Below are 56735 nucleotides of genomic sequence, written 5' to 3' on the forward strand. Positions count from 1 at the left end.
CCAATCTTACCTTCACGAACTAATTCATTAAATTTAAGAGCGATATTAACCCGGCCCATGCAATCTTGATATAAGATACGAGCTTGAGTTCCGACAACCATCTTATTCTTCTCAGCATCGCGAATCCAGTTATAGTTGTCACGGTCTTGGTAACGACGGTCTGGGTCGATAACTTCCATCGCTGCATGGTCAGTAGCCACTAAGTCTTCGTGACGACCACTTAAGCATACCCAACGGAATGGTCCATATCCATAATCGAATAGCATAGGTCCCATGATATCTTCAACATATGAAGGCCAGATAAAGCCATCTTTGTCATCTTTACCATTCTTAGAAATTTCTTTGACACCAGAGTCATAGATTGCTTTCATGAATGAGTTACCATAGTCAAAGAAGTAAGTTCCACGACTGGTTAATTCTTTAATGGCTTGATAGTGACGTCCTAGAGTTTCGTCAACTAATTTTTCGAATTTTTGGCTATCTTTAGAAAGTAATTCAGTACGTTCTTCGAAAGTAAGACCTACTGGGCAGTATCCACCATTGTAAACATTGTGGCAAGAAGTTTGGTCAGATAATAGGTCCACATGGATATCGTTCTTAACTACATATTCTAATAGGTCAACGATGTTACCATGGTAAGCAATTGACATTGCTTCTTTCTTCTCTAAGCTTTCTTGAGCTAACTTAATCGCTTCTTCTGGAGTTTCAGCTAATTGTTGGATCCATCCTTGTTCCAAACGAGTATTCACCCGTGAAATATCCACTTCAGCGATGATTGACACAGCGTGAGCAATATCTGCTGCCTTACCTTGAGCTCCAGACATTCCTCCTAAACCAGAAGAAATGAATAGTTTACCTGATAAATCACCATCATCAGCAATACCTAATTTCAAACGTCCAGCATTTAATAAGGTATTGAAGGTTCCGTGAACGATACCTTGAGGGCCAATGTACATCCAACCACCAGCAGTCATTTGACCGTAGTTGGTCACACCCATTTGTTCAGCAATTTCCCAGTCTTTCAAGTTGTCATATTCACCAACAAATAAACCATTGGTTACGATAACGCGTGGAGCATCTTTCTTAGATTTGAATAGACCCATTGGATGTCCTGATTCAACAACTAATGTTTGTTCATCAGTCATTTCTTCTAAGTAACGTTTGATTAAACGATATTGCATCCAGTTAGAACATACTTGACCAGTTTCTCCATAGGTAACTAATTCATAAGGATAAAGGGCTACATCAAAGTCCAAGTTATTATCAATCATAACTTGCATTGCTTTAGCTTGAATACATTTACCTTTATATTCATCAATTGGTTTACCAGATAAACGACCTTCTGGACGCCAACGATATCCATAAATTCTTCCTCGAGTTTTTAATTCTTCTAGAAATTCAGGAATAATTTGTTCATGATATTTGTTAGGCACATAACGTAGGGCATTCTTTAAAGCTACTTCCGTTTGTTCTTTACTTAGACGGAAACCTCTATCTGGTGCCCGGCGAATACCTTCAACAAACTCCGGCATTTCTGGCAGAGTATCCTCCAATTTAATCGTCATTGCTTGTGAAACATCAAGTTCCGTAAATTTTTCCATGCATATCCTCCTTAAAATTATCAAGGTCATAAATGACTGATTTTTTAATGTGAGTTTATTATAGAACGTGCCAGTCAATAGAGTGTCTATTTCTTAAAAATATATAAAAAAAACGACAAAAAAACGCTTTCTATCTTTTAGACAAAATTTTGACGTGTTTTTCCTACAATAATATCAAATCAAATAATAGAAGGAACGTGATTAAATGTCTGCGGATAAAATCTTGATCCATTTCAATCAAATTTTTAACCCTTACGATTTAGGTCATCCTTTATCTGGTTCTGATATGAATGATGCCCAAATTATTGAAGATGGCTATATTGCCATCAAAGATGGAAAAATTCTAGCCCTTGGTTCAGGCGAACCTGATGATAAATTGAAAGACGAGCATACTGAAATTATCGACTATTCGGGAAAGATCGCTCTGCCTGGTTTCATTGATTGCCATACCCACTTAATCTATGGCGGTAGCCGTGAGCATGAATTTGCTCAAAAACTTAACGGGGTTTCTTATCTAGAAATTCTGGAACAAGGCGGAGGTATCTTAAGTACTGTTCGTTCAACCCGTGAAGCTGACTTTGATAACTTATATAATAAATCAAAACGTCTATTAGACTATATGGTACGTTATGGTGTAACGACCGTAGAAGCTAAAAGTGGTTACGGCTTAGACTGGGAAACTGAAAAACGTCAATTAGAAGTATGTAAGAAATTAAATGAAGATCATACCATTGACTTAGTTTCTACCTTTATGGCAGCTCATGCTGTTCCACCAGAATATAAAGGAAAATCTGGCGAATTCATTGATATGATTATCAATGACATGTTGCCTAAAGTTAAAGAAGAAAATCTAGCTGAATTCTGTGATATCTTCTGTGAGAAAAATGTCTTTACCGCTGAAGAATCTGAGAAATTACTTTCTGCCGCTAAAGACCTCGGCTTCAAATTAAGAATTCATGCGGATGAAATCGAATCTATCGGTGGTGTAGACGTGGCTGCTAAACTGAAGACCACTTCTGCAGAACACTTAATGATGATTACCGATGAAGGCATTAAGAAAATGGCTGAAAGCCAAGTCATTGGGGACTTACTTCCAGCCACTACTTTCTCTTTAATGCAAGATACTTATGCTCCAGCTCGTAAGATGATTGAAGCCGGTGTGCCAATTACACTTTCAACCGACTGCAACCCAGGTTCTTGCCCAACCATTAATATCCAATTCGTAGCTCAATTAGGTTGCTATCAAATGCGCTTAACACCAATCGAAGTCTTTAACGCAATCACCATCAATGCTGCTTACGCAGTCGATCGTGCCGATCAAATTGGTAACTTTGATGTTGAAAAGCAAGCCGACATCACCATTATGGATTGCCCAAATGTTGACTACTCTATCTATTTCTTTGCCACTAACTTAGTTAGCGATGTCTACAAGAACGGTCAACATGTGGTCGTCGATGGCCAAATTCAGGCCTAATTGATTCTGTCCCTCCCCTACAAAACAGGAGCTCCTGCTTTCAATAGCAAGAGCCCCTGTTTTTTATTGATTAAAATTTGGAAAATTAATCATCAATCGTGACCTGATATAAAACCTGACTTAGATAGAATATCAGCATCGCCGCTAAAGTAGCTGTATGTTGATCATAATCATAAGGAGGCGACAATTCTACGATATCAAAGCCGATGACCTTCCCGCTTTTAGCCAAATGTTGTAGCATAGGAATCACTTTTTGTGGATTCAGTCCTAAAGGTTGGAAGGCAGAAACACCAGGAGCAATCCCCATCGAAAACACATCCATATCGATGGTTAAATATACGTGGTCAACTTTGGCAATAAAATCATCAATGACTTGATAAGAGTAGTTCAAACCACGATTCCAAATATCCAGACTGGTCACAAAATCTAACCCCGCATGTTTAGCTACAAAATCGAAAAGATGCAACTGATTCGCATGCTCTTGAATCCCCATCACCAGATAATTAAAAGCCTTACCTGCTTGATGATTCATATCATGCATTTGTCGAAAACCCGTTCCCGAATTCGGTCCAGTCTCATCATAGGGTCTAAGATCGAAATGAGCATCAATATTTATCACTCCGACATTCTTATCGCTATAACGAGGGTGGCTTGATAAACCTAGATAATGACCAAAAGCTGTCTCGTGACCTCCTCCCAAAACAATTGGAAAGATATGCATATCTAATAATTTTTGAACGGCCTTAGCTAAAGACGATTGAAGTTGACTTAAACTTCGATTCACTCCCTCGATATCCCCCGCATCAAAAATTTGGACCTCTCGACCAAGATGCCAAGGTAGTTTAAACAAACGTTGGCGAATCGCGGTTGGCCCTTCAATCGCTCCCGCCCGGCCATGATTAATATAGACACCCTTATCACAGCGGAAACCTAATAAAGCAAAGCGTACTCTGGCATTGGTCTCAAATTCAGCCTGATTTAGATTCAGCGGTTTAATCACATTTACCCATTTGGCTTGATACAGGTCGGCCTTATCCTTTCCATAATATAGACTCACATCTGGACGTTTATAATCTTCTAACATATTATTATCGCTCTCCCATAAAAGTTTATCCTGACTGACAGATGGATCGGACAAATTATAACACTAATTCAGCAATAAAGAAAAAACATTCAGAACGAAGCTGAATGTTTTTCAGTATTGGAACGAGCGAAATTATACATCCTTATGCTGATAATTCCATAATGAGAGACGATAGGAAGTGTAAAAAATAATTAAGAAAATTCCGCTGCCTAATAAAATCAATTGCCCTTGACTTAAGTTGAGTAGCCAATCCAACATTGGGCCATGACCAATAAAATTGATGACAAAGTATAAGGCAATCCACATACCCATAAAGGTCATAAAGACAATTTGCTTGGCTTTCTTGTAGCCAAATTTAAAGAGAAAAGGCAATTGAATACAAGAAAATAAAATAGAAGCCGCTGCACTCATTGACACCCCAGTGAGACTAGCCTGCCAGTCAATCGGTTCACTAAATATTATTTTTAGCAGACTATATAATAAGACAGCAAAAATCATGGCTGCTAAGTTCAGGCATAAGAGGGTTAAATAACGGCCCTGTACCACTGATTTCTTACCAATCCCAAATACGATGTATAAATTATCTAAACCGGCATCATCCGCGACCAAAAAGGGATAGGAAACATGGAAGGCAGCTAGGATAGGAATCATATTCACCACGATTTGGATTTCACCAAAAATAATCGCATAAAAAGCAAAGAGCAGCGAGAATATCAGTAAATTCTTCAGGGTGAAGTAGGGACGAATCGCTAAATAATCTAAATGAAGGATTTGCTCAACAGCTTTCATCTTTTATGCTTCCTCCTTAAATAAATCATGATTTGGTCAATCGAAGGCTGACTAGCGTGCCAGTCTTGGGGCAATGCTTGCTGATACTTACTTTCGATTAAGGCTTCGAAATGATCATCCATCTGCTTACAAGCCACAACAGGGGGAATCTGATTATCTGCTAAACTATCCAAAGGTCCCTTCACTAGCAGATATTTAGCTAACAAGTCGTCCTTCGTACCCTGAAAGATGAGCTGGCCATCTTGAATATAGATGAGATAATCAGCAATCGCTTCTAGGTCGGCCGTAATATGGGTCGAGAAGACAACTGAACGTGCTTCATCCTGAACGAAATCTTGCAATAAATCCGTCAACTCTTCACGAAAAATAGGATCCAAACCGGAAGTAGGTTCATCAAGAATCAGGGTATTTGCTTGGTGGGATAATGCAATGGCTAACATTAACTTGATGGTCATCCCACGAGAAAGTTCCTTAACTTTCAATGATGGATTAATCCCGTATTCATTGAGTAATTGATAGTATGTTTCACTTTGCCACCCTTGGTAACCTATTTGCATCACATCATTAATGTCGTTACCCGACCAATCTTTAGCCAAAATTGGTTCATCCATAATAATGCCAATATCTTGTAAATACTGACCCGTAGTTGATTGGACCGTTTGATCTTTATAATATATTTGGCCTTGATCAGGCTCAATTAAAGATAGAATCAGCTTGATGAAAGTTGTCTTTCCTGATCCGTTGGGACCAATGATACCTGTGACATAGCCTTGAGGAATCTCAGTATTAACCCCATCCAAACGAAAATGTTGGAATGTCTTACTAAGCCCTTGACAAGAAATTAAATTAGTCATCGACACCACCCCTATCTAATAATTTCAAAAGTTCAATCAATTCTGATTGATCAATCTGATATAAAGCAGCCAAACTTAACACTTCTTCCAACTTACTTTCAATTTGTTTGAGAATTTCTTCTCGCTCTAACTCATGATTACGGGGAGCCACAAATGTACCCAATCCCTGGCGACTGATAATGTATCCTTCAGCCTCGAGCACATCATAAGCTTTTTTAACCGTTAAGATGCTCACCTTCAACGACTTTGATAGGTGTCGAATTGAGGGTAAGGGATGATCTTCTGCAATTTTCCCTTGTAGAATATTATCTTTAATGGCTTCCTTAATCTGTTCATATAGGGCCTGACTCGAATCATTGCGCAATATAATATTCATTCAGCCACCTCCCATTTCATATAACAGTATATAACAGTACATAACACCAGTCAAGCTGACTCAGATAAAAAAGACTGCCTTAAGTGGCAGTCTTCCTTCATAAGGATATTTACTAATAATTCGCTCAAGAACATTCTATGCTGATTCTCTTAAGTTGGACTCTTTGGTTTACCTCTACGGGTCACGCAAATCTTGACATTTAAAGACTCAAATTATTTTTCTGGACGGTATATTCTAACGATGCCTGGATCATCTGCTTCAAGATATCCAGACGAATATCCGCTAATTTATTAACATAAATACACATCTTACCTTGCTTATGCTTACCTAATTGAGCCAATAATTCAGCCCGTTCAGGAAAATCTTCAGCCAAATATAGGGCAAAACGCGCTTGACGTGGCGCAAAGGCGACAAGAGTAGATACCCCTTCACGGCCCGCCGGGGTCTGATAATTATATTGACCAAAGCCTATAATCCCTGGATACCAAATCTTAGCCGGATACGAACTCACTTCTTCAAAAAGTTTGACTAAAACACGGCTCTCCTCTTGTTTCTTCTTTGAGGCCAGGCTTTCAATATATGCTTCAACCGCTTGGCCAGTTGGTTTAAATTTCTGACTCATCGCTGTCCCTCCTAACTAATAGCGGAAAATATAAACTAATTACTAGCTTAGCCTCTTCCAGCTGAAGCTCCATGCTGCCCCCGAGTCTTTGCAGAGCAGAATGCACAATCGATAGACCTAAACCACTATTTCCCGAAGTTCGTGAGGCGTTGGCCTGGTAGAATCGTTCGGTCAATCGTTGCAGATCTGCATTAAAATCCTGTTTTAAAGGATTGGAAATGCGAAATACAGCCTGCTTGTTTGCTTTCGATAATGATAAAGTTAGGGTTAAATGTTCTTGCCCATGATCCAAGACATTCTTCATCAAATTATCCACAATAGCATCTAAGAGAAAATCATTGGCCAAACAAACTTCATTGCTTAAGCTAAATTCTGCCTGCGTTTTAAAACCAGCCTTTTCTAACTGATCATAATAGATAAAGATTCGTTGGACCAGACTTTCTTGTAAATTCATCGGCTTTAAATCAATCAGCGCTGATTGATCTTCTAATCGCATCAACAAAAACAAACGGTCTAATAATAAATTAAGCTTATTTAATCGCTGATAAATAATCGTAAAGTAGCGGTCGCGATCGTCTTGATTCTCTGATTCTTCCAGTAACTGAATATAACCGACCAAACTGGTCAAAGGCGTTCGAACATCGTGGGAGAGATTGGTCATCAACTCATCCATCTGCCTCTCTTTAGCTTGAATTTGCTTTCTTAACAACCTTTCTTGTTCAATGGTCTGATTAATACGAGCCACCAAGTTAGAAATTTCTGGACTATAAAGTTCTTGAGTTAACAATTGATTGGTTGTTACTTGAGACATCTCTTGGAGTTGTTGAGAAAGTTGACGGATCTGATAACGATAATAAAATAGCACCCCCAAAATAATCAATAAAGCTAACACTAAAATGATTATCATGAGGATGCCCCCTTATTTCTTAATGTTCAAAATTAAAATCCATCCGATAAATTTGCCAATAATTAAATAGATATAATAGAAGAATCATTATCAAACCACGAATTAATAAAGGTAAAATTTGTCCCTCAAATTGGGTTCCCATTTGTAATAACTGGCTGGAATACAGCTGTTGAACCAAATCGATTCCTAGACTATTCTCGATAATCGTCAATAATTGAGTATGGAGACCCATACCCATCAAGGTTGCTATCACAATCGTTGTCACCTTGTTTTGACTGAATAACATAACCATCACGGACACTAAACAAATAATCATTAAGAGACTGAGTTGAGGGAGTATCAGTTGCAGATGGTCACGCCAGTGAATCTGAGTCATGAATTGGCCAGATAACAGTTCATTAATTACCGCAAAGATCATATTATTCAGCAAGAGTACGGGATAGAAGCAAGCTACACTGACTATTTTAGCTAGCAACCATTTCCATTTAGCACCTGACAAAGGGAGCATATTCTTTAGAAATCCTGAAGAAAAATCGGCCGCGACAAAGTTTGCTAAATAAATATATGCAAAAACTATCACCATCGGGAAATTATCAATCACAAAGCGATCAAAGATCATGCTAGCTTTGACTTCGGCCTGATTGGCTAAGAATTCTTCTTCGGTCATGATTTGCCCGCCCTCAGTAGATCGCTCAATGACTAGACCCGATTGCTCATCCGGTTGACTTTGATTCATCGCTTCTTGCTGATAATCTGCATAAGTCTGCTGAACTTCATGATAATTAATGAAAGTCATTAAAGCCAGAAACAGATTAATCATCAATAATCCCAACCACAAACCTTTTGAATTAAACATACGACGAATATCATAACGGATAAAATTAAGCATGATCTTGCCCTCCTGTCATCTTCATAAAATAATCTTCCAAACTCGCTTGATCCACGGTAAAGCTATCGAATAAGATGGCTGAACGAATCAGCTGGTGAGCCAACATCGGCGCTTGGTTCATATATTCAAAGATATGAAGTTCTGTGGGCGTGACCATGGTATAATTTTTCAAATTAAAATGTTCTTCTAAATGGGCAACAACTTGACTTAAATGATTTCCCGTGATGGTAATATGATCTTGGTTTTCGATCTTCAATTGCTCCATACTGGCTTCTTTAATCAGTCTACCCTGATCGATGATTCCAATCCGATTGACTAATTTCGCTAGTTCCCCCAGTATATGTGAGGAGACAATCACGGTAATATCTTTTTCAATATTTAATCGCTGAATAATCTGCCGAAAATCAACAATCCCTTGCGGATCCATCCCATTGGTCGGCTCATCCAAGAGTAAAATATCGGGATCTCCGACTAAAGCCAAAGCTAAGCCTAAGCGCTGTTTCATCCCCAAAGAGAAATTCTTGGCTTTCTTCTTGCCCGCTTGGCTCAACTGAACTAAAGATAATAATTCCTCAATATAACCAGGTCGTCGAATCCCATATAAAATGCATTTTAAATTCAGATTCTCATAGGCTGACAAATTCGGATAAAAACCTGGCGCCTCAATTAAAGAACCTATTCGCAAAGAATGACTATCCTTTGCCGATAATTCCTTTCCTTGAATAAATAACTTTCCTTGATGGTGAATTTGTCGATTAATAATCTTCATTAAGGTCGTCTTGCCTGCACCATTGCGACCGATTAAACCATAGATATCGCCTGGATAAACATGAAAATCAACCTGGTCCAGGGCCAAGTGTCCTTGATAGTCCTTGGACAGATTGGCACTTTCTATCATCGCTTGCATCTTTCTTCCTCCTTATCTAATGCCTACTATACCGTCTAAAGATAAGTAAAGAATAAAGGAAAGATAAAGAATTTATAAAGATGTTGGCAATAAACGAAAACCTACACCCCAAACTGTTTCAATCCATTCCTGACCAGTTTGATTCAGTAAACGACGGCGTAAATTACTAATATGAACATGAATCGTTTTGTCATCAGCATAATAATCTTCTTCCCAAGCACTAGTAAACAATTCTTGCTTGGTAAATATCTTTTGGGGATGTTTTAGAAATAAGACCAATAACTTACGTTCCTGGGGAGTAAGTTGAATCTCATGTTCCTGATAGGTCAATAATTGTGTCTTGAGATGATAAGACAAACCCTGATATTGATATACTTGCTCGTTGGGGGCTGGATTCTGATATTGTCTCTTCAAACAAACATGGATACGAGCTGCTAATTCTTTCAAATCAAAAGGTTTAACCAGATAATCATCGGCTCCATGTTCTAATAACTTGACCTTGTCATCCACTGAACTTTTGGCTGAAATCACAATGACCGGAATCGCAAAGGTCTGACGAATCTCCGAGAGTAAATCCTCGCCGCTCAGCCCCGGTAACATTAAATCTAATAAGATTAAATCAAAGGTCTCCTGAGCTAGAATCATCCGTCCTTCGGTCCCCGAGAAAGCAGTGACGACCTGATATCCCTGCTTGCTTAAGCTTTCGACTAATAATTGATTAATTTGGACATCATCTTCGATTAATAAAATTCTTGCCACAATAGGTCTCCAACTTTTATTTTGCTTCTTGAATCAAGGGGTTATTTTCGCGCAAGACTTTCACTGAATAAGCTAATTTATCAGCTTCTTCTGCTGAAAGTTCTGGAGTTAAAACTTGGCGAATCCCCTGTCTGCCTAGAATACAAGGTACAGAAATATAAACATCTTCGTGACCGTATTCGCCTTGTAAGAGAGTAGATAGCATTAATAGTTCATTCTCATCGCCAAAGATAGCTTTACAAATCCGGGTCAAAGCCATGGCCACACCATAATAGGTAGCTCCTTTGGCTTCAATAATCTTATAGGCAGCATCACGTGTCTTCTCATAGAGCGCTTCTAGCTCTTCTTGATTCAATTGACGATCTTCTAATAAATCAATCAAAGGGACCCCGGCCACTTTAGCAATTGACCAAGCAACAAATTCTGAATCGCCATGTTCGCCGAAGACACAAGCATTAATTGCCCGAGCAGAGATATTAAAGAGTTGACTTAATTGATAACGTAAGCGGGCAGTATCTAAAGCCGTCCCAGAACCAATCACGCGTTCCTTAGCAAAGTCTGAAGTTTTCCAAACGGCGTATGAAATAATATCGACTGGATTGGAAGCCACTAAGAAAATCCCATCAAAACCAGAAGCCACCACATCTTTAGTGATTGCGCTGGCAATTTTAACGTTTGTTTGAATTAATTCTAGACGTGTTTGACCCGGTTTCTGAGCAATTCCAGCACAAATGACGACAATATCTGCATCGTGACAATCGCTATAATCGCCATGCCATACATTCACTTTCGCCGTAAAATTAGCCAGACCATCTTGCATATCGGCGGCATCGGCAGCCACTTTCGCCGTATTTAAATCAATCATGACCAATTCATCACAGATATCTTGATTTAAGGCTGCAAAGGCAAAGCTAGCTCCGACAGATCCTGTCCCTATTAATACAATTTTGCGTGCTGATTTCATCATAATCCTCCTTAATATGCTTTTATTCATTATATCACAAAGTAATTTTATCACTGAAGCTAAGCTGATACAAAACTCTTCAAGTTATCATATTAATTTCAAAGTCAAATTTGCCAATGGCTCTGCTCGCTGGCTAAGTGAACTGGACCTTGGAACATATTCTGAGCTGCTTTCTTAATGGCTTGATGAGAGCCATCTGAAGGTAAATGAGTTAGTACCAATCGCTTGACCTTAGCTGCTTGAGCTAATTCGCCGGCTTCCTGACCACTCATATGCCCTCGCCCACTGCTGTGTTTACTTTCTGCGCTAACCGTAGCCTCTGATAATAAGAGGTCTGTCCCTTGAACAAAGGAAATGAGTTCGGGAAAATAAGCTGTATCCCCGGTGTAGGCCCATTGCTTATTCCCTTGCGAAATCTTGATCGCATAAGCGGGAATCGTATGCCTCACAGACATCACTGACATCTGAAGATCCAAGATATTAAAAGAATTAATCGATGATAATGAATGAAGTTGAAATTGTTCCGTCTCAAAGCGTTGGTAGATGGTGTGTGGTTGCTCGGGTAGATAAAGCGAGAGAGGGTGCTGGCGCAAACCTCGTCTTTTGGCGACAATCAGCGCATGATCCAACGTTAATAAATCAGCGACATGATCATTATGAAGATGACTGATTATAACCGCATCCAAATCATGTAGCGCCTGTAAGTGCGAAAGTTTCAGTAAGGAGCCACTGCCACAATCTATCAACACCTTAGCCTGATCACTGGTGAGTAAATAGCCCGAGGCTGCAGATCCTTCAACCGGAAACCCTCCATAAAAACCTAAAATATCCAAGGATAAAACCATCATTAGACCCCTTCCTTGGGCCGTATACTTACCCAATCCTGATAGTCATATTGTTGAGAAATCGGAGTATGTACGCTAATCGTTTGCTGATTCTCGAGTTGAATCATATAGTGTAATTCTTTTCCTTGAAATTGGCGGGCTTGAATTTGTCCAACAAGACCACTATGTTCAGCAGGCAGAAGTTCAATCTCTTCAGGTCGTAGCAAATATAACCGGTCGGCTTTAATTTGAGGATCAGTCCCCAAATCCGGCCAAACAATTTGAGTATCCTGAACCCGAAAGCCTTGATCCGACCATTGCCCGGAAATCAAATTAGCTTTGCTAACAAAATTAGCCACAAATGAAGTCTTTGGTTGATAATAGATTTCATAAGGAGTTCCTACTTGTTCAATACTTCCTGCACGCATCACAATAATCCGGTCAGCCATCGCCAACGCTTCACTTTGATCGTGAGTGACATAGACGATTGAAGATTGAGTCAACTGATGTAATTTCTGAATTTCAGCACGCATCTCAATTCTAAGTTCTGCATCTAAACTTGATAAGGGTTCATCCATTAATAGTAATCCTGGTTTGGGCGCAATCGCTCGAGCCAGAGCTACTCGCTGTTTCTGCCCCCCAGAGAGTTGACCGGGTAGACGATCTGCCAAACTAGCCAAGCCCACACTCTCCAAAACTTCCTCAATCCGTTTATTTATCTGGTTGGCCACCAAGTTGGGTCTAAATCGATGGTACATTAAAGGAAACTTAATATGATCGCCAACCGTTAGATGAGGCCACAATGCAAAATTCTGAAAAACCATTCCAATATTACGCTCTTCGGGAGCAAGGACTTGATCCTGATTGGAAACTAATAAATCGTCCAAATAAATTTCTCCTGAACTTGGCTTCTCAAAACCAGCTAATAATCTAAGTAAGGTGGTCTTCCCACATCCAGATGGGCCAAGGATAGCTACAAACTCTCCTTGCTGAATCTCCAGATTAATATCAATTAAAGCTTGATAATCTCCGTAAAATTTACTGATATGATTGATTCGAGTTGTCATCCTATTCTCCTTTCTTTCTTGCTAAATCCATCTATCACAGTCCAGATAATATAAGCAACAATAATTAGAAGGACGATCAAACTAGAGAAGGCATTGGCATGGCGCAAATTTCCTGCTTGTTGGAAACTCAAGACAGATACGCCAATAGTTTGAGATTTAGAAGCATATAATAAAGACGAAACAGTCAACTCTGTTAAGGCGGTCAAAAATACTAATACCGTTCCACTCAAGACAACGTTTTTAATAAGGGGCATTAGAATACGACGCCATTTTACCCAAATCGGACTGCCACTAACTTGAGCCGCTTCTTCGATGGATACATCCAATTGCTGAAAACTCGCGATTGATGAGCGCACTTGCAAACTAAAAAAACGGGTAAAGTAAGCAATGTACAAGATGGAGATTGAACCATAAATCCCTGGATTCCAACCTGGTAGGGGTTGCATCCAAGCAAAGATCATAGATAAAGCAAAGACCGTTCCAGGTAAGGCGTAAGGAATTGTTGCCACACTTTCAATTAGAAAGGCAATAGGCTCTTTCTTACGAACTCGAAAGTAAGCTAAGATTGTTCCAATTCCCAAAGAAATAAGTGCGGTTACCCCTGCTAGTTTTAAGGAAGTCAATATGGCTTGACGACTTTTCACACTTTGGAAGATAAACAAATAATTCTTTAGACTCAGATTATCGATGCTTAAAGGCCGGCCCATAACTTTATATAACGGAGAAATTATCAAGGCAATTAAAGGAAGAATACTGGTTACCAGTATAAATAGAATGATGGCGCCTTCTATCCAAGGACGTTTAGCGCCAAGATAATAACGAACACTATGGTCCTGAACCTGGCTTTCCAATTGTTGATGCCGGGCTAATAATAAGCGCTGAATACCTAGACCTATTAAAGCAATCACCGCTAGAACCACTGAAAGGACTGCTGCCTGATTAAAAGCACTCGGCCCGAAGCCGATAACTTGCTGATAAATATAGGTAGTCAACACGGTAATATTGGCCGAAGAACCGAGAAAAGCTGGAATTCCAAAATTATCCAAACAGCTAAGAAAGGCAATGAAAATTCCTGCCGTTAATCCAGGCATCGCCATGGGTAAGGTTACTTTCCGTAATACTATCCACTGACTGGCGCCTGAAATTCTAGCTGCTAGTTCTGTTTCGCGTGGAATTTGGCGAAAAGCATTCAAAGTAAATAAATACACTAAGGGATAAGTTGTAATTCCTAAAACAACAATCATCCCCAACATAGAATATAAATTAAAACCGTTAAACCCAGGCAAAATCACTGCCAGCCATCTCGCCATCTGACCATTTTGGCCAAAGAACTGTAACCAAGCCAGAGACGACACATAAGAGGGAATAATGAAGGGTAAGAAAAGGAGTAAGTGCAAGCTTTTCTTATAGCGAATGTCCGTATAAGCCATCAGCCAGGCAAAAGAAATTCCACATAAACTAGCTAAAATAGTTGCGCCGAATACCATAATAAAGGTATTAACCAACACACGCCAAGTTCGCTCCATCCTAAAGATTTTAAGATAATGATCTAAGGTAAATCCTAACTCACCTTGAAAACTCATATAAATTAATTTTAAAAAGGGAAGCACGAAAATTAGAAAACTTATAATAAGAATCAATAGCTTTATAATTCGGTATTTATCAAAAATAAAAGAGGAAACAAAAGGGTTTCCTCTTTTATGGGCAGGTTTAAAGACTGGCATCGTTCTTTAATCCATCTCCTTTATAACTTATTGAGCAGAGAACATTTCATCAAATTTTGCTTTATCTTGTTCTCGATTATCCAATAATTCCTTCATATCTCCTGAAAGAACCTTATCCAATTGATCAACAGTCTTTAGACCTTCTGGCGCTTCAATCCCTTCGCGAATTGGAGTATAACCTAGATCGGCTTGTAATTGTTGACCGGCTTCTGAAAGGATAAAGTCAACGAATGTTTGAGCAATTTCTACTTCTTCGGTATCTTTAGTAATCGCCACCGGTTCAGTGATAACCGGCACGCCTTCCTCAGGATAAACGAAGTCTACTGGCGAACCTTCATTTTTGGCTCGAATGGCTAAATAGTCAACCACCATCCCATAGGCTTTTTGACCACCAGCCACGGCTTCCATCACTCCACCATTCCCTTTCACCACTTCAGGGTTGATAGCTTTTAGATTTTCGTAGAAGTCCCAGCCAAAGTTATCCAAACGGGTAAAAATACCTAAGTTGTAAGCAGCTGCTCCTGAATACAAAGGATTAGGCATGACAACTTGATCCTTAGCTGTTTCTGCTAATAAATCTTGCCAAGATTTAGGGGCTTCAACCAGATCCGTGTTATAGATAATTCCAGTGGTCAAGATTTTAGTCCCAGTATACATATTATCCGAATCTACAAAATCTTGTGGAATCGCACCTGCTTCGGTCGATTCATATGCTAGTAACATATCTTCTGCCTTTAATGATTCAAACGTCACCGCATCCGCTAAAAGCAGAACATCCGCCATCACCTTGCCAGATTCTTTTTCTGCTTTCAACTTAGACATCACTTCTTCCGTACCAGAACGGAACACATTGACAGTAACATTAGGATAAATAGCATTATAAGCTTCGACTAATTTTGCAGCATCTTCATCGGGTTGTGAAGTATAGAATTCGATTTCACCTTCAAGATCTTTATTTTCTTGACCAAAAATGGTTGAAATATTGACCATAGAAGCTAATAGAACTACAGATAATAATAATTTAACCAGTTTTTTCATCAGATAATCTCCTTTTCATTAATATATTTCTGAATGGGTTCAACTAAATTCATTGACTCAGACATCATCGATAAAGGGGACACGGTTACATATCCCGATTTAACGAAATGATAATCATTCTGAATATCCTCAGAATGAATCTCTTGAAACAAATTTCTTAACCAATAAACATCCCGGTCTTTCGGATCTTTCAACACTTTAAAATCAAATTTCTTAATGCTTAAATCCATCGGCACTACTTTAATTCCCTGGATAGACTGAAGTTCCATACTTGGTAAATTTACGTTTAGAAAATAAGCGAAATTTTTCAGGTCGGGCAATATCTTGCCTAAGTTTTGATGTAGAAACGGTTTTAGCCGTCCGAAATTAACCTGATGATTACTGCTTCTGGCCATGGATAAAGCCAGAGCTGGAATTTGATACAGGTTGGCCTCTCGGGCTATCGCCAGTGTCCCAGAGTAGCATAAATCTTGACCCAAATTAGCACCAGCATTAATCCCTGATATGACTAAATCTGGTCGACCAGCAGATAGATGTTCTATACCAAGCTTAAGACAATCTACCGGACTTCCATTGACTTTAAAAGAAGTCACACCGGTCATCAAATCGACTTGCTGAGCGCGCAAGGGCCGGTCCAAAGTGATGGAGTGACTTGCCCCGCTTCGTTGAGAATCTGGTGCCACTACAATAATTTCAGCAATATCTTGTAAGACTTCTACCAACAAATACAAACCAGGACTAACAATCCCATCATCGTTCGATATTAATAACTTCATATAACCTCCTTTATCCACTTGCTATTTATTTTATTAAAATAATGTTAATTTAATGTTGATCCTAGGTAAATTTTCAAAAGAATTGTTAATTCAATGTAAATAATTTGTAAATATGACAAACCTATTCAGAATTTCTGAAGCTGAAACTCAACTATGCAATGTTGAATCTTTAAACAACTCTTTAGATCTCTAATTTTTGTAAAATAAAAAGCTATGATATAAGTCATCAATTAAAAATTGATGATTTATATCATAGCCTTGGAAGTTAAGAATAGTTTTTCTTGCCCCTTTTTTACCCCTTCTGAGAGTTAACTAAGCAAATTATTAAAATGGAAGGCACTTGAAACATGATAATGTCAAGCTTATGCCGACTGCAGGGATGAAAAATATTGAATTATTAAATAATAATTACTAACAGTGCAAAATAGGTGCAAAATTTGATAATTAGCCCCTTTAACCGGGGCTATTTTTTACAAAAAAATAAAAATAATTTGATAAAAGTGTTGACATTAGCAAATATATTTGCTATAATTTACTTGTAAGGTTGAGATATATCTTACAAATAAAAACACAGGCAAGGAGTGAATGAAAGATGGAAAACGGTATGACAAATGAACAATTCAACAAAGTGTTAAAAATGATTATACAAATAATTGAAGACTCAAAAACAAAAGAAGAAGCAGTAGAAAAAATAAAAAACCTACTCAAATAGAGTAGGGTCGGTAATGAATCAGGGGAGCCTTGCCCTCCCTCTGATTTATTTAAGTATATCATATTTGGCAAGAGTAAGGAAGATTCACTGATGGAAATCAAAGAAAATATAAAAAAATTATTAGAAACAGATATTAGCAGTTATGAAATAAATAGACAAACAGGCGTAACTAGGCAATTAATTGATAAATACAGAAAAGAACCAGAAACAATAGGCAGGCTAACTTTGGATAATGCTTTGGCATTATGTAAATACTATGATGACATAAAAAAAGAGCACAGCCTTTAATGGGTTGTGCTTTTATCCTTAAAGTCAGGGCTGTTTTTTTGTAAAAAATATTAATTTATTTTGATAAAACACTTGACTTTATACATAATATTATGTATAATAATTATAGAAAGTTGAGAGGAGGATAACCAAGGAATAGAAAGGAAGTGAACAAAATCAAAGAAGATAACATAGTAAAATTACTTGAGAAAGTGATTGAAAACATACCAGAGCTGATAACAGCGATTGTAGCATATCTGACCTACAAGGAACTCAAAAATAAAAACGACCGCACCGATAAGTAGCAATCGTTTAGGTAATGGAGAGCTAACCCCTCTCCTATTACCTTTATTATATCATTAAGAAAGGGGAATTCAAATGGTATATGCAATCACAGCTATACTGTTGGCATTATTATATTTAAAGATAAAGGATGAGAAAAATGATAATTGATACTGAAAAAATTGTTAATCTAATAAATAGTGATCTCACCGGTTATAGAATAAATAAAGATACCAATGGGGCTATCAAGCAACAGATTCATGACAATTATAAGAAAGGAAAATTAGACATCAATAACATGACTTTAGCTACCGCCAAGGAATATATGAAATATATTGAAAGCATAAAAAATAACCCTACCTCCGATTAAGGAAGTAGGGTTTTAATTTATTTTACGGCTTCAATTTTATACTCTTTACCGTTCCAAATAAAATGTCCGTCTGGTAATTTTTCTGTTTTTTTGCTATCTTCCTTGTTTTCTTCATCGACAATCTTCCAATCCGCTTTAGGCTCTAATAAATACTCTTCCAAAATCCATGAATTATATTTCTTAAGACGATAAGCGATTTTCGAATTGTTGACATCTGGGATATCTTTGATTTCAGCAATTATATCCGTGGTTAGCTCTAGCTCTTTTTGTCGCTTAGATAATAATAGCTCGCTCTTGCTAGGGTCCAACCATAAGAACCCTTTCGATAACGTAACCTTGTCGCCTACTTTTAATGGTTTGAATGGTAATTCTGGGGCAGTGTATTTAACCGTCTTAGTGGCTTGTAGGCCTTGAGGATTGTGGCCAACAGTCGCACCATTTAAGATGCCTAGGTATTTATTAACACGGTCTTTAAGGACTTGATACGTCAATCCGTTTTTACCATTCATGATTTGAGCAGGACACCACTTTTTATCGGGCGCAAAGTCATAGTGTCGTTTAATCTTTGCGGAAGGATTGAATCCCTCTACATAACAAATACACGCACACAGCTTGGCAAGATTATCAAAGGCCTTGTTATAGTCGCCGTCGGCATTGATACACTTCTCAATCGAGATATGCGCCATATTGCCCGGTCCATTTCCGTCGCTTGATTGCCAAGTCGCTACGTCGTGATCAAATGACATAATCGCTTGAGTGTCATCAACTTGATAGTTCCATGACTTTTGTTCTGGGTTATTAGGGTCGGACATGTTACGTTGGTAGTTAGCCATTGCTCTAGCATTTTGTCCTACTCCGGGCGCTCCTGTTTGATGGATAACAATCCCTTGCTTGCGGTTTATTCGGCCAAATGTTTTTGTGAGCGGTAGCGGTTCGACGACTAGCTTAAGTCCTAGCTTAGCGGCCGCTTGTTGCATGGTTAATTTTGTCATTGGTCTTTCCCCTTTCTGAAATTCGTCATAAGCCTTAAGCCCGTAATAATTGATAATATCGATGAGTTTCTCTGCATACTTAGAATCCGTGGCATAAGTGTTAACTAACGCTTTAGCTTGCTCCTCGGGTGTTTTGGCGCTAATTGCCTTGCGGTAATAATTTTTATACCAGTCAGACCTGCTTAGCATTTTAGCGTGGTCTTTGACGGATGCCTCCCACGAACCATACTTTCTAAAGGTACTCCGCATGATGTGGATAGCTCCTTTTATTTCTTCGGGACTCTCTTTTAAATACGTTTCTCCGTCCCATTCTCCTCGCTTAGCCTTGTATCCAAATAAATTATTTGCTTGTTTTGCTAACTCACTTTGGCCATAACCGGATTCTAAGCAAGCCTGGGCGATGGCTACGGAATTAAAAAAGTCTGATGGATATTTAACCACCAGACGGCCAACTTTTGTTATAAAATCAAATTCATTATTCATTGTTACCACTCATTAAGTTTTTTGTATATTCATAAACTGATGGACTGATAAATCCAGCGCTAATCCCAATAAAAGTATAAGTTTCAAATGAACCACCATTTAGCCACATAAAAATCATTCCGCAACCCCACCCAAGCCATAAAGTAATTAAATTAATGAAACGTGGTTGTAGCACATTATCTTTATCAAAAAATTTTAATGCTTCGGTTACTAAGGCCACAAAAATAGCGATGACCAAGGCCACCGCTAAATTATTATTAAAAATATCTTCAATCATTAGTTGTCCTCCTTAATTTCATAACGCTTAATCGTCTCTTCATAGATTAAGTGGGTTCTACTGTTCCCACCAAGCAACTCATACGCTTTATAAATATCATCTAAATCCAACTTTTCGTCTAAGGTCATAAAACTCTTTTCTTTGATTCGCATACACATCCGGTTAACTCTAAATCTTAGGAGTGCTAACACCCCCTGTTTTAATAGTTCTTGTTCTTCGGACTCATTTTCCATTTGGCGCCGTTTGTTGTTAACAGATTGGCGGTAAGCGTTGACCGCCCTATTTGCTAACCAAGACCCTAGCGCAAAAAAACCGACAATAATCGTTTGAAAAAGATGCGTTGTAAACATTTGTTTAAATAGCTCCATAATTACCCCCTTTCTATGGTTCGAATCCTACCGCCATCAAATTGATCCTTAATTGATGGGTGCCAGATGTAATCTGGAATAACCCTCGAGGAGATATCGTGTATTTTGCATACATGGTCGGTGTAATCGCCCAAGCATTACGCCTTTTTTCCACTTGCAACAAACTATAAGCGTCTTGAACCTCTACAATCTGTGAATCACTTAATCCGGTTGTGTCTATGCTCATATAAACCGTTGTGTTTGCCGGCATCGTAATAGGAAATGCAAATGTTCCAAATGTTTCAGCAATGTTTTGTCCATTACTAATATTTTTTATAACCTGCCTTGTAGAAATAATTTTCCCACTGGACTCTTTTATCCAAGCCCCAGATGAGTTACTCCCCTTAGTAAATGGGTCGGGTTGACGTTCCGGCTCTGGGATAGGTGTAGGGTCGGGTTGAATATTTATTGCTTTCCCGTTGATTCTGATGGGGCCTTTAGAATCGATTCCGCCCTGCCCGACTTGTAAAGCTGCCGGATTATTTTTATCAAACATCACACCCACACCCGCTCCATGTTTGCCCCATGTCATTGGGAAGCTTGCGGTTCCAACAGTGGTGGTAAATTTATATTGATTACCCAGTCCATCCGTGAGGGTCAGACGAATGTTAAAAGATTTACTATCGGATAAATCTTGGATATCAAAAAAGGAGCTATAATTATTTGATATAACCCCGATGTTCTGCGATCCAGCCACTGTCCAGACGGATTGGCCACGCTCTTGATATTCAATTTTTGCTTGAATCTGGTTCTGATTATCTAATTCATAAGCTTTTCCATGGTAAGCTACCCTCACATAGTCAGTCGTTGCATTTTCATCAAGAACACGTTCTGACGTCATGTTTGTTAAAGATATTCCTTGAAACGGTAATACATTAATCTTTCGAGTCGTCTGAACAGACCGTTGACGTGTATCGGTGGCCATCACACGAATTGTAATTTCGCCTGAGGCTTGGAATGGTTGAGAGGTGTAAGGATTATCTAATCCTAAAAAATCCCCAACCCAGATAAATACATTGTTAATTTTTGCACCTCGTCCAGGCCTACATGAAGGTGCAACTTTAACACTTGATTTCTTTTCATATAATTTTCCATCGACTGCGTTAATTGGAGTAATAACTATATTATCAATGGTTGGTTTAACATCAAATGGTATAGTGATTCGTTTTGTAGACCTGGAAAAATCTCCGATAATGTTCGACCCTTCGTAGGTCGTCAATATATACTCGACATCGCTCGCCGTTACATTTGGCATGAGATCTAATATTTTATTGACTTCATCCTGAGTAAACTGAAAATTTACTGGACTACTGGTTATCTCGGTAATGTACTTAACTAATTCTCCATTAATATTGATTCTTAATGTGTGCTTTTCTCCGGCCTTATCAAATGTTAATACATTATTTACTCCGGTTTGTGCGGATAAACTAGGGGCGTTGGTGATGATTGAATTTGATAAATTGTCGTCTGAACGTATCCAGCCGAGTCCACCAAGTCCGCCGACTTGGGAAACTGAGTAGATCGGTATTGTTCCAGCGCCTTTATCCGGATAATAAACATTACCAGCAGAGTCCGCCCATGCTACGTCTAGGACTTTTACTTGACCTTTCTCAACAGTCTTGACAACCCAAGACGTATCGCGTTTGGCAGCATGACCAGCAGTCCCATAGGCGTTTAATGGATGTTTATTTAACGTCCACATTTGACCTTTACTTAATGCCATTTAATCACCCCCCAATATAAACAACAGCCGTAATGTCGCTACCGATTGATGTAAACTTATGATTGTTTAACTCTAACGATCCTTGCACCTTAGCGTTTTTCATGACTGTGTAGACCCCAGACATATAGGCCATCAAGGTTTCACCATTTAGGAATTGTAGCTCTTCGTTTGTTACCTTTACCTTATTTTTGCTATCAGATTTTCCAATAGTAAATGCATCGTCAAAAATAAAATAGGTATCAATCTTTTCAGCCATCTGTTGCAAAAGCTTAAGTTGTTGGTCTGAATTATCTGCGTTACCGACAAGTTTCTCAATGGTCGTGATATACTCGGCCGAGTGAGTAATAATCGCATTATCCTTAGTAACATTCAGCGTGGTGTCAATAGCATTCATTTTTTCTTGAGTTTCAGAAAGAATTTCTATAACGTTATTGACATCTATTTGATTTGCTTTTTCTTGCTCGATTTGCCAAATTGACTTCTCCCATGTGTATTTATTTGGATTAGTACTTGATTCCTGGTTATAGTCGACATAGCTCCCTTTATACTGGCGCTTATCATCGGTAAAGGTAAAATCTACAAAGTTGCCGTCTGCGTCTTTGTTGGCATAGGCTAAATGATAATAAGGTGTCTTGCCGTCTTTACCGGGAGTTCCTGGCGCGCCTTGTAATCCAGTAGCCCCTTTCTCCCCATCTTTCCCTTTGGTGAGTTGCCACATATAATTGGCCGGATTGTTTAGGTCTTCTTGAATATCATCATATTGGAATTCTGTTGGCGCCTCGCCTTTTTCGATTTGAATATTATTTAATATCCAAGTCCCTGGCGCCCCATCATGATATATTCTTGGTAATTGTCCGGTCTTAGTAAGCTTGAATTTATAATAGGCTCGCTTACCGTCTGACCATGTTTCCACTGGTCTTAGGGTGTTTGTGTCGCTTCCGGTTTGTCCGCTAAGCATTTAACCACCTCTCTTTTATTTTTCATAAACCTGAATTTTATATTTTCCGGACTTTATATCATCTTCATTTGGTGATGCAGTGGTACCGTCAAAGGCTCTCGCCGGTCGCGTCGAAAGATAAAGTTCCCCGCTTGCGGTTGTCGTAAGTTCGAGTTCCTGACCAGGTATTAAGTGTGTTGTAACAAGATTGTTTTTGTCTGCTGTCACATAAACCGATGCTTGATCTTTGCTAGTCAGCTTAGGTGCGTCCGTTGTAACTACATAAGTTTTATTTGGCTGTAATTTTATAGTTGCGGTCTTTATATATCCGCTTACAGTGCTAACAGTGTCATATCCATTTGTAGATGTATCCCATACAAGTTTAAGTGATGGTTGTTCCGGAGTTGCACTACGCTTGTTTATAAATACGCCATTAATATAATCCGTGATTTCTTGCGCAAAGACACTAGCATCGCTTTGTGACATGTGGACGCCGTCTTGCATATCAGCAGTATCTGGGGTAATCATTGATTCTTTAAACACATCAAAAAATTCAATGCCGTACTTTTTAGCTACCGCACGTTGTGCATCGACATAGGCTTGCTTAGTGCTTGCTGACCCTTGAGCTGTCGTGTCAAAGATACTTAGAGCAATCATACGAATCTTAGGGAATCGTTGCCGTGCCCCACCATAATAAGCATTGAGTGCCCCATAAAAAGTGGTAGTCTGTGTATCACTGATAGACCCAATTGGCACATCAGAAGCATAATCATTCGTACCGCCGTTTAAGATAAGTAGGCTTGTGTCTTCGGGAATCTCACTAACTCGAGTGCATAAAGCCTTAGCTGATTTAATGGCATAGGTTGAGACTAACGCCCCACTTTCGCCAAAATTTAGCACCGTATCAGCGTTTAAATTGCTCCCTAGTGTATTTATCCAAGGTGTTGACATTCGCTCTGTGGACGTATCAAGACGGCCGTACATGAGGCTGTCGCCAATCCCTACAAGCTTAAATTGCTGTGGGGCTGTACCAGTCGATAATGATTTAATCGCTTGGTTGATTTCGGCTAGCGTGGCAGTAGATGCCAAGCTCGCGCCTTTTGCATTAACACTACCAATTAGACTATCTCTATCTGTGACTAATTTATTTAAATAATCTGCGGTCGTGGCCATTAAACCACCCCTACTACTTTGGCAAGGATAGTATTTATATCGCCAAGTTGTTGTTGCAATTCTGCTTCCGTAACGTATTCACTTGGAATTACTGTTAAATAATTTCCCTTGGGTTGATATGTTGAATCCGCTGTATTTTTTGTCAGATAATTACTTAAGTCGACACTTCCGCCTGTCGATACATCGGAAAGTTCCTCTTTTGTTGCATAATTACCTTTCGGCTGATAAATGTTTTTAGCTTCATCCTCTGTAAGATATTCAGCCGGAATTTTAGTAATGAATGATGATGTATCCGGTATATCTGATTTTTTAGCGTAACCGGATAAATCTACCGTTTTACCGATGTAAGGCAAATCTTTATAAAGACTTGATCCATTGCCGACTTTTGCTTGGCCGGTGTCAGACTCGATTCCGAGTTCCCCAGCTAGTAAGACATCTTGACTACTCGCCCATTGGCTTGCGGTCATTCTTTTATGTTTAACTCTGATGTAAAGTGTCTCTGCCATTTATTCCACTCCTTCAAATATATATGTTGGATTGGCTGACCATTCGCCAATATGTGTATGAACTTCATTGCCATCTGCTATTTCCCAAGAAGTTGTACCATCACTTTCAAATGTCGGTTCGAAAGATAAGACATAATATTTACCATATTCAAGGTTAACAACAGGTTTTATATCCACATAACCTTGAGGTTTGGTTAATTTGACGGGTCCTGGATTTAAGACTAAATTCTTTGTAGCTTCACGCACGTATTGCCCCATATAATCGCGGTTGGTCTCCGTCCGGCTGAAATCTTTCGTGCCATCATCACTATTTGCATAGGCAATATAAGTAATGTAGTTTTTACCATCTCTGCCTTTAGATGGAATAGTTAGACTAACACCAGCTTGGCCTACCAATTGCCCTGAATCATCATATACTCTACAAATAAATGTAGTTTCTGAGCCGATAATGTCTTGTTTATATACTTTTAATAAACTCGTATTTTCAGTTTCTGATAACCGGTTATTAAATTCAGTATCAAGTTCACGTTCTTGTGATACTCTTTCCCATCTGAAATCACTAAATACTTCAGTGACATCTTTGGTACCTTGATATATCTTCGCTGCTATCGTAGTTTCTGTAACTTTATCATCCAAGATTAACCCATTGGAAGCAGATAATTCTAGTTTTATCGGCTCTCCTTTTCTCCACTCATTCAGAAGCTTTGTACGCTCTTTTTGAAGTTCCTCTTGGATTTGAACAACCAATGACTTTTCTGGTGCTAACAGTTCTCTAACATTCGAAATAACTACACTATTCAATGATTTGTTTGTCTGACTTTCAACAATTTCCTCCACACGCGCATGCAAATATAAAGGTGGATTGAATTCATGGTCAATAAAAAGACCCCAGTCGCCAATGGAAATAGTCTCTGGCATATCATAAAGATTAATTCGATAGGTCATGGCGGGTTCTTTATGCTTATTCATAAACTCTAACGCTTCATAAATCAATGGCAAAGATGCTTTATCAGCTTGAAAATCTTGTTCAATCCATTTTGCCTTTATCGTTTGACCTTGAATATTCCATTTATTGTTTGCTTCACGGTTATAGATGCAACTGTCAACCCCATTGGTGGCAAGGCCTCTGTAATGAGTCTGTACTTCATTTTCTGTTTTATTTCCATCAGTGTCATACGAAGTATATTTCAATATACCGTCTTCACTGAGCTTGAATCCTTTAATCGTATGATATTCTGTGACTGACTTTTCTGCCTTACGAGTACTAAAATCAGCGGTACTTGCTTCGTAAACTGCTTGCGCAATAAATTCAGCATGCTTTTTATACCCTTCTGGAATCATATGAATGTTGTCTGAACCATACCAAGTTTTACGCATGGCGTTTGCAAATGATAACCAATCCGCTAAAAAAGCATTTTTAAAGGTTTTTGAAGCCCAATGAGTAACTTCATCTACCTTATACTGATGATTAACCATGGACAAAGTATTTACCCAAATGACTTTCCTGCTTTCTCCAGCAAGCATCATAAACTCTTCGACTTCTGTTCTCTCAAGTCCACGATTGGTCCCCAGAATGACTACAATAATATTTTTTAATGTGCCTGCGTTCTTCATCTTTTTAAGAGATTCCATCCCGCTATAGATTGGATCACTGTGGGTGATTTGTCGGCTACCATAGACGTCATAATTAGAATCAGGAAGTAGTTTATGTAAGTATGGTTTAGTCCCTACTCCCAAACTATCGCCAATAACAGACACCCCTATATTTCGGACGGCTGATCTTGCTGCATCACTTAAATTACCGCCGACCTTTTTATCTATTGGTTGCAGGTTGCCGGACGTCGTTCCACTAGTATTATTGGATGACCCATCTGATGATTTTCCGGAAAATGCTTCTTGATCCCATTCGTATAATTTGTTTTGCTCAATAACACGAATCAACGAGGTCGCGTAGCCTGGGTCTGTCGCATATCCGGCATTTTGTAATGCCCAACAAGCCTTTTTATAATCGGTTTCTCCTATAACCGCTTTATAATGATTTCGCCGCCATTCTGTATTCGTAAAAAAAGCAGCATGGTCTTCAATTGAATCTGCCAAGCTATCATAAGCTCTAAAATCAGCATAAACCCACTGACTAACCCCATTAATGACCTCACGAGTCTGCATATTAACAACGCGACCCGTCCAATCCGAGCTTGCCTTGATACCGAAGTTATTATTATAAGGTGGTTGTGCTAACTTGCTCTTCCCCCATCCTGATTCCAGGACTGCTTGAGCTCCAGTTACGGAAGGGAGAACCTTATAGTTATGCCAACCAGCGATTGCTCCCGGTTTAACATCTTCTAAATATCCCAAGATTTAACCCCCTTTCTATGGTTTTCTAACACGTACATAGCCTAATACAGTAAAGTGTGATGTTTTAGCAACTTGAACGGGGTCACCAGCGTGAACCATCTCACCATTACCTAAATACAAGCCGACATGATTCGCGTCTCCTGGCCATGTATACCCTGTATCCATAAGGACTAAATCGCCACGCTTACGTTCGTTTGAATTAACACGATAGAAAGGACCTTGCTGAGACCAATATGTATTTGTAGTGCATCGCCAATTTGGCCAGTTTGTATAGCCAGCATTTTTAAATGAATAGTTCATTAATCCGGAACAATCAAAGTTAGCTGGACCATTAGCACCCCACACATAGCGCTTTCCTCGTTGCGCCATTGCAATTTCTATAACCTTTTCAATGAGGTTATCCACTTGAGGTTGAGGCTTTGGTGCTGGTTGTTTTGGCGTTACTGTTTGTGTTTTTTCTTCTTTTTGTTTTCCGCGCACATTTAACTTGGTAATGACGTTGTAATAATCTACTGTTTTTTCTACAGGACCTAACAAATCATCGCTTGAAACTCTAAATCCAAACGACCCTTCAAAACGATATTTCAAAAAGCTAACGTAAAAGACCGGCGGAAAACCAACTTTATACCGCACACTAAATTCCAACTCAACACCAAATTCAGTTGCCAATTTTCTTAGCATTTCTAGTCTGCGTTCTGAACCTTGAAACTCAACTACTTTCGTTGTATCAGATTCATCTACCAATACTTCATAATCAGTTCCTTCTAATAAAGCATTCGTGTAATATGACAATCGTTCTCTGGAATTTGGCGTTTCAATTGGATCAGCAAAACCGTTTAACATACTAATATTCGCATCTTCAGCAAAAATAGTTTTCTCATATCGATTCTCTACCACATTCGTAATGGTCAATAAGAGTTGTTTTCTGTTTTTGTTATACATTTCTAGCATGTTGCCCACTTCTAAGGCTTGACTACGATGATCATTAGTTTTATGCACTTTTAATTCAAGCGTATATAATCCACTCGCAATACTTGTTTTAAGTTGATCATCATAAAAAGTAAGCCCGTTAGGCGCATCATTCGTTAATACGTCTACGGGCTTAAATGTTCTATCAATAATCCGAATCAAGATAGCCACCTACTTTCAAAACCTGCGATAATTTTTGGCATGTCTGCCCACGATGATGTGATAACTTTAATCGCTGTAGGGCCGCCATCAATCGTAAAGAAACGGCTATCATAATCATGGGCGCCAGTAAAGTTTGACCCATTCACTAATATTTCTCCAGTCTCATTATTAATATATAAATGATCTCCTGATTTAAAAGTATTTTTTACATCATGAATTCTGTCAGTGTAATGTCTATCTACGCGTATATTTCCAACGTAAAATTGTTCATAAGGTTTGGTACCGCCCCAGGCTCCTTGCCAGAAAAACACTTTTTTAGGTCTTAGTTGAGCTAGGTTGCTATCATACAAAGTTTCATTAATAATTTGTGGTTGAGTCGTTTTAGTAATCGTCTGTGCTTCTTCGATATCACGTTCATAAATCCAGTAGATTGGCCATCCGCCATTATCTAACCGATAAGCAACAGACCCATCAGCGCCTGTTTTTGAGGTACCAACTGTATAATCTAAATCATGATATCCATTTAAAATAGGATGACCAGTCTCTGCGTGAGTCGCACTCTTTTTAATATGTACAACTTGACCCACTCTAATTTTGTTGTTTTGGGTCATGGTGGTCTTATCAGACTGTATTAGCCAAGAAAATAGATTGCCACGTTTTTCCATTTTGATATTCCCATTTAAATTTTTTAATTTGTTTGTCCGAATTATTTTTGAATATTTTTCATAACCAGGTCGATTGTCCCGAATCTTACAAGTGACTGTTAATTCATTTTTACCGTCACCAGTGTCATAGACTGATGTTGTCATAATGGGAATGTTATTTTCATCCATAATGACAAAAAGCAAGGCCATCGTTCGGCCTTGCCCTATATTTGACGCATCTACACGCATTCTAGCAGTCATAATATCTGCTTCTTGTTCTAGCTTACCCTTATCAAATTCTTTAACAAAAGCATGTCCATACCATTTAGAGTCTGTTCCAACTTCATTCATGTCCACCCATACTGCCGAATCAGTATAATAGGGCTTATTACCACTACTAATTTTGTTATAGTCTGGTATCCACGTCTTTGCATCATTTATTTCTGTCCATCCTACCAATTTACCTTTGGACGAAACAATCGGCTCATCAATCGCAATTTCACTAGGTGGGACGATTATATTATCTTCTTGAGTCGGATTTCCCAACGAAATAAATCCGTTCGGCGACATGATACATAAATAGCCACAATCTCGACCGAAATATAAATCAAAATATGGATACGTTGGTGCGGTTCCTTTGTTTTCTAAGATTCCGAGGCCTTCTTCTAATTCAACAAAAGTTAGGCCTTTAACATCTCGCCAGAAATAGTCCGGACTGATGAAGGTAATTTTAGCTTTGCCTGCTTTATTACTAGAGCTAAATTGCACTTCACCATCTATAATCGCTAACAAATATCTATCATTACGATTACTAAACCTAAGTTTTTTAGGCTCTGTACTGAATAAAATTTTATTCAATTGATCTAAATTGTCCATGACATCATTTTTTATCGTAATATCTACTTCCAATTTAATTTGACCTAATCGTGTTTGATAGAATTTAGATCCTGACAAAGAGGTATTTGTAATAAAGTTATTATCGCGAGGAGCCATGAGCGTGGGGGTAACGTTGTTAATAATACAGTACTTAGTAAATTCTACATCATCGTAATATCCTTTTAAGTACATCTTACCACGCTCCTAAAATTCGTTTATTGGTTCTATCTTGAATCTGTTGATACCTACGTAAAGGCTCATCAATTTCTCGAGAAACCTTTTTACTATCCATATATAAATCGCTGTCTTTATTTACGATGGTCGTTAATTTGTTAATAATCGACTCCAAATATTCATCTGTGTTTTTATCTCGATTACTATAGAAACTATTCGGAGTCAACTGAGTACCGAAATACGCATTTGTGTCAAACTCTTTCTTTACATTGTTTAAATCTAATGAACCATTATCTATAATAGGTTTAATTTTTAATGTTTTTAAATGGTCTAAATTAAATTTGTTTAAATCAATGTTATCTGTAAGTTCCTTAGAGATAGCACCAGCCATGCTTGATACAGATTCTTTTACATAGCGAAAATTTTCATTTAACCCCTTATACAACCCTGTCATGATTGCCTTACCATTTGGGATGAGCATTCGCTTATCATACGGTAATGGACCCTTTAATTTTGGAATAGATGAGGTGACTCTCGAGAAAAACCCTTTAACGTTTTCCCAAGCAGATTTTAACCCATTCAGCAAACTATTCATAATCGCTGATCCAGCATCCCATAAGTTAATGTTTTGGACTGAACTAATAATATCTGAACCCAATTTAGTAAATATATCTAAGACAGATGAAATTTGGCCAGTAATCCCTTCAATTAAGGACGCGATTATTTCAATACCAGCAGAAATAATCTGTGGTATATGAGATAAAATCATTGCAATGAACTGAACTGCTAGGCTAGCGGCCGTAGCTATTAAACTAGGTATTAAGCTAATAATACCGTTTATCAGGTTAGTTATGATATTTCTACCAGAAGATAAATATTGAGGATAATTACTCAAAATAACGTCAATGAAGCTGCTAACAACATTAATGGCACTTTCGCCTATAGCCGGCAAATTTTGAATAATTCCTGTTACTAAATTTAAAATCAAATCTGCCCCAGCTTGTAAAATGACTGGTATATTCGTCATCATAAATTGAACAAATTGGACGATTAATTGCCCAGCAATAGTAATCAACAGTGGCAAAGCCTGTAGAATACCGTTGGCAATGTTTGTTAATATTTGTACGCCCATTTCTAGCAACATCGGCAAGTTTGACGTTATCCATGTAAGCACGTTAGAAAAAACCGTACTGAATGATTCTAAAAATTTAGGCAAGCCAGTTGTTAATCCTTGAGATATCCCTTCAATCAATTTACCGCCAAGTTCCATTAATCTTGGAACAAATTCTTGATATAATCCAACAAATAAAGTTGGCAATCCTTTTAAGATATTCCCAACCATTGGGAAAAAATTATCAAGTAAAAATGTAGATGTTGTTTCGGCTAATGCCTTTAAAGATGGTTTAATGTCTTCACCAAGTGCTAATTTTCCTAAAACATTTTTGTATGATGCTTTCATTGCTGCTAATGACCCAGAAAATGTTTTTTCAGCTTCATCAGCCGTTGCCCCAGTAATCTCAAGTTTACCTTGAATCGCATGGATCGCATTATAAACATCAGAAAGGTTGTTGATGTCATATTTAACACCGGTTAGTTTTTCGGCATCAGCCAACAACCGTTCCATTTCACTTTTTGTACCACCATAACCCAATTTTAGGTTATCGAGCATGGTATAATTCTGCTTAGCAAAGCCTTGGTATGCATCCTGAATGCTTTCGATGGATGTCCCCATTTTATTCGCATTATCTGCCATATCTATCATGGCCATGTTTGCGACATCGGCCGCTTTTGAAGTATCTCCGCCTAATGATTGTAAGAGACTAGCGCTAAAGCTCGTAACATTTTCCATATAAGAGTTGGCTGACAAGCCAGCCGTTTTATAGGCTTCATCAGCATAAGTTTTAACTTTATCTGCGTGGCCTTTGAAAAGAGTCTCAATACCACCAATAGATTGTTCTAAAGCAGCACCTTCTGTAATCGAATCTGAAATAGCTTTACCAATCGCAGCGGTTGAAATAATGCCTGTTAGGGCAGAAATCATTTTAGTCCCTATTTTTGTTCCAGCAAAGGCGCCGGCCATCGCGGATTCTGGACCAAGTGCCTGTGTTATTGAGCCTTTTATACCTCTAGCAGAAGGTATGATTTGTACATAGGCTTGTCCTAAATCAGTCACTATTCATCACCCCTTATCTGTCTTAGTAATTTATTTCTTGTATTTAAGAAGTCCTCACCGGATTCAAACGCAAGTTCTTTTCGCTCCTCTGGTTCATCGACCAACATCCTATAAATTGATTTTGGTTTATTTTTTCCGTTTTTAGAATCCTTAGTTTTTGACCATACTAAAATGTTTAAATCGTCCAGTATTTGTGCTAAAAACATGGTTTCAAGTGATATTTTCAACCCATTCATCTTTAACTTAATTCGTGAATTGTTACTGAGACCAGAAGCAAAAACAGCTACCGTGCTTAAAGGTAGCTGTTTGTAGTCATATATATGATAGGTTTCTGCTAGATCACATATCAGCGCATTCTCATCCGTTTTTATCATCCAAGCAAGGACAGTTAGTTTTTTACTTGAGTTTGTGATGCAAAAATTTCTTCGATTTCGCCGAATAACTTTTCTGCTGATACAATCCCATCTTCATCACGAACATGATCTTTTAATTTGTCGGCATCTTCGCCCAATAATAAATCAATGACTTTTGGGAGCAATAACGGTTGAGAATCAACTTTTGAAATTACTTCCATCAATTCATAATTTTCTAATCGTTTTTCTTCGATTTCATATTTAAACCCTGATTTAGTTTGACCTTTAATCATTATTCCACATCCTCCCCTTTGCTTTGAATATATTCGTAGTGCGTATTTTCATTTTTGTCAGGCAATCCTAAGATCGTGACTTCATATCCAACGTTTTCATCATCTTTATATACGATTTCGCCAATTTCAGATACTTTGGCAACCGGAATAACAATCCGTTTTAGAACGCCACCTTTTAAAATCATATCGACAACAATTGGATGTTCTTCTAATTCTTTTGAGTTGGCGGTTACTTTAATACCGCTTTCCAATGTTCCTGTTACATTTTCAGAACCATAAACTTCTTTTAACACATCAATATTTAAACTCTCAATTAATGTGTAAGTAAATTTATCACTTCGTTCTGTTAATACGGTACTAACTACTTGACCGCCCCACGCTTTGATATTTTCTGATTCTGGTGTGTGTTCGTTGGTTAGACCATCCTCCGAAATAAATCCTAATGGTTTAAAAGCACCATCTAATTCGGTGGATGCATCTGTTGGCAATGTTGAGCCTAATTTCGCTGTATAAATTGCTCCGCCAACTTTTGGTTTAGCTGACGTGACATGTTGTGTATTTGACATTAATATTCCTCCTAGTAATGATTTATATCAAAAACAGCTTGATATCGATATCTTTTAGAGTCAATATCTGTAAAGTTATAATCAGAATTCAAATGAATACCACTAACTTCATCTAACTCTACAAGATTGTCCATCAGTTCTTTTATTTTTTCATTTAACAAAGCAGCTGCATACATTGTTTTTCCATAACTTTGAATAGCCACGGTTGATGATTTGAGTTTATTAGAATACCTACCACTTGTTTTTTCTATCAACACAAACGAATTCGGCATATAATCTTCAAACTCAAAAAAAGACGGTACATCCAAATGATTATCTAAGTATTCTTTTAATAATACCTCAATCATTAGTGCACCGCCTTTAAGAGTGTGTTATTTTTTAAATTGTCTTTCTTCGCTGCAAACGTACTTGTTTTTACCATTGCATTCGCACGATTTTTACCAACATAAACATCATGCTCGTAGCCACTACCGCAACGATCGCTTATTGCGGAAGCTTTTTCAGTTAAAATATTCTGCATTTGTGCTGATTTCATGAGTTCAGCTACACCTTTTTTATTTAATACAAATTTAAAATTATTCATAACGTTCAACCATCACCTTCTTATTCCATTTCAACGGAATCATAGAATCTATTCCTTCTAATGGAATGCCAAAAGTACGCCATCTTTGATTGAAAAATCTTACTTCTTTGTTCTCCCAGTCGTGCGTGTCACCTTTCGGGATACCTAGAGTATAGATTGCCTTTCTCCCGGTTAGATTTATTTGATTAGTGATATCATCTGAGGTTGCTGGCGATACAATGACATTATCAACTTTTACTTCCGTTTCTTTGACAATCGATTTTCCAAAAGGATCTTTACCAATAATCTGAGTATCCATCAAAGAAATCGTTATGCCATGGATCATCTCCATATAGTTCACGCACCCCAATTTTTTGTTTTTTTAATCCAAGTCTTTTTAGTTCTTGGTCTTTAATGAATAAACCACCACCGGGGGTTAGGAATGTTCCAGACCAAGAATATCCTAATGCAGCCTGAGACTCCTGAATCATTGGTTCTTTATCCGTTGATGTCATTAGTGTTCGAGCGACAACATCAACTGTAACTGACTTTAGAACACTCTTAAAGCTTTCATCTTCTATGGATAATAAATCTAAATCTTTTCCAACCTTTTTTGCTTCTACTCTTAGTGTGTCTGAAACAATTGGAAGTAAGCTTTTTGCTCGGTTCATTTCGTCATTGGTCATCTTTCGCCAAAGATTTGTTACATCTTCGATAGTGGCAAAATTTTCCATACTATTCACCTAATCCTGAAAAGACGTTGCAATAACTTCGATAATTTCATCTTTCTTTGTAGCTTCTGAAGGCAATTCAATATCATTAGATTTAGCATATGCCTTGAGTTCTTTAACTGTTAGTTTAGTTAGATCAAATCCTTCTTTATCTTCAACATCATTTACTTCTGCTTTAATTTCGTTATCGGTTTCTTGTTTTACATCTTTTATTTTAATTTGTTTATTTTCCATTTTTTCCCAGTTTTCACCAGAAATAGGGACAGTCACATCAATGACTGCCCCATTTAATTTGTTGATATATCTCATTCGCTATCCCCCATTACATTTCCTTGGACAATACGTGAGAAGTAATTAGGTTCTAAAATACCCCATCCTAAATAAACCTCAGCACGAATATAAATTTGGTTATAACCTTTAAGGTCAAGACCAGAATTGTCTGGATCACCATATTTAATGATTTCAAGTGGAATTTGTTTTGCATAACCCCATTTGAAGGCATTTCGGAAATCTCCAATATAACCCATGACGGTTTCTTTAGTCATATCAGATACTGTTTTGTTAACATGAACATTTAAACCATTAATGCTTGATGGCGCATTACCCCAAGCTAAATCTGGGAACATAGCACTGCCATCAGCTTTTATTTGTTTAGATAAAGCAGAACGGAACACTGGCGACATGGCAAAACCTGTGATGCTTGCTCCAGAACCTTGAACGGTGGAAATAGCTGATTCTACAACACCATTTGCATCGGTTAATTCTGATGGTGCTTCTGCCTTTTGAGTTACAAGTTTATCAAAATGATTATTGCCAACAACCGTTGATGATTCTCCTGTACGTGGGTTCACCCCATGAAACGCAGCTAAATCTAGACCACGAGCCACTTTTTTAGCAAATCCATCATTAAACGCTCTAAGGATATTAATTTTTTCTTCTTCTGCAGCATATAGAAACTCGTCAGATACACGGGCTCCGTATTCAAATTTAATTGGTACCATTTTACGAGGTGCAATTGAAATTCCACCTTCGGTTTTCTTGCCTGACTCTGCTACAATATCAATTTCCTTATCCATGTTAAAAGTAAACTCTTTAATCCCATTAAATGGAATTGGAACTTGATTAGATAATACTGCTAAAGATGATTCTCCTTGTACCTTAGAAAATAAATCAGAAACTAACTTCGGTTCAAATAATTGTTTACGCTCTAATACCATATTTTCTTCTCTCCTTTTTTATTCTTCTGTGTCAAATGCACTTAATAAATTTCTATATGCTGAATCTTCGTCACTTTGAGCTTGTTCAGATTCCTTTAAAGGCGCTACATTGTTATTGATAGTCATAAAACTCGCTAAGTTTTCCGCATCTTTCGATAATGTTTCTTCATCATCTCCCACCAAGCGATCAGATAAATCAATTGGTAAATTATGGCGAATAGCAATAGTTCGCTTGAGTTCTTTATTTTTCAAAACAGAAAAATCATTTGATAAATTATCTCGTTCTGTTTCTAACTCTGAATACTTATTTGATAATTCATTCTTTTCATCATTTAATGCTGAAATTGTTTGTTCAAGACTGTGTTTTTCATTTTTTAGTGCTTCATAGTCTTCTTGAAGTCCCTTATCAGCTTTTAATGATTTTCCATGCTCAGCCATAATCTTTTCAACATCTTCATCCGCAATTCCTAAACCTTTTAAAAAATCTCTATTCATTATTGATCTCCTTCTCGTTTTGATTTCGGTGTCCGACACCGTGAAGTTTTCATTTAACGCATGAATACGATAGTTTAACGTCATTGCGGACATAAAAAACACCCACATAAATGTGAGTGTGTTAATAACTTATTCTTTGTTGTCGATTATTTTTTGTTTCTAAACAAATCCAGTGAGCTAATATCATGCTATCCATTAAGCAAATATCATAATCTTCATATTGACTTCGATAGCCAAATCCTCCAGCTGAACCAATGGGTCTTTTTTCACAATTCGTAACAATCTGTGTTAATGAAGGTTGATTCATGTGGACAATATTTTGTGTATTTATGCCTCTTTCAAAAGCCGAATTTGACACAATCACTTCAGATACTTTTGGTAAAATTGGTCTTGGTTTAATCTTTGCCTCTTTTATTTCTTTCTCTAAAATATATTGACCACTAGCACCATCGACCACTACTTTTGAAACGTCTGCTTGATTTAAAAAATTTAATATCCAACCATTCCCATTTCTAACCGATTGACAATCAATAGCTTCTATAAATACATTATTTTCTTTGGTACGTATCGCAATACTCATGGCAACATTGGCGCCGTCTTTGCCATATTTGATACCCACGAATAACTTAGAATTAAAATCGGGAAGTTTTTCAACTCCCATTGCTCCCCATTCTTCTTTAGAAATCACTGATTTTTGGTTGTATTTAGGCCAAAAACCTAACCGCTGAACATTATGGTCAAGTTCATCTTCCCCAAGCTCAGCTTCGATTTTACGCTCATTTAGATGGTAACCCATAGAAGGATTGGTCTCATACCACGCATCAACATCACGAATATCTTTCATTTCTGGGACCGACCATTCTGCCCAACCAGAGTACTTTAAACCACCATCTAAACAATTGTTTCTGTACTTTGTAAATACCGTGCCACTTGATATTGGAGTGGGTGGTGTCCCACACATAATCGTTTGAGGATTGTCAGAGTCGGTCACTGTATATTTTAAGGCGGATTCTTGATCATCAGTATATTCTTGGGCCTCATCAATAACCAGTAAATCAAAACCTTCACCTAGGCCACCAGTAGATGTTCTTGTTCTAAATTGGATAACTCCACCAGAATGATACAATTCCAACCGCTCTTGCCCTTTTGCTTTGATTGAATTGAAATCATCACCTTCGACGTAGCCACAATCTTCAAGATATTTTTTGAGCTTTTCATAGGATGAATGGGCGGTGCTAATTCTATGCGCTGTATGAAGGATATTTAAACCTTTTTCCAACGACCATAATTCTTTAATATAAACAATTTCTGTCTTACCATTACGCCGAGGAAGTGAATAACCAAATTTTTGGTGAGTCCATAAGCCATCATTTTCAATGGCCATCAGTGGTTTTAATAAGTTTTTCTGCCAATCGTATACTTTTAATCCAGTCCGTTCATAGAAATCAACAGCTTCTTGATAATTACTTTTTTTGAACTTAATTAGGAAGCTAACGGTAGGGTTTTGATTGCCAAATTTAATTTTATTACCTATTATTACCACCCCTTTCTAAGGGCGCCAATCAGCAACACCTCCTGCTACTTATGATTTTAAATTAGACAAAAGGGATAATAGATTTCGCATCTTTAAGCATTTCTTTTGCTTTAGCAATAAAGCTATTATCTGTTAGATACTGAATCCCTAACGGTGTAATACTAATCTCTTCTAAATCAATAACATTTGGGTACTTTTGGCCCCAAACCTTTTCTAAAACAACTCCCTCAACATATCCACCATCAACAAGATTAAAAATAATAAATTTCCAATAATTTGTATTTATATTAAACAGCTTGCCTTGAGGAAACAAATAGGACTCATCTACTTTAATATCAGATTTTAGACAACTATATAAATAAGCCAATATTTGATAAACAATCACCGGATAATTATCTTTAGCCATTTGACCACCTTCTAATTTATGATTTCAATTTTCTTTATGTCATTTTCATAAAATTCATAAGGAAATTCATATCCGACTGCATCAATAATAATACTTTCTTTACCATTTTCATTGTCTTCAGGATATACATAATCACTCACTTTTCCTCTAAAAATTTTTCCATTCTTAGATTCTAAAAAAACTTTCTTACCCCAATATTCTTTTAATTGCATTTTTACTCCTCCCTTGTTGGATAAATATGGCTTCCTGATTTCGAATAAATAATAATCCCATGTCGAGATTCGTATTTAGTGCCGTTTTCATCTTGGTAAACACCTAAAGGTTGATTATCTGCTACTCGTTCTTTATTAGTCCATCCTTTGATTGACATGATTGGTATACCCGTGCCTTTTAGGCGATGATATTTTAACTGAGATGTTACAAGATCTCCATACATGTAACTTCTTCCTTCATCGCGAGTTTTTTCTAAATGGCGTAACTGTTTTTCTTTATTAATCATATCTTTGACATCTTTTCTAGTTAAGTAGTCTCTTACAATATGATTACTTACCTTAGAAATGTTATGGCTTTTACTAAAACTAATCCTTTTCTTAATTTTATCAGCTTCGTCTTCTCGGTTCCACTTCTTATCCCATACATTTTGCTTTTTACCATCCCCCGGATGATAATGAACTTCACACCGGCAATGACCATGCCTTCTAAACACATCTGGAGGCAAACCAGATGGGTAATCAAAGCTTCCAACCATCTTACTACACCACTCGCAACAACCAGCATTCGCAGTTCTCACGATTTTGGGAGACAGTCCAGCTTTATAATGCAAATCTGCATTTGATTTAATAGAATCATCAACGATAGATTGGCTAAAGTTAACGATGGGTTCATCAAGGATCCATTTAATATCATCAAAGTTATCTTCATCTGCAATCCTTTGAACGATTCCTTGAATTCGATCATTATTAAGTTCAGGTTTCTGGCCAACAATACCAAGATTTGCTTGTTTATTGAGTAATGATTGTGTTTGCCGACAGTTTTCAGCTACAACGCCATGATTGTCTACCATCATCGGTTCAATTACTTTCTTTGCAATATTGTAATACATTTTACCGTTTGGTAATTCGTCGCTTTTTATATTCTCTGAAAAGGTTTCAGATAACAGTTCACCAACCCTAATGGCAAATGAATTTGCTTCATGGTAACTATAATTTTTATTATGTAATTGATTATTAAGTTTCTTGATTTGGTTGTCCGATTTGATTTTTTGGTAAAACGCCGTTTGCAGTGTCTTCAGCAAATCCTGGGATATATCCATCTGAATCTCCTTCCATGCCTGTTAGATCTCTCAAATTATCATTACCAAAGTATCCTGGAATTGATTGGTTAATCTTGATAACACCATCACCAATCGCCGAAATTGTTGCAGCGTCTGGTTCAAATACAGGTTCCCATTTCGGAATGGTTTTATAGAACTGATTTCGTTTATAGCTGAAATTGTCTCGAATACACGTTGCTAAGAATCCAACATTTAGAAATCCACTTCCAAAGTTTCTCTGTGCTTTTCTAGCAGTGACTCTCAACGTTTCATGACTAGCTTTAATGGCTTCAGCACTCGATGGATTGTCAGTTACAAATCCTAAATCGTCCAAGGTTAATCCAGTTTCACCAGCAAAACCAGCAGCTGCCATTCTTAATTGTTCAATAAATGGGGTCATGCTAGATGTCGTAAATTGACCAAGAATTGGATGACCACCATCTTCATCTTGGGTAAATTCAAGCATGGATGAAACAGTTGCTTTCCAAGTGTCTAGTTTTTCTGAATCTTGACTGGTACCAACTACATATTTTTGAGGGAATGAATAAAATTCTGCCGTAACATCTGAACGTTCTAAAACTCTTGCTGCATAGTTCTGCCAATACATGGCTGAGCGAGATATCCGAGACCGTCCAAATGGGCGCACTGCATCCGGTCTATTGATGATTGGTACCAACAAGGGTGCTGGTGCATTATTTTTATATTTAGTAACAGTATTATTACTTTTGTTGTAAATAGTAGTTAATCCTGTCTGAAAATAGGCTTCTGTTTCTGGATTACCTTCTTTGGTGCGTGATAATACTGCATAACCTTCTTTTAAAAGACCAGTAATCGGATCAATGATTCCAGTTGCGTTATTTGCTTCAATAACTTGTAGTCTTGGATAACCATCTTTATCACTTGAGATATACACAAAACAACAAGAGGCAATTAGCGCCGAAAGAATGGCACTGTCAAAAAATGTATCTGGATTGTTCAAATCAAATATTTCATTCAAATCGAATAGATCATTAGCAAATTCTCTAAATATCAATCTGTCAGCTAGGGTATCAACAGCTTTGGTAGTCCAGCCAATGGTTGATTTGAACATCATTTGTATTTGCGGTGGCATTGTAAAGCTTTTATTCCATTGTTTATGTTTCATGTCATAGTATTTATAGCGTGTTTCAACCCTATGCTTATGATTGTTTAGCTTTTTTTCAAGATATTCTTTTCCCATTAGATCCATTTTTTGACTCCTTTTTTGTGATATGTATTGGCGCAAGAAAATATGTGCAGTACGACGTGAAGTCCCGAGCAACCAACGGTGGGGGTGGTATGCCCCCCTTATCCGTTAGTAAATTTAAATTGAGTCCAGTCCATTGATTGTGGCAGATTACGATTGCCCAGGATCTTTTTATTATTCGTCATATTTTCCTTATTATTGAAAAGTTTATCTGATTTCTGTCTGTTACAAGTCCAATGCGCTAGCTGTAGGTTGCTTATGTCAGAAGGGTGCCCACCTTTTGCAATAGGTATTATATGATCGATTACTGGACTCATTGGATTCGGAGCTTTTAAAGAGAAGTCAACAGGATAACCACAAATTGCACAAACGTTCTGGCTTGCCATGATTCTCTTCCTATTCTTCTCGTATGTAGTCCGGTGGGTTCCAACCTTATCGGGGCGTTTTATTTTCATGGTAGTCTCCTCGTTATATAGGTGGGGGGGCAAAATAAAAAGCCACCCACTTTTTTAGATGGGCAGCTCATAATATATATTTTTCACAATACCAACGTATCATATATATGAGTGCCAAACAATGACAAACAGGGACATTTAGGGACAGGATTTAATAAAACTGTCTATTTCCTGTTGAAACTTTGTTCTAAACTCTTCTAAAGCACGACCATGGATTCTTTTAACATTTCTATCTGACGTATACATCACATCAGCTATATACTCATAACTTCGTTGATTGAGGTAACGCTCACGTAGAACTATATGATGTTCTTTAACTTCCAACTGATCTATTTGATTTGATATTGTACGTTTAGCCTCTATCAATCTATCTATTTTGTTTGAAATTTCATCGTCTAACTTTACCAACTTATCTACAAAACTACCATTGGTATGTGTTTCTTGCACTGGGTCGGTCTTCCAATTACTCGCCGATGGTATATTGCGCCTCAAATCGTCCAACTCTTTTTGTCTTGAGTTGATGTCCTGGTTGCTATATCTTACTTGGTTTAAATATCGCTTAACATCGCTCAACGCCAATCATCCTTGTCTAAGCGGACGAGTGTCACCCCTACAAATAACACGAGTAATAATATTGTTTTCATGATTCCACCTCCTCAAAATCAGCGTTGGTGTCGTTGATGCCAAGGTTGTTCCATTGTTCTTTGCTGAATTTAGTTTGATATTCGTCAGTATGATGATTACCTAAAACAATAAATCTATCTTCTAAGGGTAAGTAGTTCCAATACCGTCTATAATAATCTCTTGTCAACTCGCTGCCTTTTATCTTGGCGTAAAATAACGGTTCTTTCTCAATCTCGTAACCGTTTATCCAAGCTTTAGCTAGCACTTCAAACTTATTATAATCGTTTGCATAAACCCATCCGTAAACTTCATCGGGCTGAGCAATAAAGTCTAAGGCTTCTCTCAGTGTTCCACCGCCAAATTTAACTTCTTTAATCCAGTTAGCTACAAACTTTGGTATTTTAGCTTTCTCTGGTTCTTCCACTGCCTCCCATTCTGTTGTTTGCCAATCGAATGGCTCTTCTAACCCGTTTATTATTTCAGTAATCTTATTAATCACTTCTCGTTTATCCATCATATCTTCCCCCTAAATAATCTAAGTTATCTGGCTGTCCGTCGCTCCACAGACTCCCACCAAAGCCTTGGTCTCGCCAGTAGGCTTGGTCAAGTTCTTCAAAAGATTTATGCTGTTCTTTGCTATATTCTTTCAATTCGTCATACACTGCATTAAATAGATCGTCTAAGCCGTCGATATCCGTCCTAAATTCGTGTGTGGTTTGATTTATTTTTTGACAGATTCTAACTGCCCCACCATCTCGCTCTATCCAGAACACTTTACATAACTCCTCTCATACGCTGCGCAAATGTCTGGCAGTTTATGTTGCGCCTTGCATTCATCAAGATTAAATTTAACGGATTTTAAAAACGATTGTGTCCCTCGTTTTCGCTTAAAATTTTCGATGATATCTTCCTTATGCACCACATAGCGGTATCCATCAACGGCTTCAATGATAAATACATTGTCGTGCTCACTGACGATATCGCCGTTAACTTTCACTCCCTGTATTATTTCGTAAATCATTTTCCATGTACTCCTTCAACCGTGATAATGTTTCAATAGCTTTTTCTATATCTTGTATAGGATTATCTTTGTTTCGTTTAATATACCGTTCGGCAATACTAATCATGATGGCCTTAAATATTTCTAGATTATATTCGTTGTGCCATTGATCAAATAAATCTTTGCCGGATTTGTTTTTATAATGTCTTGGTCTGATGGCTTCCATTAGTCATCTCCTTTCGCAAAAGCTCGCGCAAACAATATAGCTTCACATTCATCTTCTGGAACATCAAGTTGATAAATTTCTGCTACCATGTTCATCGCTTCTCGTTTCAAATTAGACCTTCCAACTGTTTTGATCCCCACCAACTTCCGCCACTCTGATGCTTTAACAACATTGACGATATAGCCTTTTTCTTCCAGACATATTTCAAGTGTGCCTTGTAATTTAGCTAATACTTCATAAACTTTTGGATTACGCTGCACTTGGATACCTTCGATAAAGACAAAGGTTGGCTGGTGATCATCACAAAGTCTAATACACTTTTTAACTGTTTTACGAATACGGTCATTAGTTGGCCCCTTGGGTTTAAAAACATCGGACTCAACGATTTTCATCGAGTCCATTTCCATCACACAATAACCTGTACAAGTGGTTGATTGGTCAAAAGCAATTAATTTCATGCTAATTGCTTCCACTTCCTCTCTTCCAAATATTCTGTTTTCAATTCATCGCCAACAATAATTAGCTTCTTTTTGGCGCGTGTAACTGCTACATAGGCTAAATTTCGTGTGTCTAAATGACTTGGTTGATATGCGACCACATCCCACTCAGACCCTTGCGATTTGTGAATAGTGAGGCCATATGCTAAGTCAAAATTATAATCAAGATCTAAAGCGGTTTTGATATCAACTATTTTTCCGTTCGCTTGATTTAAAATTTTGTTATAGGCGATAATTTCAAATAACTGCCCATTATAAAAGCGTTCGTCATTTGTTTTAGCGATGATAATATCGCCGATACAAAAATTGGGGGAAATTGAGCGTTGGCCATTCTTTATTTTTTGCTCATCATTTACTTGTTTAACATTGCCATTGGTATAAGTTAAAACGACTTCCGCTCCTCTGTGAAATGCCTCTTTGGTGGTGGATACAATTTCAATATTATTAAATTGCATGTTTGAATTTTGAGGAATCCCCAAGATTTCTCTGCCTAATGCAATAATGTCGTAAGCATCTGAACGATGATTTTCAACCAACTCAAATGTTTTAAAATTGTTCAGGATTCGTTCAAACGGTCGCCCATATTCAACCGGTGGGATTTGATTTTTATCGCCTACAAAGATGAGTTGTTGCCCTTTATATACATCCATTAGCTTCTTAAATAAAGGCGTAGAAAGCATTCCGCTTTCGTCAATGACAATCACATCACAATAAAATGGATTGTGAACAAAGCTATGAATGGTTTTAACGATGCCAAAATTCAATTTTTCCTGGAGTGCCTCTTTAGCTTTATGAGTGGGTGCTAAAATTGCTATTTCTTTGTTGTTTTTCTTGAGTTGGTCAATAATTGCAGCCGTCACATAACTCTTTCCTGTACCTGCACCCCCAATCAAAGAAGAAACATGATTTTTTAAACAACCGTTTAAAGCGTCCATCTGTTCTTTAGTTTTCTGAATCTCAATCGGAACAATATATTGATATAAAACATTTTGCGTAGGTAAGTAACTAGGCAACTGATCAATGGCTTCACTTACCAGAATAGTTTCTTTGGTTGTTAAGATATAAGGGTCAGCGTACAGTTCAACGCCGGTTCCGTCCAAATCTTCCTCATCTACAAACATCGACACATAATCGCTGCGTTCTTTTTGCATGAGTTGTGTAACGTCATAATAAATTCTAGCCTTTCGCTCTTGTTCATTGGTGTAAGGAATGTTGTAGCGTATCAAAGCATTCTTAGTGTTTTTAAATGCATATCGCTCTAATTCCATAAAAGTTCCAAAAGGATTGTGTTCAAGCAATTCTTCAAAAAAATGATAAGGATTGTATGATTCTGCCGTCCCCGGATATTGATGAGCATTTTTAGCATGGGCAAATGTATATGTCCGTTCAATATTCCTTAAAATTGCTTTGGAAAAATCATATTTCACGACAGATTACCTCCACTTCTTTTTCTGTTAGTCCATCTGCATACATTTGTTGAATAACTTTTTCTTCCAATTCGCGCGCTTCATCATGCTGATTTTTAAAACTAGGATTGTTCAGGGTATCTCTTAAATATCTGATGACTTCAAAATAAGTATTATTTCGCTTACCTTCTGGAACACCTTGTTCTATCACCCGTTTAAGTTTAAATGCTTGCGGATGATTAAAATCCATAATTGATTTGTTGGTAGTAATTGTTGTATTAAAATCAATCACTTTTTCTTTATCTCGATTAAATTGTTTTACGTTAACTTTTGTTCCAGTCACAATAGAAATATCTTTGTATTTAAAAGGCATTCCCATTAGCTGGGCAATCTTTTCTGAAGCCGAATCAATTTCGATGTTTAACATTTTTGAAACGCCTTTAATGGTATTTCGATAACTATCAACGTCCATCTCTTCGTCAGCCATCATGATGACACGCCACCTTAAGGAACCGTCATAATAATATTTAGCAGTTGGATAAACTAAGCCAAACAATCCCTGCGCTTCTAACTTGCGTTCCACTTCTTGGCGGCCTAAATTACCATCATCAATATCTAAGGCTAATAAGATTTTTCCGCCTAAATAATTTTCATTGGTGCGGATATCATTTTTAAAATTACCGTCCAAGAAGTATGCAACATAGTTTGCTTTAACATGCTTATATTCTTGTTCCGTTGAAGCTCCTTGCAACAAGCTAGTGGCTTCCAAATCTTCTTCCATCTTGTCAACAGACCGGATAAACGAATGCAAGGTTTCATTGTCGCTTGATCGCATCTGATTCCCTTGATAACCAACTTTCAAGTTGATGGTCATCTCTTTCATAAGAATTGAATTTAACAACTGTTCTGTTTGGATTGCTTGTTGTTCTTCTTCCATCGCTTCTTGTTCAAGCTCCATGTTGAATATTTCTTCTTCATCTTGATAATCAAACCCTTTAAATTCAAAAGCCGTTTCAGGAACGATAACCCAACACGCATTTTCTTTGCCTAGTTTCTTGTTGTTTTTTAGCTGCCGAATCGAAAGTTCTTTAATTTCTTTCAATCGATTGGCTAATTGATTAGATCCGACCACTTTCTTAAATTCGGTTGGTTTAAAATACCATTCATCATCAATGTTTCTGCTTACCGCTTGATGAAGTCTAGTTAAAGCATCTAATACCTCGGTTTCATCCACCCCATTATCTTGATACAGGGCAAACATCATCTTGTCCGCTTCTTCCACGTCTTGAATCTCTTTAACAATGTCATATGGATTAGCGTTTCGATTGCGTATCTGTACAAATCCAATTTCGTTTTGGTAGTGGAATCGATGGCCATCGAACTGTAAGTTTAATGACTGGTCGTCCAATACAACAATGCTCGGTTTTATCCAATGGTGTTTGTTTTTACCTGTGCCAAACATACGTTCTGCTGTTTTATAAATAAGCATGCTTTCTTCAAATGTGTCAGCCACATTTAAATCCAGTGTTTTTTTAGTGTATGAAAGAGTCTTATTTACGTTAGTCACATAATTAATTTTACGAATATACAACACCTTTTTATTATGTGTTTCCTCAATAAAAGTATTGGTCAAATTCAAATTTGAAAAAGTTGCTATATCATCTTTGTATAATCCCATCGCTAGCAATAATTCAAACGTCCGATTATATCCACCGATTGCCAGAAACAAAACTTCTTCTTCATTAATCACTCTGGCTAATTTATCAGATTGGATTCGGTTGTATACTTTTTTCAGGTTCTTACGTGACTTATCAAAAATTATTTCACCCATTGACTCCTCCTCCCATTCGTGATAGTCTTAGGTCAAGGAATACTACATTTTTCTTCCATTTGATTATCTAAACTTTGTGAAAAGTTATGAAATAGTCAAATGGAATTTTTATATATAAAATTTTAAAACTCTATATACTAGACATAACTTCATAACCACCCCTTATAAACGTTGATATAAAGCCATTTTGACGGTTATGAAACGGTTATGTGAGTGGTTATGGTTATGAATATTTTTACTTTTTTGACTCTAAAAAAGTTATTTTTTGCTTTTCATAACCATGTTCATAACTTTTACATAACTTGCTACAAACGCTACTGCAATAACGTTTGTAGCACTTTTTAAAGTTTGTGAAATTTTGGCTCATAACCACGTTTTATAACTTTTTTATCAGAATGGAAGGTCATCTTCCTCGTCGATTTCTTCCAGTCCTTCTGTTTCTAAAGAGCTAAATTCATAATTTCGATGTGGATAATCTGGATTCTTTTTATTTGGTGCGATTCTTAAGTCCATTTTGAATTGGTTGCCGATACCTCGTTTTAATGTTTCAGCTGCCATTTCTTCATCATCAAGGTCGCCTTTTTTAGTTTTAATGTTGGCAAATTCAACGATAGACAATAAAATTTTTCCGTTCTTCTCTAGGACAAAATCTGGAAGATCAGCGTTAAATGATAAGAACAAGACTTCTTTGCGTCCTTCAAACTCTCCAGATACAACTTCTAACTTAATAATCAACTGTTCTTGACCGCGTGGACTTATATCACGTTCAGCGCTTAATAAACGCACTGGATAGATTCCTGTTTCTAATAGACCACCATTGTTAATCTTATCTGTCTTTGGATCGTATCCTTCTTGTTTGACTGCTTTTAAAGTTTCTAATAATGACATAATTTTCATTCTCCTTTTTGTAATGTTGGTAGTAATTCCATTTGTGGAATTGTGTCAATGTTTCCAATTAATTGATCTTTGGCTTTGGTAGCCTGTGTTGGTTGCAAAACAATGATTCTTTCGTGTTCATTTGTGGTTTGATTCGTGTAGACGACCAATCGCCCAACCAATGGAATAACGCCCATAATCGCGTTTAAATTGCGGAATTCTGGTTGAAACTGAGTGTATACCCCGCCATTTGTTCTGGTGATTTCCACACTAATCTCATGAGCAAGCAACAATAAGTTTTTGTTAAAGTCTTTTAGACTATTGATAAAGTCCAGAAGCACCCGGTCAAAGATTGGATAGTCTTTTAATTCTGGCATCCCACTTTTTGTGGATCTTGCTGCTTCATTTAGCCATATCTTTTGTAAAGTCGATAAATTATCAATCACAATATTGTTGTAATCATCGAGATGGGAGCGAACAAATTTATAAAATTCGCCAATTTCTTTATTAGGCTTTTTAGAGTCCATCGTATAAATATCGACGTTGTCTAAGCCCGCGAGCACTGTATACATCCCATCGACTGATAAAAGAATCGTTTTTCCTTTGAGTGATTTGACCATGGTCGTTTTTCCTTTGCCGGGTTCTGAATATACAAGTACAGTCCAATTTTCAAACCGTTTTACTTTCCCGGCGTTAAGTAATCCCATATCTACCACCCCCTTTATTTAATCTGAATGGAAGGATTGTCAATAATCTCAACGCCTTCAACATATAGACCGTTTTTAATCACATCTTTTTTTAGCTCTGCTAGCTTTAATCGCGATGGTTGAGGTTCAAAGTATTCCTCTGGAATATGTTCATTCGTCAAAATATTAAGCTTAGGCGCATTGTTCCGAACACTTACGGTAAATAGGTCTCCTGGCACTTCCTGCACGTCTGCGAGTGTTAGACACATTAATAAATAGTCTTTCAAACGTTCCTTGGTACGCTTAGCCTTGGTAGATTTCTTTTTAAAATAATCTGATTCGGACTTATAAGCTTTTTCTTCTGATTCTAGGTTGCGAATAAACTTTGCGATGTTCTCAACTTTATCTGCTAAAGGAACTTCTGTGTCTGTTAATTCTGATTCCAATTGTGCCAAGTCTTCATCTGTTTCTAAGTGTTCATATTGGCGTTGCAAGAATGCAAAACGATGACTTAGTTCGTACAAATTCATTGGATCACCTCATCTAATTCTGTTGAGTAATACGTTTCTTCATAGCGCTTTATAAAGTCATAAACTTCTTGCGGATCATCTAAAACCCACTCATCATATAATCTGAAATAGCTATCAAAGTCATCGCGATAGATAGCGACTCCGCGCCAATCTCTTCCAACCATTTCATGTTTAACTTCTTCTGGTTCAATTGGTTGGCCAAAACTATCAAATAATTTCATACTTCACCTACAATCTATCTATTAGTTTGACGAACAAATATCCAGCATTAATGATATTCTCGGTTTGTGTTTCGTATTCCAGTGAGTCAAACACGATTTCAATCATTCGTTCTACTTGTTCACGTCGTGTTGTATTTTCAACCATTCGCTTGTTGTTTAATAAATTTTCATGAACGGTTACATTCCGTATTCCGTCCTCATAGTTAACTTCTATGGCTCCTGAAGATTTTAGATTGGATACAATTCTTTTAGCATTGTTTTCGGAGGTATCCATTTCTTTGGCAATCTCTTCATTGGTTGCTTGAGGATATTTTTTTAAGAACGCCGCACATTCTTCATTTCGTGTCATTGGTTTGCGACCCCTTTCGTGTTATAATCAAATTGAATATATTTCTTATGCCACTTTGCCGAGTGGCTTTTTTTAATGTTCTAAATTACTTAAAATAATGAGATGGTTTCGAAATTCCTCGATATAAGTCGTGCCATTAAGGTCGGATTCGTAAACCACGGAAGCTACTACAATTAGGTTTAGCAATACAAAAAACATGAAACCAACTAATAAAATGATTAGCAGTATATTTTTAAATGCATCAGACCATTTCAAATTGGCTGCATGCCATTTAATAAGCCTGTATATATCTTTTAAATTTTCGTTGTCACCGGTCTGAAAGAAATTATTAAGACACTTGATCATTATCTGTCTCCTCTCTAAATTCGTTGACATCTACGCCAAGTAAATCAGCTAACTTGAATGCGACACTTAAATTAATTTCTTTTGTTTTTCCATCCAGGAATCTATACAAAGAACCAGAATTCATTCCCGCTTCAGTTTGAACTTGATATACACTTTTTCCTGATTGGTTTATTAGGTTTTTAAGTTTATTTCTCATCTCCAACCCCCCTATATTGTGTCCAAAAAGTTATCAACAAATACATATTGTGTTAATTAACATAGTATTGTATAATCCATTTATATTGCCCCACTAGTTAGCGATTCCTAGTGTGTATCGGGTGAATTCAATGAAACCCTAAGTCTGATACGATATGGAAACACTGAGCCAAGCCTTAATTGGAAGGTGCAACGCATAGGTTTTGAAATAATAAACCCACGAGCGCCCGACATCTCATAGAGATGAAGATATATGCTGAACTCATAGGAAACTATGAGAGATACCGGATAAAAAGCCGGTATGATAACAAATTGGATGGATTTAAATTTACCGCTGGTATTAATCCAGAAGGACTTAATATTAAAGGAGTTGAATCAATGGTAAAAAGTTATAAGGATATCATTGGTACATCTCCAGCGTTTAGTTTAGGTCAACTTAACTCTCATGAAAGTGCAATTACTGGTATTCAGCCAGCAGTTGATGCTGTTAAGTCGGCGAGAAAACCATACGAAGAATTAATTAAATCCATTGGTAATACATTATCTAAATTCATTGATATCTACGCCGAGTGCATCAGCGAGCTTAAAAGCCGTGTCTAACCAAATATTCTTCTTAGTTTTTCCACTCACTATCCGATGGATCAATGCGTAATCTACCCCAGCATCTTTTGATATTTGATATAAACTTCGAGAGTCATTATTTATCAATTGAATAATTTTTTTAATATTAATCACCCCTATATATTGTGTTTAACAACATCATTTGCCACTATATGTTGATAATTCTGATGTTTATTATAAAATAGTATATGACAATAATTCTTTATTAAATCCTTGTTACGCAGTAGGTGTGTTGCTGCTTAATTAATAAAATTATGTGTCAAAAAATAGATAGAAACGAGGTGAAACAATGAGCACAAACAATTTAAAAGAAATAGTAAAAAGAAATCATGATAAATTGCTAAAGGATATATTTTCTAATAAAAAAATATTAGAAAGAAATGCAATATATTTAAAAAACGGAAAAATAGCTAAAGATAAGATGTCTATTGTTGCGTTGCTTGAAGCTGAGTTGTTTGCTTCAAACTTGCTAGTTAATGTTCTGGATGATCTTCAAAAAGAAGGTTACTTGAACGAACCAAACCATCGCTAATCTCTTTGATAAATTCTTCATAATTTATTTTATTTACTCTTCCCACTACCACACCGACGACCAATCCTGTGGCTAGTGGGATGAGTGTTTTTAGTATGTTTTTCATTACCAATCAATCCTTTCAAAATTTTCTTCTAACCATTTAATCAGCGGTTGTTTATTGAACCGCCACGGTTTTCCTTGTACGTCTGAATAAAATACTAATTTGCCTTGCAGCTCATCTTTGAACGGAATTAACAGAATCTCTTTGATCGTATCAGTGGATGAAATTCCGATTTTTTCCCTCAGCCATTTCATATCCCCAACACCATCATCTTTTGATTGTTCAATCTTCGCTATTTTTTGTTCGTATGCTTTGATTAACGATTCTTTTTCAAGTTCTAATAATTCTGCGATAGACATTTGTTACCACCTCCTATGTGGTTTTTTTATAACTCTGCTATACTCTCCTTATGAAAGGAGGAATATTATGTCTGAACATCTAAATGATAAAGAAATCGCATTAGAGCTGACGAAAGTAATGGTTGAACATTATAATAGACGTGTAGATATAAAAGATAATGCTCGTCATATTGATTTAGATTTCGTTGGAAAATCTTATAATTATTTTCATCAGATTGTATCATCTGTAAATAAACGAAAGACTAGATAAGTTTTTTATCAAATCTAACTTTGGTTTCTCGTTTATAACTTTCTCTTCCTGCTATTACCCCTATAAGAAGCAGGAGGAGTATTTTTATATAGTTCTTCATTTTCATCCCCCTTCCTATGTGGTTTGTTCACGTTCGTGAACTTTAACGTTAAAAAAATAATATGGAATGTCTTCACTAACGATATCTAATAATTCTTTTGCTTTAAATATTTCTCCATCTTTCCACGGAACTTTATTGTTTAGCTTTAAAGAAAGACTTCTTTCGGATAGGTTCATGGCAATTGCAAAGTTATATTGCGTACCATATTTTTCTACAATTTTTCCAGACAAAGCGGAATAATCAAAACTCATACATTCACCACCTTTCATTTTTAGTTCACGTTCATGAACTGTACTTAGTTTATCAAGTAGATTGAATCGTGTCAATAAAAAAGTTCATATTTTTTAAACTTATTCATTGAATAAAAGTTCAATAGTTGATAGAATATAAACATAAAGGAGGCTAGCAATGGAAGAGAGAGTATCATCAGGCGTTCGCCTTAACCAAATTATGTCTCAAAGAAACTTAAAGCAAATTGATATTTTAAATATGAGTAAAAAATACCAAGATAAATATTCTATTTCTCTTAGTAAAAGCGCGCTTTCTCAATACGTTAATGGCAAACAAGAGCCAGACCAACACAGAATATATCTTCTGTCAAAAACTTTAAATGTAAGTGAAGCTTGGTTAATGGGGTTTGATGTTCCTATGGAAAGAAATGATTTGCCGAAAAACGTTACTGAAATCCCTCCCGCCATTCGTATTCCTGTCTTAGGCCTTATCGCGTGTGGTGAACCCATACTAGCCGACGAAAATATTTCCGAATACCGGGAGACTTTTAATCGTAATTTACCTAAAGGCGATTTGTTTTTTCTTAGAGCCAAGGGCGATAGTATGGCACCTAATATCCCTGATGGGAGCTATGTAATGATTAGGCATCAGGAAGATGTGGAAAACGGAGAGATTGCTGCGGTGCTAGTTAATGGGGATGAGGAAGCTACGCTCAAAAAGGTTAGAAAACTGGGAGATTCAATTTTGTTAGAAGCCATCAACGAGGATTATGCCCCTTATCTAGTAAACAAAAACAACCCTGCCAGAATCATCGGCAAGGCTGTGAAGGTGGAGTATGAGTTGTGAAAATGATATAAAGGGAGGCAATATGGAAGACTTACAAAAAAGATTAGTTGATAAAAGTATTGAAGCTTTTATTATGGGGTTAGAGGTATACAATAAACCGACTATCAGATATCGTATTGAAGGATTTAGTTTCTTTATTTGTAATGCTTGGGAATTAATGTTGAAAGCTGAACTGATTAACAGAAAAATAAACATTTATTTCGACGATGATCCAACAAGGACAATTAGTATTTCTGAAAGTGTTAGAAAAATATACACTGATTCAAATACAAGAATAAGGCAAAATTTAGAAAAAATAATAGATTTGCGAAATATTAGCACTCATTTCATTACTGAAGATTACGAATTAAAATACGCACCACTTTTTCAAGCGTGCGTAATAAATTTTATATCAGAAATGTTGCGTTTTCACAATGAAGATATAACTCAATACATAGCGCAAAATTTTCTAACTATTTCAGCCAGCATCGAACCATTAACGAGTGAAGAAATCAAGATTAAGTATCCTCCTGAAATAGCAGAGAAATATATTCAGAAAGCTAATGAAATTGATGTTTTAACTGATGAGTATAACTCGGATAAATTTTCAATTAATGTGGCACAAAGACTTTATATAACTAAAAAGAAAGATGATTCAGATTTTACAATTAGTATAGATAAAAAATCTAATAATGCAGGTAATATAATAAAAGAACTTAAAGATCCATCTGATACTCACAAATACTCATTTAAAAGCGTTATAAAATCTGTAAACGAAAGGCTTCAACGATACAATATTAAAATTAAAGATTATCCAAAACCAATTAATCACTATGTATTAAATCTAATTATTGATTTTTATTCTATTAAAGAAGATGAAAAATATTGTTACAAACACACGATTGGAAATAATATTCACCATACATATTCGCAGCAATTTGTTGATTTTATAATAAGTGAAATAAGAAAAAATCCAGATAGTTTTGTAACCAGCCTCAAGAGTGCAAATAAAAAAAGATAACCCCAGGCACATAGGAATGCTCAGTGATACATTTCAGTATTACCTACCCCATTATGGGACCCAGCGTTTATCCTTCTCAAGTTATCTTACATTTATTATACTAAAAAAAATACTCAAAGTAAATATCCCACTCCCCTGTCGCCAAACAATCGGAGTGAGATAACACAAAAACAACCCCATAATAGGGACTATTTTATGTACCCTATTATATCAAATTTTGCACCGATAGAATAGGAGTAATAAACATGTCTGTATCTAAAGACAAAAAAACGAAAAAATGGATGTGTCGAGTATCGTATAAAGATTGCGGTAAGTATAAACAAGTAACCAGGAAAGGATTTGATACAAAGAAAGAAGCATTGCTAAAAGAATCGGATATTTTATTAAACATAGAAAATGGTAAAGATATTGATGATAACCCAAGAGAAATCTTAACGCTTCACAAATACTTCGAACATTGGATATACACATACAAAATAGACAGAGGTCTTAGCAAAAGCACGGAAAGCAAATATTTATTTACATTAAATTTAGTAGAAGACTATTTTGGAAATACCCCAATAAATGCTATAACACGAACCATGTATCAAGATTTTATTGATCAAAGAGGCAAAGATAGATCTAAAGATACCGTTGAAAAAACACATAATTATATCAGGTCATGTGTACAAGATGCGCTTCACGATGGGATAATAGAAAAAGATTTTACATATAAAACGTTACTTTCTTATGACATTAAAGAAAAAACAAGCGCAGAAAAATATTGGGACTTAAACGAATTCGAAAAAATAATAAAATTTGTTTCTAACGAATTAAAGCAAACGGCAGCAATTATTTTAATCTCTGCCTTAACCGGCCTCAGAATGGGGGAAGTATTCGGTTTAAGTTGGGACGATATCGATTTTAAAGAAAAAACATTAAGCGTCAATCGTGGATTTGATTATGTAAAAACAAACAGATTTACAGATGGTAAAACAGATTCATCCATAAGAACAATCATCATTAACGATGAATTAATCTTATATCTAAAAAAATACAAACTAGTTTACGGCAAAGATAACAATTGCTATTTGTTTATAGATAAAATAGCAAAACGTTATCAACCAGCTATTAGCTATACAGCAGTTCGTAAATATTTAGAACGCACTTGCAAATTTCTAGGAATTAGAAATAGATCTCCGCACGCTTTAAGGCATACCCATTGTTCAGTGCTACTAGCTGAAGGAATAGACCTTAGTTACATTTCACAAAGGTTAGGACATAAAACGTTGAATGAAACCATTAGAACGTATTCGCATATTATTAAAGAAAAAGCGCAAAAAGAGGATACCAAGGTTATTGATGTTTTAGAAAACATATCTAACTAACATAGCAAATATATCATTTTGCACCCACAAAAAAATTGGGTGCAAAATAGTGCAAAATTATTTTATTTTCTTATGAATTCTTCTGAATTCTCAAAAATAAAAATAAGCTACAAACGCCTATGTAACAACGTTCTAGCTTATTCTTATATTTTCTTATATTAAGTTAGGATGCCGACTGCAGGGTTCGAACCTGTGACCTACGCGTTACGAGTGCGTTGCTCTACCAACTGAGCTAAGTCGGCACAAAAAATGACCTGTGCAGGAATCGAACCTGCGACCCACTGATTAAAAGTCAGTTGCTCTACCGACTGAGCTAACAAGTCATAATTACGACAAGCATTACTATAACTTAAATAGGCCATGCTTGTCAATATTTGTCAGGAAATTTTTAAGCGGGTCCCGAATAAACTACTATGTCAGAACCATTTTTTCCGTTTAAAGTACCATATCAATACCAAGGCGACCACAATACAGATGATCCAAAACATGGCGTAGCCAAATTCCCAGCGTATTTCAGGAAATTCAACAAAGTTCATCCCATAAACCCCAGCCAAGAAGGTCAATGGCGTGAATATGGTCGCAATCACAGTCAAGGTTTGCATGATTTCATTCATCCGATTATTAACTCGAGCTAAGTGCGAATCATACAAGTTGGAACATAGGCCTCGATACAACTCAACCATCTCATTCAATTGACTCATATCTTCATAAACATCATGGAAATATTTTTGCGTATCTTCATCGATCATGGCATGTTTACCCCGTGTGAGGCTACCAATCGCTGTTCGCATCGGCCATAGGCCTTTCTTGAGCGAAAGCAAATACTTATTAATATGGTTGATTTTCTCAATCGAATCTTGATCATCCCCATCTAGAATTTCCTCTTCCAATTCATCTAGATAATAGTCAATATGTTCAAAGATTTCCATATAAGATTCCATGACCGCATCAATTAAGTAATACATCAACATGGCTGTCCCATGCTCATTAATGACTGATTTGGCATGGAGCTGAGAAATCACCCAACTAAATATGCCATGACCTTCAGGTTCAATCGTGATTAATAAATTGTCATAAAGGATAAACTGAATACTTTCATTAATAATATCTTGATTGCGGTCCATCCGGGTCAATACTAACAGTAGGGATAGATAATTCTTAAATTCTTGAAACTTGGACCGGAGATTACTTTCTTCGTCTTCCACAATCATCAAAGGGTGCCAGTCAAAATAATCTAACAATTGATTGGAGATCTGTTCGGGATCGTCTGTTTGAATCGATAACCAGTAATGGTGATCGGAATTATCCACCTCT

General features: G+C 37.0%; 71 protein-coding genes and 2 tRNA genes (2 of these 73 cut by a window edge). 10 read left to right on the forward strand and 63 right to left on the reverse strand.

Annotation, left to right across the window (positions count from 1 at the left end):
* Positions 1-1601, reverse strand: partial view of a urocanate hydratase gene (locus BMX34_RS03365; protein ID WP_092570792.1) — the 5' portion only. 430 nt of this gene lie to the left of the window's left edge; 1601 of the gene's 2031 nt are visible here — the first part of the coding sequence; it begins with the start codon at positions 1599-1601; the stop codon falls past the left edge of the window.
* Between the two features lie 205 nt (positions 1602-1806).
* On the opposite strand from BMX34_RS03365, the gene hutI reads away from it, so the two are divergent.
* Entirely contained in the window at positions 1807-3075 is a 1269-nt protein-coding gene (hutI, locus tag BMX34_RS03370) for an imidazolonepropionase (protein WP_092570794.1), read from the forward strand.
* An 85-nt stretch (positions 3076-3160) separates the two neighbouring features.
* Here hutI and hutG read toward each other — a convergent pair whose 3' ends face one another.
* The 15 genes from hutG to surE form a co-directional block, all read right to left on the reverse strand.
* A complete protein-coding gene (gene hutG, locus BMX34_RS03375) occupies positions 3161-4159 on the reverse strand; it encodes a formimidoylglutamase (RefSeq protein WP_092570796.1) in 999 nt (332 codons plus the stop codon).
* Positions 4160-4291: 132 nt separating this feature from the next.
* Complete coding sequence (locus tag BMX34_RS03380; protein WP_092570798.1) at positions 4292-4948, reverse strand: ABC-2 transporter permease; 657 nt, start codon at positions 4946-4948, stop codon at positions 4292-4294.
* The gene (locus BMX34_RS03385; protein WP_092570800.1) at positions 4945-5802 is read right to left on the reverse strand and encodes an ABC transporter ATP-binding protein; all 858 of its coding nucleotides are present in this window, start codon (positions 5800-5802) and stop codon (positions 4945-4947) included. The genes BMX34_RS03380 and BMX34_RS03385 overlap by 4 nt, the downstream gene beginning before the upstream one ends.
* On the reverse strand, positions 5795-6178 hold the full coding sequence (locus tag BMX34_RS03390; RefSeq protein WP_092570802.1) for a GntR family transcriptional regulator: 384 nt from the start codon (positions 6176-6178) through the stop codon (positions 5795-5797). The genes BMX34_RS03385 and BMX34_RS03390 overlap by 8 nt, the downstream gene beginning before the upstream one ends.
* Before the next feature lie 199 nt (positions 6179-6377).
* Positions 6378-6800, reverse strand: a complete 423-nt coding sequence (locus tag BMX34_RS03395; RefSeq protein ID WP_092570804.1) for a DUF1801 domain-containing protein — start codon at positions 6798-6800, stop codon at positions 6378-6380.
* Positions 6784-7707, reverse strand: a complete 924-nt coding sequence (locus BMX34_RS03400) for a sensor histidine kinase (RefSeq protein WP_092570805.1) — start codon at positions 7705-7707, stop codon at positions 6784-6786. Before BMX34_RS03400 ends, BMX34_RS03395 begins: the two co-directional genes overlap by 17 nt.
* A gap of 19 nt (positions 7708-7726) precedes the next feature.
* On the reverse strand, positions 7727-8596 hold the full coding sequence (locus BMX34_RS03405; RefSeq protein ID WP_092570807.1) for a hypothetical protein: 870 nt from the start codon (positions 8594-8596) through the stop codon (positions 7727-7729).
* Positions 8589-9503 (reverse strand): ABC transporter ATP-binding protein, encoded by a 915-nt coding sequence (locus tag BMX34_RS03410; RefSeq protein ID WP_092570809.1) that lies wholly within the window; start codon positions 9501-9503, stop codon positions 8589-8591. The genes BMX34_RS03405 and BMX34_RS03410 overlap by 8 nt, the downstream gene beginning before the upstream one ends.
* Positions 9504-9575: 72 nt before the next feature.
* Positions 9576-10262 (reverse strand): response regulator transcription factor, encoded by a 687-nt coding sequence (locus tag BMX34_RS03415; protein ID WP_092570811.1) that lies wholly within the window; start codon positions 10260-10262, stop codon positions 9576-9578.
* Between the two features lie 16 nt (positions 10263-10278).
* On the reverse strand, positions 10279-11226 hold the full coding sequence (locus tag BMX34_RS03420) for an L-lactate dehydrogenase (protein WP_234971670.1): 948 nt from the start codon (positions 11224-11226) through the stop codon (positions 10279-10281).
* Positions 11227-11330: 104 nt separating this feature from the next.
* Complete coding sequence (locus tag BMX34_RS03425; protein WP_092570815.1) at positions 11331-12074, reverse strand: MBL fold metallo-hydrolase; 744 nt, start codon at positions 12072-12074, stop codon at positions 11331-11333.
* On the reverse strand, positions 12074-13117 hold the full coding sequence (locus BMX34_RS03430; protein WP_092570817.1) for an ABC transporter ATP-binding protein: 1044 nt from the start codon (positions 13115-13117) through the stop codon (positions 12074-12076). The genes BMX34_RS03425 and BMX34_RS03430 overlap by 1 nt, the downstream gene beginning before the upstream one ends.
* Positions 13114-14700: an ABC transporter permease gene (locus BMX34_RS03435; protein ID WP_200793413.1), complete on the reverse strand. Its 1587-nt coding sequence runs from the start codon at positions 14698-14700 to the stop codon at positions 13114-13116. The genes BMX34_RS03430 and BMX34_RS03435 overlap by 4 nt, the downstream gene beginning before the upstream one ends.
* A gap of 168 nt (positions 14701-14868) precedes the next feature.
* Positions 14869-15879: an ABC transporter substrate-binding protein gene (locus tag BMX34_RS03440; RefSeq protein ID WP_092570821.1), complete on the reverse strand. Its 1011-nt coding sequence runs from the start codon at positions 15877-15879 to the stop codon at positions 14869-14871.
* The gene (gene surE / locus BMX34_RS03445) at positions 15879-16655 is read right to left on the reverse strand and encodes a 5'/3'-nucleotidase SurE (RefSeq protein ID WP_092570823.1); all 777 of its coding nucleotides are present in this window, start codon (positions 16653-16655) and stop codon (positions 15879-15881) included. The genes BMX34_RS03440 and surE overlap by 1 nt, the downstream gene beginning before the upstream one ends.
* A gap of 802 nt (positions 16656-17457) precedes the next feature.
* On the opposite strand from surE, the gene BMX34_RS03450 reads away from it, so the two are divergent.
* The 3 genes from BMX34_RS03450 (at position 17458) to BMX34_RS03455 (ending at position 18286) form a co-directional block, all read left to right on the forward strand.
* A complete protein-coding gene (locus tag BMX34_RS03450; RefSeq protein WP_092570825.1) occupies positions 17458-17655 on the forward strand; it encodes a helix-turn-helix domain-containing protein in 198 nt (65 codons plus the stop codon).
* Positions 17656-17801: 146 nt separating this feature from the next.
* Positions 17802-17939 carry a hypothetical protein gene (locus BMX34_RS09710; RefSeq protein WP_159428835.1) on the forward strand — a complete coding sequence of 46 codons (138 nt, stop codon included), beginning with the start codon at positions 17802-17804 and terminating at the stop codon, positions 17937-17939.
* Between the two features lie 137 nt (positions 17940-18076).
* A complete protein-coding gene (locus BMX34_RS03455; protein ID WP_092570827.1) occupies positions 18077-18286 on the forward strand; it encodes a hypothetical protein in 210 nt (69 codons plus the stop codon).
* Between the two features lie 17 nt (positions 18287-18303).
* On the opposite strand, the gene BMX34_RS03460 is transcribed toward BMX34_RS03455, so the two are convergent.
* The 41 genes from BMX34_RS03460 to BMX34_RS03665 all read right to left on the reverse strand — a co-directional run bounded on the left by BMX34_RS03460 (position 18304) and on the right by BMX34_RS03665 (position 50073).
* Complete coding sequence (locus BMX34_RS03460) at positions 18304-19719, reverse strand: glucosaminidase domain-containing protein (protein ID WP_159428836.1); 1416 nt, start codon at positions 19717-19719, stop codon at positions 18304-18306.
* Positions 19720-19753: 34 nt separating this feature from the next.
* Positions 19754-20038, reverse strand: a complete 285-nt coding sequence (locus BMX34_RS03465) for a hypothetical protein (protein WP_092570831.1) — start codon at positions 20036-20038, stop codon at positions 19754-19756.
* Positions 20038-20406, reverse strand: a complete 369-nt coding sequence (locus tag BMX34_RS03470; protein WP_092570833.1) for a hypothetical protein — start codon at positions 20404-20406, stop codon at positions 20038-20040. The genes BMX34_RS03465 and BMX34_RS03470 overlap by 1 nt, the downstream gene beginning before the upstream one ends.
* A 13-nt stretch (positions 20407-20419) precedes the next feature.
* Complete coding sequence (locus BMX34_RS03475) at positions 20420-22168, reverse strand: hypothetical protein (RefSeq protein ID WP_092570835.1); 1749 nt, start codon at positions 22166-22168, stop codon at positions 20420-20422.
* Positions 22169-22172: 4 nt separating this feature from the next.
* Entirely contained in the window at positions 22173-23126 is a 954-nt protein-coding gene (locus BMX34_RS03480; protein ID WP_092570837.1) for a hypothetical protein, read from the reverse strand.
* A 15-nt stretch (positions 23127-23141) separates the two neighbouring features.
* Positions 23142-24278, reverse strand: coding sequence for an SGNH/GDSL hydrolase family protein (locus tag BMX34_RS03485; protein ID WP_092570839.1), 1137 nt, complete (start codon positions 24276-24278; stop codon positions 23142-23144).
* Positions 24278-24784: a hyaluronate lyase N-terminal domain-containing protein gene (locus BMX34_RS03490; RefSeq protein WP_092570841.1), complete on the reverse strand. Its 507-nt coding sequence runs from the start codon at positions 24782-24784 to the stop codon at positions 24278-24280. Before BMX34_RS03490 ends, BMX34_RS03485 begins: the two co-directional genes overlap by 1 nt.
* On the reverse strand, positions 24785-27139 hold the full coding sequence (locus BMX34_RS09825; RefSeq protein WP_234971671.1) for a glucosaminidase domain-containing protein: 2355 nt from the start codon (positions 27137-27139) through the stop codon (positions 24785-24787).
* Between the two features lie 15 nt (positions 27140-27154).
* Entirely contained in the window at positions 27155-28270 is a 1116-nt protein-coding gene (locus BMX34_RS03500; RefSeq protein WP_092570845.1) for an NlpC/P60 family protein, read from the reverse strand.
* Complete coding sequence (locus BMX34_RS03505; RefSeq protein WP_092570847.1) at positions 28267-29982, reverse strand: distal tail protein Dit; 1716 nt, start codon at positions 29980-29982, stop codon at positions 28267-28269. Before BMX34_RS03505 ends, BMX34_RS03500 begins: the two co-directional genes overlap by 4 nt.
* A 1-nt stretch (position 29983) precedes the next feature.
* Positions 29984-32140 carry a phage tail protein gene (locus tag BMX34_RS03510; RefSeq protein WP_412457630.1) on the reverse strand — a complete coding sequence of 719 codons (2157 nt, stop codon included), beginning with the start codon at positions 32138-32140 and terminating at the stop codon, positions 29984-29986.
* Positions 32137-32364 carry a DUF5361 domain-containing protein gene (locus tag BMX34_RS09955; RefSeq protein ID WP_327077509.1) on the reverse strand — a complete coding sequence of 76 codons (228 nt, stop codon included), beginning with the start codon at positions 32362-32364 and terminating at the stop codon, positions 32137-32139. The genes BMX34_RS03510 and BMX34_RS09955 overlap by 4 nt, the downstream gene beginning before the upstream one ends.
* A 161-nt stretch (positions 32365-32525) precedes the next feature.
* Positions 32526-32783 (reverse strand): hypothetical protein, encoded by a 258-nt coding sequence (locus BMX34_RS03520; RefSeq protein WP_092570853.1) that lies wholly within the window; start codon positions 32781-32783, stop codon positions 32526-32528.
* Positions 32783-33349 (reverse strand): phage tail tube protein, encoded by a 567-nt coding sequence (locus BMX34_RS03525; RefSeq protein ID WP_092570855.1) that lies wholly within the window; start codon positions 33347-33349, stop codon positions 32783-32785. The genes BMX34_RS03520 and BMX34_RS03525 overlap by 1 nt, the downstream gene beginning before the upstream one ends.
* An 11-nt stretch (positions 33350-33360) precedes the next feature.
* Positions 33361-33696 (reverse strand): hypothetical protein, encoded by a 336-nt coding sequence (locus BMX34_RS03530; RefSeq protein WP_092570857.1) that lies wholly within the window; start codon positions 33694-33696, stop codon positions 33361-33363.
* Positions 33696-33932 carry a hypothetical protein gene (locus BMX34_RS03535; RefSeq protein ID WP_092571063.1) on the reverse strand — a complete coding sequence of 79 codons (237 nt, stop codon included), beginning with the start codon at positions 33930-33932 and terminating at the stop codon, positions 33696-33698. Before BMX34_RS03535 ends, BMX34_RS03530 begins: the two co-directional genes overlap by 1 nt.
* The gene (locus BMX34_RS03540) at positions 33925-34263 is read right to left on the reverse strand and encodes a hypothetical protein (protein WP_092570859.1); all 339 of its coding nucleotides are present in this window, start codon (positions 34261-34263) and stop codon (positions 33925-33927) included. Before BMX34_RS03540 ends, BMX34_RS03535 begins: the two co-directional genes overlap by 8 nt.
* On the reverse strand, positions 34208-34645 hold the full coding sequence (locus tag BMX34_RS03545; RefSeq protein WP_092570861.1) for a phage Gp19/Gp15/Gp42 family protein: 438 nt from the start codon (positions 34643-34645) through the stop codon (positions 34208-34210). The genes BMX34_RS03540 and BMX34_RS03545 overlap by 56 nt, the downstream gene beginning before the upstream one ends.
* 9 nt (positions 34646-34654) lie before the next feature.
* Positions 34655-34951: a Rho termination factor N-terminal domain-containing protein gene (locus BMX34_RS03550; RefSeq protein ID WP_092570863.1), complete on the reverse strand. Its 297-nt coding sequence runs from the start codon at positions 34949-34951 to the stop codon at positions 34655-34657.
* The gene (locus tag BMX34_RS03555; RefSeq protein ID WP_092570865.1) at positions 34948-35859 is read right to left on the reverse strand and encodes a phage major capsid protein; all 912 of its coding nucleotides are present in this window, start codon (positions 35857-35859) and stop codon (positions 34948-34950) included. The genes BMX34_RS03550 and BMX34_RS03555 overlap by 4 nt, the downstream gene beginning before the upstream one ends.
* Positions 35860-35877: 18 nt before the next feature.
* Positions 35878-36354 (reverse strand): phage scaffolding protein, encoded by a 477-nt coding sequence (locus BMX34_RS03560; protein ID WP_092570867.1) that lies wholly within the window; start codon positions 36352-36354, stop codon positions 35878-35880.
* 121 nt (positions 36355-36475) lie between these two features.
* Complete coding sequence (locus BMX34_RS03565) at positions 36476-37888, reverse strand: DEAD/DEAH box helicase family protein (RefSeq protein WP_092571065.1); 1413 nt, start codon at positions 37886-37888, stop codon at positions 36476-36478.
* A gap of 61 nt (positions 37889-37949) precedes the next feature.
* Entirely contained in the window at positions 37950-38294 is a 345-nt protein-coding gene (locus BMX34_RS03570) for a YjcQ family protein (RefSeq protein ID WP_092570869.1), read from the reverse strand.
* 11 nt (positions 38295-38305) lie between these two features.
* Positions 38306-38506 (reverse strand): hypothetical protein, encoded by a 201-nt coding sequence (locus BMX34_RS03575; protein WP_092570871.1) that lies wholly within the window; start codon positions 38504-38506, stop codon positions 38306-38308.
* 2 nt (positions 38507-38508) lie between these two features.
* Positions 38509-39606, reverse strand: coding sequence for a polymorphic toxin type 50 domain-containing protein (locus BMX34_RS03580; protein ID WP_092570873.1), 1098 nt, complete (start codon positions 39604-39606; stop codon positions 38509-38511).
* On the reverse strand, positions 39521-40834 hold the full coding sequence (locus BMX34_RS03585) for a phage portal protein (protein ID WP_092570875.1): 1314 nt from the start codon (positions 40832-40834) through the stop codon (positions 39521-39523). The genes BMX34_RS03580 and BMX34_RS03585 overlap by 86 nt, the downstream gene beginning before the upstream one ends.
* Positions 40835-40932: 98 nt before the next feature.
* Positions 40933-41286, reverse strand: coding sequence for an HNH endonuclease (locus BMX34_RS03590; protein ID WP_092570877.1), 354 nt, complete (start codon positions 41284-41286; stop codon positions 40933-40935).
* Positions 41287-41424: 138 nt separating this feature from the next.
* Positions 41425-41859, reverse strand: a complete 435-nt coding sequence (locus tag BMX34_RS03595; RefSeq protein WP_092570879.1) for a DUF1492 domain-containing protein — start codon at positions 41857-41859, stop codon at positions 41425-41427.
* A 67-nt stretch (positions 41860-41926) separates the two neighbouring features.
* Positions 41927-42424 (reverse strand): DUF1642 domain-containing protein, encoded by a 498-nt coding sequence (locus BMX34_RS03600; RefSeq protein WP_159428837.1) that lies wholly within the window; start codon positions 42422-42424, stop codon positions 41927-41929.
* Complete coding sequence (locus BMX34_RS03605) at positions 42417-42683, reverse strand: hypothetical protein (RefSeq protein WP_092570883.1); 267 nt, start codon at positions 42681-42683, stop codon at positions 42417-42419. Before BMX34_RS03605 ends, BMX34_RS03600 begins: the two co-directional genes overlap by 8 nt.
* Positions 42671-42931, reverse strand: a complete 261-nt coding sequence (locus tag BMX34_RS09720) for a hypothetical protein (RefSeq protein WP_092570885.1) — start codon at positions 42929-42931, stop codon at positions 42671-42673. The genes BMX34_RS03605 and BMX34_RS09720 overlap by 13 nt, the downstream gene beginning before the upstream one ends.
* Positions 42897-43136 (reverse strand): hypothetical protein, encoded by a 240-nt coding sequence (locus BMX34_RS03615; protein ID WP_092570887.1) that lies wholly within the window; start codon positions 43134-43136, stop codon positions 42897-42899. Before BMX34_RS03615 ends, BMX34_RS09720 begins: the two co-directional genes overlap by 35 nt.
* On the reverse strand, positions 43136-43594 hold the full coding sequence (locus tag BMX34_RS03620) for a crossover junction endodeoxyribonuclease RuvC (protein ID WP_092570889.1): 459 nt from the start codon (positions 43592-43594) through the stop codon (positions 43136-43138). The genes BMX34_RS03615 and BMX34_RS03620 overlap by 1 nt, the downstream gene beginning before the upstream one ends.
* Complete coding sequence (locus BMX34_RS03625) at positions 43591-45060, reverse strand: ATP-dependent DNA helicase (protein ID WP_092570891.1); 1470 nt, start codon at positions 45058-45060, stop codon at positions 43591-43593. The genes BMX34_RS03620 and BMX34_RS03625 overlap by 4 nt, the downstream gene beginning before the upstream one ends.
* Positions 45050-46870, reverse strand: a complete 1821-nt coding sequence (locus BMX34_RS03630; protein ID WP_092570893.1) for a hypothetical protein — start codon at positions 46868-46870, stop codon at positions 45050-45052. The genes BMX34_RS03625 and BMX34_RS03630 overlap by 11 nt, the downstream gene beginning before the upstream one ends.
* Positions 46871-47260: 390 nt before the next feature.
* Positions 47261-47758 (reverse strand): hypothetical protein, encoded by a 498-nt coding sequence (locus BMX34_RS03635; RefSeq protein ID WP_092570895.1) that lies wholly within the window; start codon positions 47756-47758, stop codon positions 47261-47263.
* A 5-nt stretch (positions 47759-47763) separates the two neighbouring features.
* Entirely contained in the window at positions 47764-48453 is a 690-nt protein-coding gene (locus BMX34_RS03640; protein WP_092570896.1) for an AAA family ATPase, read from the reverse strand.
* Positions 48454-48467: 14 nt separating this feature from the next.
* Positions 48468-48962, reverse strand: coding sequence for a siphovirus Gp157 family protein (locus tag BMX34_RS03645; RefSeq protein ID WP_092570898.1), 495 nt, complete (start codon positions 48960-48962; stop codon positions 48468-48470).
* The gene (locus tag BMX34_RS03650; RefSeq protein WP_092570900.1) at positions 48959-49183 is read right to left on the reverse strand and encodes a hypothetical protein; all 225 of its coding nucleotides are present in this window, start codon (positions 49181-49183) and stop codon (positions 48959-48961) included. Before BMX34_RS03650 ends, BMX34_RS03645 begins: the two co-directional genes overlap by 4 nt.
* Positions 49184-49190: 7 nt before the next feature.
* Positions 49191-49532 carry a hypothetical protein gene (locus tag BMX34_RS03655; protein ID WP_092570902.1) on the reverse strand — a complete coding sequence of 114 codons (342 nt, stop codon included), beginning with the start codon at positions 49530-49532 and terminating at the stop codon, positions 49191-49193.
* Positions 49533-49860: 328 nt separating this feature from the next.
* Entirely contained in the window at positions 49861-50073 is a 213-nt protein-coding gene (locus BMX34_RS03665; protein WP_092570906.1) for a helix-turn-helix domain-containing protein, read from the reverse strand.
* 377 nt (positions 50074-50450) lie between these two features.
* On the opposite strand from BMX34_RS03665, the gene BMX34_RS09790 reads away from it, so the two are divergent.
* Positions 50451-50672 (forward strand): hypothetical protein, encoded by a 222-nt coding sequence (locus tag BMX34_RS09790; RefSeq protein ID WP_092570908.1) that lies wholly within the window; start codon positions 50451-50453, stop codon positions 50670-50672.
* On the opposite strand, the gene BMX34_RS09990 is transcribed toward BMX34_RS09790, so the two are convergent.
* Entirely contained in the window at positions 50613-50807 is a 195-nt protein-coding gene (locus tag BMX34_RS09990; RefSeq protein WP_412457628.1) for a helix-turn-helix domain-containing protein, read from the reverse strand. The genes BMX34_RS09790 and BMX34_RS09990 overlap by 60 nt on opposite strands.
* Positions 50808-50982: 175 nt before the next feature.
* Here BMX34_RS09990 and BMX34_RS03675 point away from each other — a divergent pair, with 175 nt between their 5' ends.
* Complete coding sequence (locus tag BMX34_RS03675) at positions 50983-51225, forward strand: hypothetical protein (RefSeq protein ID WP_092570910.1); 243 nt, start codon at positions 50983-50985, stop codon at positions 51223-51225.
* 105 nt (positions 51226-51330) lie between these two features.
* On the opposite strand, the gene BMX34_RS03680 is transcribed toward BMX34_RS03675, so the two are convergent.
* The gene (locus tag BMX34_RS03680; protein ID WP_092570912.1) at positions 51331-51627 is read right to left on the reverse strand and encodes a DUF771 domain-containing protein; all 297 of its coding nucleotides are present in this window, start codon (positions 51625-51627) and stop codon (positions 51331-51333) included.
* Positions 51628-51694: 67 nt separating this feature from the next.
* Between BMX34_RS03680 and BMX34_RS03685 the strand changes: the two genes are divergently transcribed.
* Positions 51695-51877 carry a hypothetical protein gene (locus tag BMX34_RS03685; RefSeq protein WP_092570914.1) on the forward strand — a complete coding sequence of 61 codons (183 nt, stop codon included), beginning with the start codon at positions 51695-51697 and terminating at the stop codon, positions 51875-51877.
* Positions 51878-51991: 114 nt separating this feature from the next.
* Here BMX34_RS03685 and BMX34_RS03690 read toward each other — a convergent pair whose 3' ends face one another.
* On the reverse strand, positions 51992-52228 hold the full coding sequence (locus tag BMX34_RS03690; protein WP_092570916.1) for a DUF739 family protein: 237 nt from the start codon (positions 52226-52228) through the stop codon (positions 51992-51994).
* Positions 52229-52385: 157 nt separating this feature from the next.
* Between BMX34_RS03690 and BMX34_RS03695 the strand changes: the two genes are divergently transcribed.
* The 3 genes from BMX34_RS03695 (at position 52386) to BMX34_RS03705 (ending at position 55421) form a co-directional block, all read left to right on the forward strand.
* Positions 52386-53054, forward strand: a complete 669-nt coding sequence (locus BMX34_RS03695) for a LexA family protein (RefSeq protein WP_092570918.1) — start codon at positions 52386-52388, stop codon at positions 53052-53054.
* A gap of 22 nt (positions 53055-53076) precedes the next feature.
* A complete protein-coding gene (locus tag BMX34_RS03700; protein WP_092571067.1) occupies positions 53077-54054 on the forward strand; it encodes a DUF3644 domain-containing protein in 978 nt (325 codons plus the stop codon).
* Between the two features lie 245 nt (positions 54055-54299).
* Entirely contained in the window at positions 54300-55421 is a 1122-nt protein-coding gene (locus BMX34_RS03705) for a site-specific integrase (protein ID WP_092570920.1), read from the forward strand.
* Between the two features lie 169 nt (positions 55422-55590).
* Here the strand turns inward: BMX34_RS03705 and BMX34_RS03710 are convergent.
* The 3 genes from BMX34_RS03710 to corA all read right to left on the reverse strand — a co-directional run.
* Positions 55591-55663, reverse strand: a tRNA-Thr gene (locus BMX34_RS03710).
* Between the two features lie 8 nt (positions 55664-55671).
* Positions 55672-55744: transfer RNA gene (locus BMX34_RS03715), tRNA-Lys, on the reverse strand.
* A gap of 93 nt (positions 55745-55837) precedes the next feature.
* On the reverse strand, positions 55838-56735 hold the 3' portion of the coding sequence (gene corA, locus BMX34_RS03720; protein WP_092570922.1) for a magnesium/cobalt transporter CorA. 77 nt of this gene lie beyond the right edge of the window; the window shows 898 of its 975 coding nt (coding positions 78-975); the start codon falls outside the window, past its right edge; the stop codon is at positions 55838-55840.

The sequence above is a fragment of the Ignavigranum ruoffiae genome (assembly GCF_900110675.1).
Classification (GTDB): domain Bacteria; phylum Bacillota; class Bacilli; order Lactobacillales; family Aerococcaceae; genus Ignavigranum; species Ignavigranum ruoffiae.

Coding starts and splice junctions, on each gene's coding strand:
- BMX34_RS03420 (WP_234971670.1), bottom strand. CDS start 11,226: ATGAAATCAGCACGCAAAATTGTATTAATAGGGACAGGATCTGTCGGA.
- BMX34_RS03635 (WP_092570895.1), bottom strand. CDS start 47,758: ATGTCATTATTAGAAACTTTAAAAGCAGTCAAACAAGAAGGATACGAT.
- BMX34_RS03425 (WP_092570815.1), bottom strand. CDS start 12,074: ATGATGGTTTTATCCTTGGATATTTTAGGTTTTTATGGAGGGTTTCCG.
- BMX34_RS03650 (WP_092570900.1), bottom strand. CDS start 49,183: ATGAAATTATTTGATAGTTTTGGCCAACCAATTGAACCAGAAGAAGTT.
- hutI (WP_092570794.1), top strand. CDS start 1,807: ATGTCTGCGGATAAAATCTTGATCCATTTCAATCAAATTTTTAACCCT.
- BMX34_RS03490 (WP_092570841.1), bottom strand. CDS start 24,784: ATGGCAGAGACACTTTACATCAGAGTTAAACATAAAAGAATGACCGCA.
- BMX34_RS03385 (WP_092570800.1), bottom strand. CDS start 5,802: ATGACTAATTTAATTTCTTGTCAAGGGCTTAGTAAGACATTCCAACAT.
- BMX34_RS03585 (WP_092570875.1), bottom strand. CDS start 40,834: ATGGATCTAATGGGAAAAGAATATCTTGAAAAAAAGCTAAACAATCAT.
- BMX34_RS03450 (WP_092570825.1), top strand. CDS start 17,458: ATGGAAATCAAAGAAAATATAAAAAAATTATTAGAAACAGATATTAGC.
- BMX34_RS03520 (WP_092570853.1), bottom strand. CDS start 32,783: ATGATTAAAGGTCAAACTAAATCAGGGTTTAAATATGAAATCGAAGAA.
- BMX34_RS03410 (WP_092570809.1), bottom strand. CDS start 9,503: ATGCAAGCGATGATAGAAAGTGCCAATCTGTCCAAGGACTATCAAGGA.
- BMX34_RS03480 (WP_092570837.1), bottom strand. CDS start 23,126: ATGCTTAGCGGACAAACCGGAAGCGACACAAACACCCTAAGACCAGTG.
- BMX34_RS03675 (WP_092570910.1), top strand. CDS start 50,983: ATGAGCACAAACAATTTAAAAGAAATAGTAAAAAGAAATCATGATAAA.
- BMX34_RS03590 (WP_092570877.1), bottom strand. CDS start 41,286: ATGAAAATAAAACGCCCCGATAAGGTTGGAACCCACCGGACTACATAC.
- BMX34_RS03705 (WP_092570920.1), top strand. CDS start 54,300: ATGTCTGTATCTAAAGACAAAAAAACGAAAAAATGGATGTGTCGAGTA.
- BMX34_RS03700 (WP_092571067.1), top strand. CDS start 53,077: ATGGAAGACTTACAAAAAAGATTAGTTGATAAAAGTATTGAAGCTTTT.
- BMX34_RS03600 (WP_159428837.1), bottom strand. CDS start 42,424: ATGGATAAACGAGAAGTGATTAATAAGATTACTGAAATAATAAACGGG.
- BMX34_RS03380 (WP_092570798.1), bottom strand. CDS start 4,948: ATGAAAGCTGTTGAGCAAATCCTTCATTTAGATTATTTAGCGATTCGT.
- BMX34_RS03530 (WP_092570857.1), bottom strand. CDS start 33,696: ATGATTGAGGTATTATTAAAAGAATACTTAGATAATCATTTGGATGTA.
- BMX34_RS03395 (WP_092570804.1), bottom strand. CDS start 6,800: ATGAGTCAGAAATTTAAACCAACTGGCCAAGCGGTTGAAGCATATATT.
- BMX34_RS03620 (WP_092570889.1), bottom strand. CDS start 43,594: ATGAAATTAATTGCTTTTGACCAATCAACCACTTGTACAGGTTATTGT.
- BMX34_RS03475 (WP_092570835.1), bottom strand. CDS start 22,168: ATGGCATTAAGTAAAGGTCAAATGTGGACGTTAAATAAACATCCATTA.
- BMX34_RS03470 (WP_092570833.1), bottom strand. CDS start 20,406: ATGGAGCTATTTAAACAAATGTTTACAACGCATCTTTTTCAAACGATT.
- hutG (WP_092570796.1), bottom strand. CDS start 4,159: ATGTTAGAAGATTATAAACGTCCAGATGTGAGTCTATATTATGGAAAG.
- BMX34_RS03665 (WP_092570906.1), bottom strand. CDS start 50,073: ATGAGAAATAAACTTAAAAACCTAATAAACCAATCAGGAAAAAGTGTA.
- BMX34_RS03575 (WP_092570871.1), bottom strand. CDS start 38,506: ATGCAATTAAAAGAATATTGGGGTAAGAAAGTTTTTTTAGAATCTAAG.
- BMX34_RS03545 (WP_092570861.1), bottom strand. CDS start 34,645: ATGGAAAATTTTGCCACTATCGAAGATGTAACAAATCTTTGGCGAAAG.
- BMX34_RS03430 (WP_092570817.1), bottom strand. CDS start 13,117: ATGACAACTCGAATCAATCATATCAGTAAATTTTACGGAGATTATCAA.
- BMX34_RS03535 (WP_092571063.1), bottom strand. CDS start 33,932: ATGAATAATTTTAAATTTGTATTAAATAAAAAAGGTGTAGCTGAACTC.
- BMX34_RS03405 (WP_092570807.1), bottom strand. CDS start 8,596: ATGCTTAATTTTATCCGTTATGATATTCGTCGTATGTTTAATTCAAAA.
- BMX34_RS03505 (WP_092570847.1), bottom strand. CDS start 29,982: ATGTACTTAAAAGGATATTACGATGATGTAGAATTTACTAAGTACTGT.
- BMX34_RS03440 (WP_092570821.1), bottom strand. CDS start 15,879: ATGAAAAAACTGGTTAAATTATTATTATCTGTAGTTCTATTAGCTTCT.
- BMX34_RS03655 (WP_092570902.1), bottom strand. CDS start 49,532: ATGACACGAAATGAAGAATGTGCGGCGTTCTTAAAAAAATATCCTCAA.
- surE (WP_092570823.1), bottom strand. CDS start 16,655: ATGAAGTTATTAATATCGAACGATGATGGGATTGTTAGTCCTGGTTTG.
- BMX34_RS03680 (WP_092570912.1), bottom strand. CDS start 51,627: ATGTCTATCGCAGAATTATTAGAACTTGAAAAAGAATCGTTAATCAAA.
- BMX34_RS03685 (WP_092570914.1), top strand. CDS start 51,695: ATGTCTGAACATCTAAATGATAAAGAAATCGCATTAGAGCTGACGAAA.
- BMX34_RS03580 (WP_092570873.1), bottom strand. CDS start 39,606: ATGGATATATCCCAGGATTTGCTGAAGACACTGCAAACGGCGTTTTAC.
- BMX34_RS03570 (WP_092570869.1), bottom strand. CDS start 38,294: ATGGCTAAAGATAATTATCCGGTGATTGTTTATCAAATATTGGCTTAT.
- BMX34_RS03690 (WP_092570916.1), bottom strand. CDS start 52,228: ATGAGTTTTGATTATTCCGCTTTGTCTGGAAAAATTGTAGAAAAATAT.
- BMX34_RS03640 (WP_092570896.1), bottom strand. CDS start 48,453: ATGGGATTACTTAACGCCGGGAAAGTAAAACGGTTTGAAAATTGGACT.
- BMX34_RS03645 (WP_092570898.1), bottom strand. CDS start 48,962: ATGAATTTGTACGAACTAAGTCATCGTTTTGCATTCTTGCAACGCCAA.
- BMX34_RS03525 (WP_092570855.1), bottom strand. CDS start 33,349: ATGTCAAATACACAACATGTCACGTCAGCTAAACCAAAAGTTGGCGGA.
- BMX34_RS03550 (WP_092570863.1), bottom strand. CDS start 34,951: ATGAGATATATCAACAAATTAAATGGGGCAGTCATTGATGTGACTGTC.
- BMX34_RS09720 (WP_092570885.1), bottom strand. CDS start 42,931: ATGATTTACGAAATAATACAGGGAGTGAAAGTTAACGGCGATATCGTC.
- BMX34_RS03400 (WP_092570805.1), bottom strand. CDS start 7,707: ATGATAATCATTTTAGTGTTAGCTTTATTGATTATTTTGGGGGTGCTA.
- BMX34_RS03435 (WP_200793413.1), bottom strand. CDS start 14,700: ATGAGTTTTCAAGGTGAGTTAGGATTTACCTTAGATCATTATCTTAAA.
- BMX34_RS03555 (WP_092570865.1), bottom strand. CDS start 35,859: ATGGTATTAGAGCGTAAACAATTATTTGAACCGAAGTTAGTTTCTGAT.
- BMX34_RS03485 (WP_092570839.1), bottom strand. CDS start 24,278: ATGGCCACGACCGCAGATTATTTAAATAAATTAGTCACAGATAGAGAT.
- BMX34_RS03465 (WP_092570831.1), bottom strand. CDS start 20,038: ATGATTGAAGATATTTTTAATAATAATTTAGCGGTGGCCTTGGTCATC.
- BMX34_RS03695 (WP_092570918.1), top strand. CDS start 52,386: ATGGAAGAGAGAGTATCATCAGGCGTTCGCCTTAACCAAATTATGTCT.
- BMX34_RS03390 (WP_092570802.1), bottom strand. CDS start 6,178: ATGAATATTATATTGCGCAATGATTCGAGTCAGGCCCTATATGAACAG.
- BMX34_RS09790 (WP_092570908.1), top strand. CDS start 50,451: ATGGTAAAAAGTTATAAGGATATCATTGGTACATCTCCAGCGTTTAGT.
- BMX34_RS03630 (WP_092570893.1), bottom strand. CDS start 46,870: ATGGGTGAAATAATTTTTGATAAGTCACGTAAGAACCTGAAAAAAGTA.
- BMX34_RS03615 (WP_092570887.1), bottom strand. CDS start 43,136: ATGGAAGCCATCAGACCAAGACATTATAAAAACAAATCCGGCAAAGAT.
- BMX34_RS03455 (WP_092570827.1), top strand. CDS start 18,077: ATGATAATTGATACTGAAAAAATTGTTAATCTAATAAATAGTGATCTC.
- BMX34_RS03560 (WP_092570867.1), bottom strand. CDS start 36,354: ATGAATAGAGATTTTTTAAAAGGTTTAGGAATTGCGGATGAAGATGTT.
- BMX34_RS03540 (WP_092570859.1), bottom strand. CDS start 34,263: ATGGAGATGATCCATGGCATAACGATTTCTTTGATGGATACTCAGATT.